A 56,807-nucleotide genomic window follows, 5' to 3' on the forward strand; every position below is an offset into this window, starting at 1 on the left:
GTACCGGGGCGCCCGCGCTGGATCATCACCGAGCCCGGCGTGGGCTACCGTTTGCGGCTCGACCGCGAATTAGCATCGTCTTAACCCGCACCTCTCTACGCTGGCAGCGCATCGTCATGAGTACGCCAACTTCTCTCCTGATCTCGCTCATCACGCTGCTGGAAGCCGTGGCGCCGGCCGAGCCGCCGACGCCGGCGCCGGGTCCAGCGCCCTCCACCACGCCGGCAGGCGCCCCCTCCGCGCCGCCCGCGACCGCGCCTACGGCCGCGCCCGCGGCCCCTGCGACACCCCCTGCAGACCCGTCGTCTGCGAGTTCGCTCCCGCCATGGACGCCCCCGGACGACGAGGACAAGATTCAGGGCGCGCTACCCGGCACCGATGCCGCGGCGGTGAACAACCCAGCGATTTCGGCCGGGCGAACCCCGGCAGTGCCGGCCGCGGTTCCCGTCGGTCCCCGCGCGGAAGCGGACGAGGACAAGGTGCAGAAGGCATTGCCGGGGACGGACGCGGCGGCGGTGAACAACCCCGCGATCTCGGCGGGTGACAAGATGGACCCATACGGGGTCGCCGGCTTCAAGCCGTGGGAGGTCGGTGGCTTCATCGACGTCAACTACGGCTACAACAGCAACAACCCCGACAATCATGTCTACCGCGGCACGAGCGTGCAGCCGCGGACCGGCGAGTTCTCGCTCAACCTCGCTGTCGCCTACATCCGCAGGGACGCGATCCCCGGCCGGTTCTCGCCGCTGTTCGAGTTCGCCGCCCAGGGCGGTCCGGCTGCAGACGCACTGGTCGCCTACGAACCGAACCCCGGCGGCGCCAACGGCAAATTCGCCGGCCCCGAGGTGTGGAAGCATATCTCGCGGGCCAACATCGGGTTTCGCACACGACACGGCACGGAGGTGGTCGCGGGCTTGCAATTGAGCCCGGTCGGGATCGGCATTCACTGGAGTCCCTACAACTGGAACTACACGGTCACCTGGCAGCTCAACAGCGTGCCGTACTACCTCTCGGGCATCAAGCTGGCGCAGACGATCCGCGACAAGCACCAGGTCCAATTGTGGGTGGTCAACGGCTGGCAGCTCCTCTCCGACAACAACAAGGCGCCGAGCGTGATGCTCGGCTACACCTTCACTGCAAGCGAGCGCTTCAATCTCGGCGAGTACGTGTGGATCGGCCCCGAGCAGGCCGACATGCGCCCGAAGGCCTGGCGACTGTTCTCCGACTCGCAGTTCACCTACAACACCGACCGCTTCGGCGTCGGCGGGCTGTTCGACATCGGCGCCGACCCGCGCACCGACCTGCCGCTGTCGCCCTGGCAGATGTGGATGAACGGGGCGATCTTCACCCGCTGGCGCGTGCTCGGGAAGGAGCGCACGTGGGACATGGCGCTGCGCCCCGAGTTCTTCTGGGACCGCGACGGCCGGATGTTCGGTGTCCCGCAGACCTTGATCTCGGGCGCCTTCACCAACAACTTCCGCATCTTCAACAACCTCCTGTTGCGCGTCGAGTACCGCTACGACCACTCGACCAACCGCAATGGCTTTTTCTACCGCGGGGCCGCGATCGCCGACGACGCGATGGGCCTCGCGCGCGACCAGCACACCGTGTTCTTCAGCGTCGCGGGTGTGTTCGCCCACCGCTTCGGCGGCAAGCCCACATGACCCGGCCATCGGAGGTCGGATGACTCCACTGATCATACTCCTCGTCGTATTCGCCGGCTTCGGGATCTACGGCGCCATCAGCGATCGCGCCGACGATCGAGCCCGTCGCCGGAAAGCGCTCCGTCACACGATCGAGCAATGGCCGGTCGATCGTCGGCAGACCCGGAGTATGCCTCGCGTCGGGGAGAGGCGGACGCCTCCGTGATCTCCGAGTACTTCATTGGCCGACAACGGCGGAGGGCGCGCCCTGCGCTCGAACGAAACGCTCACGCGTCTGGCCGTCGATGGCCGACGGCTGGTGTCGGGGAGACGACCGACCGCAGCGCCGGCGCACGGATGGCCCTGCTTGCTCGGACCCCAGGATCGCCTCTACTCGTGGGGCCGGAGGAGGCGAGACCATGGGGCGAGTCGTGGCAGCCGCGGTCTACAATCAGGGCAAGCGAATCGCCGACATTGCGCTCCACGAGGCCCAGTCGTGGGCGAGCAAGCCCGACCATCTGGTATGGATCGGCCTGCAGGAGCCCAGTGTGGAGGAGTTGGCCTGCCTGAAGCGGCAATTCGGCCTCCACGAGTTGGCGGTCGAGGATGCCCTCGCACAGCATCCTCGCCCCAAGTTGGAGACGTTCGGTGATGCACTGTTCCTCGTCGTCTATTCACCGGTCCCCGATCACGAGCGGCTGGAATTCGCCGAGACCCAGATCTTCGCGGGCAACGGCTACGTCATCAGCGCTCGCTATGGCGCGTCCGCGTCGTACTCGCAGGTACGCCGACACTGCGAGGCACGGCCGCTGCTCCTGGCGCACGGTGAAGACTTCGTCCTCTATGCCTTGCTTCATTTCATTGTGGAGAACTACCGGCCCGTGATCGGCGAGATGCACGGAGAGCTCGAACGCGCGGAGACCGGCGTACTGACCCATGCGCCGAGCCACGCCGAGATCGAGCGCATCCACGGCCTGCGCCGCGACGTGCTCCGGCTGCACCGCTACATCGCACCGATGGTGGAGATCTGCCACGACTTGCAGAACCTGGAATTTCCGTTCATCGATCCGAACATACGGCCGTATTTTCGCGACGTGGCCATCCACGCCAACCGCTTGTTGCAAGATCTTAACACCCTGCGCGACATCGGCAGCTACACCATCGAGATGGGCCTGTTGCTCGAGGCGTCGCGACAGAGCGTGGTGCAGCGCAAGTTCGCGGCCTGGGCCGCGCTACTCGCCTTCCCCACGGCGGTCGCCGGGATCTACGGGATGAACTTCAGGTACATGCCCGAGCTGGCCTGGCACTACGGTTATTATGGCGCGCTCGCTTTCATCGGGTTCGGCTGCGCTGCGTTCTACGCCAACTTCAAGCGTCTGGGCTGGCTATGAGCCTCGGTCCGGGCAGACCGCAGCTGCACGTTCAGCGCGCCGGAGGCCGCGAACGCGGCGTGGCTGCGTGTTGACCGTGTACGCCGCGAGTGCTACTAATTGCGGCGATGAGTTCGCTCCGCACGCTTCCCGGTCCCGGTGGAGTACCGCTCCTTGGTCGGCACATCAACATGCTCCGGATGTTCCGCGACCCGCTCGCGGCGATGCGGCGCATGTACGCGACCTACGGCGAGCTCGTCGCGCTGAGGCGGGGAGACCCCACCTACGTGTTCGCGTTCGGGCCTGAGCACAACCGGAGCATCCTGTCGAACCCCGAGCTGTTCAAGAACGGCGCGGGTCCGTTCTTCCGCTTCGCCAAGGGCACGCCGATGGAGCGGCTGCTCCTCAACAACCTCGCGGTGATGAATGGGCCGCACCACCGTCAGCAGCGGCGGCTGATGCAACCCGCCTTCCACAAGCAGCGGATTCAGGGCTACCGCGACGCCATGGTGGCGCTCACTACTCAGACCCTCGAGCGGTGGCAGCCGGGCGAGCAGGTCGACGTCTTGCCCGAGTTCAAGCGGCTCACGCGACACATTGCAGTGAAGACGCTGTTCGGACTCGATCAGAGCGACGAGCTCGAGCAGGCGGGCGAGCTACTTCAGGCGACCGTGCGCGCGACGAGCTCCCCGTTGCTGTTCATCCTCCCGTTCGATCTGCCTGGTCTCCCGTACCATCGGATGAGCCGAGCGGTCGGTCAGCTCGACGCCTATGTCCGCCGACTCGTCGCCGTGCGACGCAGCCAGCCCGAGGGCAACGACCTCCTGGCCACCCTGACGCACGTGCGCGACGAGGACGGCACCAGCCTCAGCGATGACGAACTCGTGGGCCACACCTTCACGTTATTCGTCGCTGGGCACGAGACGACCACGAACGCCCTCGCCTGGGCCACCTTCCTGCTCGCACAACATCCCCGGGTGAACGCGGACCTCGTCGACGAGCTCGATCGCGCCTTGCACGGCGAGCCCCCGAGCCCGGAGCAACTCTCTTCGCTGCCGCTGCTCGACGGCGTCGTCAAGGAGACCCTGCGCCTGATGCCGCCGGCGGCCGTCGGGCTCCGCGAGACCACCGCTTCATGCGAGCTCGGCGGCTACGCGCTGCCGGAGAAGGCCACGGTCTTTTACAGCGAGTTCGTCACCCACCGCATGCCGCAGCTGTACTCCGAGCCGGACCGCTTCAAGCCCGAGCGCTGGGCCGCGCTGAGTCCCTCGACCTACGAGTACCTGCCGTTCGCCGCCGGCTCTCACCGCTGCATCGGGGCAGAGTTCGCGGTCCAGGAGATGAAGGTGGTGCTGGCGATGCTGGTCCAACGCTACCGGCTCTCGATCGTCGAGGACGCGGTGATCGAGGCCGACTTCGGCATGCGCCCGGCGAGAGGCATCCCCGTGCGCGTGCACTCGCAAGATCGTCGATTCGCCCGCTCGCGCATCCGCGGCCGGATCGGCGAACTCGTCGAGTTCTCCGGGTGATCGTGCTCGCGGCGGCGCCCAGCGGCCTCACACGCTTCGCATCTTAACACCTTCTTAACTCCGAGTGCTGCAGCCTCGCTGGCATGGACGCTTCTCGGGCGAAGGCGACCGGCCAGAGCGCCCGCTTCACCCACTGTCCGAGCTGCGGCGAGCGCTTCCCATCGAGCTTCCGCGTGTGTCCCCGCGACGCCGTCGAGCTCCAGCCGCTGGAGGTCGCCGATGATGACCCCTACATCGGCGTCGTCTTGTCCGGGCAGTACCGGATCGAGCGGCTCATCGCAGAGGGAGGGATGGCCCGCGTGTACGAGGCGCAGCACGTGCGGCTGCCCGGGCGTGTATTCGCGCTGAAGGTCCTGCATCGGCCGCTGGTGCGCGACAGCGACGTCATGATGCGGTTCCGGCGCGAGGCGGAGATCGCCGGTGCCATCGACCACCCGAACATCCTGCAGATCTTCAATATCGACACGACCCCTGACGGCACGCCCTATATCGTATCCGAGCGCCTGCAGGGTGAAGACCTCGCACAGTGGCTCGAGCGCCGGGGTCGCCTCGGCGTGTCCGAGACGGTACACATTCTCCGCGAGCTCTGTGCGGCCCTGGCGGTCGTCCATCAGCGCGGCATCGTGCACCGCGATCTCAAGCCAAACAACCTGTTCATGGTCGGCGATCCCGCGCGGCCGACAGTCAAGTTGCTCGATTTCGGGATCGCCAAGCTGCATCATCCAGGCGACAGCTCGCACACCCAGACCGGCGCAATCATGGGCACCCCGGCATACATGGCGCCGGAGCAGGCTCGCGGCGAAGTGATCGACGCGCGCGCGGACATCTACGCCGCCGGCGCGATCGGATATCGGTGTGTCACCGGTCGACCCCCGTTCGACGTCGAGGATCTTGCGGCGGCTCTCCACGCAGTCCTCACCAGTGAGCCACCTCGCCCGCGCACCTTCGCCCCCGACCTGCCCGAGGCCTTCGAACTGGTGATTCAACGGGCGATGGCACCGAGCCCGGACGAACGATATTCGACCCTCGCAGAATTCCAGGGTGCGCTGGAGCGATTCGCGGACTCGTCCACGCCGGGTCCAAAATCGGCGAACGCGTGGATCGAGCAGACCAACGCCGAATCACGGCTGTATCGACCGACGATCGTGGTGATGTCGGTGATCGCTTTCATTTTCCTCGCCAGCGGCCTGGCGGACGGTCTTGCCGCCGTGTTCGCCGAGTCCGGCGGCGGACAATTGGCTGTCGTCGGCACAGTGGCGACCCTGGCGACACCGGCATGGTTGTGTGTCCGCTTCGTGCGAAAGCACGTGTGGAACAACACCCCGCGGGCAGGCGCGCTCGCACATCGGTTGACCAACATCGTCGCGGCCGCTGCAGGAGCCTATGGCGGACTTATCCTGCTGGAACGGCTGGTCGATCTACTCTTCGGAGAGGCGCTGGGCCTCTCCGGAGCGATTCGAACGTCGATCTGGCTGCTGTCAGCGGCCGCGGCGGTCGCGGTCGCTCACCATCCCAGCTTGGGCATCCGTGGTCTGCGAGTCTGACGGCGCGTCGCTGCTCGCGCGGGCCGGCTTCGTCGGCGGCGGCTTCGAGTGGGGGATCCTCTGCGGCAAGGTCGCGGAGCGCTGGGTCGTCGGCGGATCGGCGCAGGGTGACGCCGGCCCCATCGGCCTGCGAGGGGGCTGGCGGAACGGTGGGCCGCGCCACTGTGCCGCGCCACGAGATCTGCGCGGCCAACACCTCCGGCTCGCCGACGCCCTCCTCGCCATCGGCAAGAAGCGGCCCGCGCCCGCGGGCCCGCGTCGTGCCTACGGCGGCCCTACGGCGCCGGCCTCGGTCTGCACGGTAGCTTGTCGCGCTCAGTGCCGGTGACGCAGGACGGAGTCCGTTGCGAAGCGTGGGACACGGATACCGACGGCCGCTCGCGCCGAGCAACACCGCCTCACCGGGAGCAACGGCCGCGCGCTCGCGCCGAGCAACACCGCCTCACCGAAAGCAACACCGGACGGCCGCGCTCGCGCCGAGCGACCGCCTCACCAGGACCAACACCCGAGGTCCGGCGCTCGCTCCGCCGCACACTCCCACCGCGGTGCGGGCTCACCGCCGCAGGGAGCCGCCCGTTCCTCCCGGGGTATCGATACCAGCCGAGCGCAGGTTGGCTTCGGTTAGCGCCGACAGCCGGACCCAGGCGGGCGCCACCTCCGCGCGGTAGTTGTTGATCAGCCCGTACCGGATCGCGGCGTCGTTCTTGGGTATGAAATCGGTCAGTATCGTCAGCAGTTCCGGGTTGGCGAGAAAGTGGTCGGTCACGGCAATGGCGAGTTCGGCGACCCGCGGATCATCCGGTTCCCACGCGCGGGCCTCATAGCAGCGCTTGAGCAGGGCTACGTAGTGGCCGTCGTCGAGAGCTCGATGTGGGTGAGATAGTCGTCGAACTCCGGGACCAGGGCCTTGGCCAGGACAAGGCTCTCCCGGGCCATCGCCAGGTCGTCGGGGGTGAAGCCGAGCTCGGCGGCCCGGTTCAAGAGTGCGCACGCGCGGTCGGGCAGCAGGAGCCGGTTACCGCCGGCGAGCCGGTCCAGCATGTCGCGCCGCGCGACCAGGTCGGCGATCCGGTCGGTCAGCCGCCGTTTGACGTCGGCCAGGTCGGCGGCGAACCGCTCCGGATCGGCGCCGAGCATGGCGCCGATCTCGGACAGCGGTACGCCGGCTTCGGCCAGGGTGCGGACCTGGACCAGCCGCAGCAGGTCGGACGAGGCGTATCGCCGGTAGCCGGAACCGTCGCGGCGGGGTTCGTCGACCAGGCCGAGCCGGTGGTAGTGCCGGATGGTTTTGATCGTGACGCCGGCGAAGGCCGCCGCCTGGCCGATCGTCAGACCGCTGGCCATGTCCTCAGCGGCTCTTGTGGTTGAGGGCGGCGATCTCGCGGATCGCGTCGGCGATGGCCGGAGCGTCTTTCTTCAGGATTGTGCTGTGGTTACTGGCGACCTTGGCGCTGATCTTGATGTTCGGGTTGCGTTCGACTACCCGAGTGAGGCTGGCGCGAATGCGTTCCTGCCCATCGCCCTTGCTGCCGAACGACGCACCTGATGCGACCACATACCGCGCCGGGACGGTGATGGCATCCAGCACGGGGTCCAGCTCGCGCTCGCGGGCGAGCTTGCCGAGCTCGATGTTGCAGTCGGCCATCTGTGCGGCACTCAACCGTGGAAACAGGCCCAGCGGGCGCAGCACCGGCCTCAACCAGGCCAACCGCTTGAACAGCTTGCGGATCCGCTGCTCCATGGCCTCATCAAGCCAGTCGTAGGGTTGCGCGCCCTCCACCATGACCGTGCCCAGGGCACGGTCATGGTTGCGGCTGGTCCAGTGTGCGGCGACGAACGCCCCGTAGGACCAGCCCACCGCCAGCGGCCGCTCCTTCACGCCCCTGGCGGTGAGGACGGCGTCGACGTCGCGGACGGCGGCTTCGAAGGAGTAGTCGCGCGAGGTTTTCGATTTGCCGCGGGCCCGCTCGTCGTAGGTGATGTGCCGAAAGCCGGAACCGAGCTCGGCGATGACCCGCCGCCAGTACCCCCGAGTGGCGAACTGGCCGTTGAGATAGACCACAGGGATACCCCGGCCACCAGTGTCAGTCACGGCCAGGGCGGTGTCTTCGATCGGCACCATGCCGGTCCAGGGATTGGTAAATGCGGTGTCGGTCATGGCGTCAGCGTGCACCTTGACCTTAGGTCAATGTCAAACACGATTGGATGTTCAGGTAGTCCAGCCCGACCAGGCCGGCGCCGGGCAGGAACACCACGGCTGGGCCGCCGGTGCCGGACTTGTGCAGGGCCAGATGGCGTCCGTCAGCGCGGTAGCGCCGCCTCAGCGGTCCGAGGTCAGTTGCAGTGGTCATCGCGGCTCCTGGGTGATCGTTCTCGATGAGCTTGATCCCGTTCCCGGCCGAGGAGCCGAGCGCACGCGACGGGATCAAGAATTTTGCGCGCGGTCCTCGCCGCCGGGCAGCTCGCTGAGCGGCAGTGTGACGCGGACGATGGTGCCGAGCCCGCCGGCCCCGGCGAGTGCCTCGACCTTGCCGCCGTGGCTGCCGATGAGGCCCCGCACGATGACGAGGCCGAGGCCGGTGACATGGGAAGTGTCGAACGCGTCGAAGATCCGGCGCCGTTCCTCCTCCGGAATGCCCGGGCCGTAGTCGACGATGTCGATGACGAGTCTGGCCCCCGATGCACGCTCTGCTCGAACGTGCACGGGGGCGCCCGCGGGCGAGAACTTGGCGGCGTTCTCGAGGATGTTGAACAGCGCCTGCTCGATCAGCGCCGGATGTACGTACAGCGGCGGCAGGTCGCCCGAAAGGTCCACCGTCACTTCCAGGGCCGGGAACGACTTGCGCAGTCGGGCCAGGGCCGATCCGAGAATCTCGCCGAGGCCGACCCAGGCGCGCCGGAGCTTCATCGGCCCCGAGCCGAGCCGGGTCATGTCGAGCAGGTTCTGGATGTAGCGATCGAGACGCTCGCCCTCGCTGCGGATCTGGGCCACCGCCGCGCGGCTCTCGTTCGCCGTCATGACTTCGCCGTTGACCGAGAGGTTCGATGCAGCCTCGATCACCGCGGCGAGCGGGGTCCGCAGGTCGTGCGAGACCGACGACAGCAGCGCCACCCGCAAGCGCTCCGTCTCGCCCTCGACGCGGGCCGACTCGAGGTTGTCCGAGAGCCGGGTACGATCGGCCGCGAGCGCTGTTTGGTGCACGATCGCCTCCGCGAGCTGCCGCTGCTCATGGGTCAGCAGCACCTGCGAGGCCGAGAAGCGCAGCCCGACTGCGCCGATGCACCCGCTCTCCACGACCAGCGGGACGAACCACCACGCGGACGCCGACAGCGTCCCGGTGTAGCGCCCGGCAGGCTGACCGTGGGCGACGACCCAGTCCGCCGCCGCCATGTCGTTGGCTTGGAGTTGCGCCGCGATCGGCTTCGCACAGGCTACCCGCAGCGCCGCCGCCTCGCCGTCGTGCCGCAGCACGATCGCCTCGCAGCCCAGCGCGGCCATCATCGCGTCGCAGGCGGCCTGAAACACCTGCGCCTCGTCAACGGCCGCGGCCAGGCGCTCGCCGAGCGACTGCAGCACCCGCGCGTGCTCATTGGCGGCGCGCAGCATGACCACCTGCTCGTGTTGCCGCGCAGCGAGCTGACCGCACACGAGGGCGGCGACCAGGAACGCGAACACGGCGACGACGTCGGCGAAGCTGGCAATGTGAAACGTCCACCGCGGCTCGGTGAAGAAGAAGTTGTAGGCGAGGAAGCTGACGAGGGCGGTGTAGACCGCGACCAGCGTGCGTGAGCGGACGGCGACGAGCAGGACGGCGCACAGGAACACCAGCGCCACGCTGGCGACCGGCAGCCAGCGCTCGAGGACGGCGCACAACGCTACCGCCGCCGCCGTGATGATGGTCGCCTCGAAATACTCGCGCATGCGCTGCGGCCACGACGGGCCGTCGGAGAGGAGCCGCCACGAACGGAGGCGAGCCGCCGGGGTGCTGACGATTGTCAGCTCGAAGCGGGCGCCGCGGTTCAAGAGCTGCTGGGTGACCGTGCGGCCGAAGATGCGCGCGAGCGGTCGCTCGCGGGTGCGGCCGAGGAGGATCGACGAGACGCCGTGGCGGCTGGCATAACTGAGCAGCTCGTCCGCGACGTTGGCCCCGCGCAGGACGATCGTCTCGCTGCCGAGCCGCTCGGCCAGCTCGAAGGCCGCCTGGAGCCTGGTATGGTCGGTGCGCGCGCCTCGCCCGGTCTCGACGTAGGCGACGATCCACGGCGCCTGCTGGCGCGCAGCGAATCGGCGTGCCACCCGGACGAGGTACTCGCTGTGCTCGTGGCCGTCGACCGCGAGCAAGACGCGCCGGCGCAGTCCGGCGCCGTTGTGGGCGGGGAGCGCGGAGACGTCGTCGTGCGCGTCGGCGTCGAGGCGGGCGGCCGCGGCCTGCATCGCCAGCTCGCGCAGCGCCGTCAGGTTCGAGCGCGAGAAGAAGCGATCGAGAGCGGCCTGGGCCCGGTCTGGGACGTAGACCTTGCCCTGGCGCAGGCGCTCGATCAGCTCGCGCGGCGGCAGGTCGATCAGCACGACGTCCCGCATGCGGTCGAGGAACGCGTCAGGCACGGTCTCGCGGACGCGGATGCCGGTGATCTGTGCGACGACGTCGTTGAGGCTCTCGAGGTGCTGGACGTTGACCGTCGTGTACACGTCGATGCCGGCATCGAGCAACTCCTCGAGATCCTGCCACCGACGCTCGTGGCGCGACCCGGGGACGTTGGTGTGGGCCAGCTCGTCGACCACCGCGATCGCCGGCTTGCGTGCCAGCAAGGCGTCGAGGTCGAGTTCCTCGAAGGTCCGACCGCGGTACTCGAGCCGCCGGCGCGGCAGCACCTCGAGACCGTCGAGCAGGGCCTCCGTCTCCTGGCGTCCGTGCGTCTCGACGATGCCGACGACGACGTCGACGCCCTGCTTCCGCAGCTCACGGGCCGCCCCGAGCATCGCGTACGTCTTGCCGACCCCGGGGGCCGCGCCGAGGAAGACCTTGAGCTTGCCGCGCTGCGTGGCCGCCTCCTCGGCGAGGACGCGTGCGAGGAGTTGGTCAGGGTCGGGCCGGCGGACTTCCATTCGGAGGCGAGAGGGATAAGGTTGCGGGTTCCGCGGTTAAGAAAAGGTTAAAGATCCCGGTTCGCGAGCTCAGTCTGCAGGGCGAGGATTGTCTTCGACCTTGAACCGGCCTCGGCGCGCTCGCCGTCGGCGCCGATCGCGTCCTCACCCTCGATGAGGGCCAAGCAGGAGCGCGCATGCTGCACGCTGTGGCACACGCCGCATCTGCTCACGTAGATGTCTTGCTAGCTGTTTCAGTCCATGCTGAAATGACTAGCACCTCAACGGTGAACTGAAGATGACGCGACGGAAAGCCCCGGGGCGAGAAGCCGAGCTGCAGTGGGTCGAGCGGATCGCGAAGTACTGCGCCGACCAGGACGGTCTGCCGATGATCGCCGGCCGTTGCCTCGGCTGGCTGACGATCTGCGACCCCCCCGAGCAGTCGGCCGGCGAGATCGCCGAGGCGATCGGCGCCAGCCGTGCCTCGCTGACCACGAACATGCGTCTGCTGGGCTCAGTCGGCTTCGTTTCCCAAGTTACCCGGCCGGGGAGCCGCACCGTGTACTACCGGGTCGACGACGACGCATGGGAGAAGGTCGTGCTGCGGCAGGTCGCCTCGCTGCGGGCTCTCGGCGAGATCGTCCAGGCCGGCGTCGAGCTGGTCGGTGCGTCGCCGAAGCGCGCGGCCCGGGCCCGCACTGCATATGAAGTCTTCAAGTGGATCGAGAGTGTGTTTGCGGAGGTACCGCCGCCCTCCGCGGCGCGTACCCGAAGGAGGTAACCATGACAAAGCGACCCGATGCAGCCCAGACCGCGTTCGGCCCGATGGTGATCGCGGCGGTCGAGCAGTCCTATCCCGAGGCGCAGCGCATCGTCCGCGACGACCTCGCCGTCCGCTTTCTTCCGCCGGGCATGAGGTTCGGCGTGCGCCTCTGCAAGTGGAGCTTCATGCGCGATTGGGGAATTCGCGCGGCCGAGAAGAAGACGCCGGGCATCTGGGGGTCGATCCTCTGTCGAAAGCGCTACGCCGACGACAAGGTCGCCGAGGCGATCGCCGCCGGGATCGATCAGGTCGTGATCCTCGGCGCCGGCCTCGACACGCGGGCGTACCGGCTGGCCGTGCCGGCAGGCGTCGCGGCGTTCGAGGTCGACCTGCCGGTGAACATCGCGTACAAGCGCGAACGCCTGCGCGACATCTTCGGCGCGGAGCCCGAGCGCGTGGCGCTCGTCCCGGTCGACTTCCAGACCGACGACCTCGCGGCCGCCCTCGAAACGAGCGGCGTCCGCTTCGAGCGGCCGATCATGGTCGTATGGGAGGGCGTCACCCAGTACCTGACCGAGGATGGCTTTCGCAGCACGCTCCGCGTGCTCTCGCGGGCCGCCACGGGCAGCCAGCTGATCTTCACGTACGTTCGCGCGGACTTCCTCACAGGGGCCAACTTCTATGGCGCGGAGGCTCTTTACCAGGACATGAGGCTCAAGTACGAGGTGTGGCGCTTCGGCATCGCGCCGGAGAACGCCGGCGGCCTGCTCGGTGAATATGGCTGGACCGAGCGCGAGCAAGTCGGCCGCCGCGAGTACATGACACGGTTCATTGAGCCGTCCGGCCGCGACCTGTCGGTGTCGGATCTCGAGCGGTTCGTGCATGCCGAGAAGCGCTGATCACACGACGGCGGAGCGTGCGAAAGAAGAATTGTCGAACCAGGAGGAAGGTGCATGAACGGGTCACTTGGGCGGTCGACGGCGCGGCTATGCATATCCACTGCACGGGCGAGGGCGCGCCGACAGTCGTCCTCGAGCGGATGGCCCTCCGCGTCTCTTAATGGGGCTTTTCGGACCCAGGGGCCGCAGAAGGGGCTGATTCATGCGTATACGCGAGAATTGGGGCAATCCGGACGGACGGCCCGAAAACCAGTAGACGGGCGCCTGCTGCGCATGAGTCTAAATATGCGTATTTATTGTATAAAACATCGCCATGCGAAGTCTGCACACATCATGGCATGGACATTGCTTGCGAAATTTCGACGCCGTGTCTACGGCCAGGGCCACACCCGACAGTTGCCGGGACCGCGACGGCGAGCGCACGGCGCTGCCACAGTGCGCGCCCGGGGTTCCCACGCGGCACCGCATCGCCGCCGCGTCCTTGCTCGTGCAGCACCGTGGCCAGGAGGTAGTGCCCGAGCGGCGCGTGGCCGCTGGCGCGTCATGGCCGTCCTGCAGTGGAGAACGAACCGCTCCCAGGGTCGACTCCCGCAACGCGCGATAGCCGTGGCACTGCGCGACGAGCGCGCGGACCGGGGCCGTATGCGAGGGCCTGGCAAAATTCCTGCATTCGTCGCGAGCAGCACGACTCGGCTGCCGTGGAGGCGCGACATGCTGGCCAGCCGGGCTTGCCAGGCGGTCCCTGGCAGTCGGGACCGACGGCGGTCGCGCGCTCGTAAAAAGCTCTTTGGTTCTCAGGGAACAAACGCGTTGATGCCGTGGACCTCGCAGAAATCTCGGAATTCTTCGGCGTGTGGCTCATCAGCGCAGAAGATCATCAGCAGCATGTGGCCGAGGGGCGTCGCGCGGTAGATGTCCGTGGTATCGCAAACGATGTCCAGCCGCCAATCACCGGTTGGATTTCGGAGCCGAATTCGTCCCACATAGCGAGACAAGCGAGCGCAAAGGAGCGCTTTCTTCAGACGTTCCCCATCGTCAACAAGCGTCGCCAAATCCGCCAGATAGTCGCCGCTGAGCTGGAACCGAAGGTCTACGGACGATGGCGCGCGGAAAAGCCTCTTCACGAGAGGAGCGAGACCCGCAAGCACGAGCACGAGATCTTCCGCGGTCAGCCGGAGCTTGGTATAGAGTGGGACGCACCCCCCCTGAATGTCGAGGGGCCCTGTGAAATCTTCGAAACCGGCGCTCCGGGGCTCGAAGCGCAGGCTCGGGATTTCCCCGCTTTCGCCCTTGACAAGCACCATACGGGCATACGGCCCGAGTCTATCATCGTGGGCATATACGCGAACGATCGGCCGATAGTTCATCCGCTCTAGTACATCCGGCCCGAAGTTCTCCAGGGGTTGCTAGGCCCTCTCTGCAAGGGTCCAGCCGAAGTTGCCGAGGAGTAGCTCGAGCAGTTCGTCGCGAGAGGCGCGGAAGGGTGTTGGTTCCCAGCGCCCGGTATGGGTAGCCATCTCCAGCTGCCACAAGTTGGCGGCGAGACGGCGCAGGCGCGCGTGCGGGATCGGATCGTGGGTGGGGCCGGACTCGAGGGTGATGAGCGGGGCGCGATGCCGGACACGGATATGTGCGAGGCCCTGGTGTTGGCGCAGGAACTGCTCGACAGCGCGAGCGTCATCGTCCGATTTCGCAGCGGCGTTGCGGGTGGTGCGTGGACGGCTCATGCGGCGTGGTGCCGCTGAGTGTGGACGAAGTGACCGCGGAAGGTCCAGTTGAACGGGTGCGCTTCGTCGCTGTTCCAGCGCCGGATGAAGCTCATCACGGCGCGGGGCAAGGCTCCGGCGCAAGGAAAGTCGGCGTAACGAAGGACGCGGCGCTGCAGCAGCGAGAACCAGATCTCGATCTGGTTGACCCACGAGGCATGGATCGGCGTGTATACGAAGTGGAAGCGGTCGCCGTGACGCCGGTTGAAGCGAGCCCAACGCTGGTCCGCACCCTCATAGTGGATGTTGAGGTTATCCCAGACGACGTAGAGCTGGCCGGTAGGATATTTGCGGGCAAGGCTCTCCATGAAGTCCAAGAGGTCCTCGGCCCGTCGTTGCGGCTTGCACTCGCCCAGGACTTCACCGGTGCGGACGTCGAAGGCCGCGAACAACGACCAGGTACCGCGGCGGACGTACTCGAACTCGAAACGGCCCGCGCGGCCGGGCGCGGGGAGCTTGCTGGGAAATCTCCGTCCGAGCGCCTGCATGCCGGTCTTCTCGTCGACGCAGAGCACATGAGCTCCGTCCGGGGGATGATGGTAGAGATCGCAGATGCGCTGAACCTTGCGACAGAAGTCGGGGTCGGGGCTGTGCAGCCAGAGCCTCATCTTGTGCGGCCGGAAATCCTCGTTGCGCAAGATTCGCCCCACCTCGGACACGCTGAGCCCGACACCTGTCTCATGAAGCAGGCGCCTTGCCAACGTCGCATATGTCCACGTCGAACGGGTCTGCTGGCCATGCCTGGCAGGCTTGTCACAGGCGAGTTTGATGAGCTTGCAGCGTGTCGCCGGCGATACCCGAGGAGGTCGCCCACTTCGCGGACGATCCTCGAGCGTCACGACTCGCCCATCACGCGCGAAGCGCCCACGCCACACCCTCACCGTGTCCACGTGGCAGCCCAATCTCCGCGCAATCTCCTGGTTTGAGTGCCCTTCGGCAGCGAGGAGCACGAGCCTCGCCCGGAGTACGAGGCGTGCCTCGGCGCGGCCACTCCGGGCCAGCACCTCCAGTTCGTCACGGACCGAAGGTGCCAAACGAAGCCGTTGTGCTCGTGGGCCTGGCACATCGACGAGATCGTTTTCGCGCCTCGCCTATTCCACCGCCTATACCGCCCTGGCGATGGATCCAGGACAGAACCCCTGGAGAACTTCGGGCAGGCAGTACTAGCCCCACGACCTCTTCGTGACTTGTTGGATCCCCATCCTCCCGGATCCCGGCGACGACAAGAGCGTGACAGCCCAACGCACCGGCGGCATGGACACGGAGTAGCACCGGGATCCCCGAAGTGACGTAACATTTCAGGGCGAGCTGAAAGAGCGACCAGTTGTCCCGCGCCTCCGCCGAGAAGCGATAGGGCTCGTAGCCGAAGGCGCGCACAGCGGAGTCAACCTGTTCGTCGCTGAGACCTGCGACCGCCGGTATCGCCCGGCCGTTGACGACATGCCGCGTAGCAGCATCCGTGACATCCTTGGGCGTCACGGCACGATGCCCATCCGCCTTCATCACCCTGGAGAGGGCGACCCACAGGGCTGTTGTCGCGCACGCCCCTACCGCCTGATCTTGCTGCTGAAACGGCAGCGCTTTGATGGCGAGGTCCAACCCAAGGAAGTGGACCCGGTGCCCAGTGTTGGCGGGTTCATAACAGCGACCCAGCCCGTTGTGGGGATATGGCCGCAGCAATGTCCTCCCTATCGGCGCGAACGGGAGCGGACGGACGACGATGAAGCCGAGGTACATCTCGGCGATTCGGAGCTGGAGCTCTTCTCGCTTCGTTGACAGGCTCTCGATCCAGTGGTCGAGCGTGTCCTCTCCGATTTCCTGGATGAAGACATGGAGCCGGGTGCAGTGCCCGGGAGGAGGCTCGAGCATCGTCGCGTAATAGGCGACGAACTCGTGAAGAAAATGGCGATCAACGTAATCTTCCTCGATCAGGAGACCGCGAGCGCCGACTTCTGAATTGGTCAGATAGGACTCGAGATAACGGACCTGCGCGGGCACCGCGTCGCCCCGGAAGCCCGCTGCACGAGCGATCTCGTCGCGCAGCGAGGATATCGAGGCGCCGCGAAATCGGCGGCTCATCGTACGGCGAATCAGAGCCACCGACTCCTGTTTCGACCAGGGTCTTTGCGAAACTCCTCGACCTGCTTCTGCATCGCCTGGCGCAGCACCTGGCCCTCGCGTCCAAGTCGCTCAAGCTCCTGGCGCGAGAGCTTGGGCTGGCGCTCGCCGCGCTCTTCCAGGCTGTCCTGGACAGGCGAAGAGATGGCGTCGGGCAAAGTGGCGCGCGGCATGTTCAAAATCTAACAGACCCGAGCCTGATGTGCTTGGTCTGAACGGGAGCATCGCACCGCGCGCAATGCGCGTGAAGACCGAGCCGAACGAGCACCGCGACCAGGTACGCTGCGATGCTCGCCCGCGCAGGAAGTTCTGTTCGGCCTGGGGGAGCGTGGCGAGCCTCACGCACGGGTCCGCCAGCGCAGTGCCTCGCCCCGGACCTGCAGCCGATCCGCTGCTGCTGACCTGCCTGGGCGCGGTGCTGTGCGATCAGGGGCATCATGCGCAGGCGCGCGTTAGGCTGGAGCAGGCACGTGCTCGCGCAAGGCCGACCGCTGGTGTTGGCGCTCGAGATCCCCACCACGGAGCAGGCGCGGATCGATCGCTTCCTCGCATCCTCGGGCGACGCAGCGGCGCGCGCCGAACTCGTGTCCGGCGACTTCTGGACGTTCCCGATGCAGGACGGGAGGCGGAGTCAGGCCACGGTCGATCTGCTGGCAGCGGCGCAACGCTGGACACACGAGAAGGCCCACGCGAAGAACACTGGCGACGCGAGCCGGCGCCGCGGCAGAAGCAATCGCAGCACCCCGTGACCGGGCCCGAGGCCGGGGCCGTCGAGGCGGCGGGGTAGACACGGAGCTGCGCCGGGCGGCGGGCGCGGCCGCCGCCATGACCTATGCTCGAAGATCGAGCCCTCTTGTCCTTCGAGAGTGGCGACCAGGCCGCGCCGGAAGGTCGCCGCCGACGGCGACGGCACCGGACGCGTGCGGCCTGATCGACTCGCCGGCCACGCCGACAGCGCGACGAGTTCGTGCGCAGGACGTCGTCGCCGCCAACGGCGACGGCGCCTCCGACGGCGCCGCCGAAAGCGACGGCACGGACACGTGCGGCCCGATCGGCACGCCGGCCAAGCCGGCCGACGCGGGTACAAGGGGGCATCGGTGGGCTTGCCGGTCGGGTCCTCGTCGCACCGCACGCAGGTCCAGCCGTCGACGAACTGGGAGCGCGTCGGCTCCGGGCGCTCGCCATGCCCTCGTTACGCGGGTTAGGGCGGACTCAAGCGCCTGGACGGGCGAACGTCGGACGGCCCAGCGGCGGGGCTCGATATCGCACGGCCGCGGCTTGAAACCGCGCCGGCAGTCCGGTAGCTTGGAGCGACATGAAGCCGCGCCCGGACATGATTCTCGTGGCCTTGCTGGATCGGCGAGCAGGCGGACGATGAAGGTCAAGAAGTTCTGGGTGAAGGGCTATCGCAGCCTGCGCGACGTCACGCTGGAGGGGCTCGGGGACTTCAACATCTTCTACGGGCCGAACGGCAGCGGCAAGAGCAATATCCTCGACGCGCTGCAGACGTTCTTCACGCTGATGCCGCTAGCGGTCGATACGGCGTACGGCGGTGTAGACGAGCGCCCGTCGTTTCGTCAGGCGGGTAGCGAGGCGGCCGCGAAGTGGATCGGCGAGGATGATTTCTTCGCCCGCGAGGATACCCAGTCGATCGTGATGGGGGCCGAGATCGAAGGTCCTGATAACTTCGCTACCTTCAGTCGCGGGAATGAACCTGTGGAGCGGGTTCAGGTCGAGATTCACTTTTGGCGCCGGCCCGGGGGCTTCAACCTGCGGTTCAAGCACCTGTTTGTCAATGGTCAATGGGTAGGTCTTCCCTTCGCCGACCGGAACGTCCGTGATTTGCTCCGTGGGATTGTGCCAGACGCATTTGCGCATCTCGGCGTGACAAGGACGCTCGCGGTGAATGCCTTTGGCGACGCGAGTGCTTCGGGCTCCCGGAGGGGCAGTACCATTCCTGATGGAGAAGTTGTACGCGAGCTGTTCGCCGCAAAGAATTCGAGCGACTTGGCGTTGCGTCGCCGTTACCATGAGCTGCGGGAGTTTGTTGCTGATACCCTCCACCGCCCCGAGTTCGACGTATTCATAGGATCGAATTCGGGGCTTGAGCTGCGCGAACGGCTGCCAGAGCCGAATCCCCTGGGTCGCGACATTCGGGTCGATCGCGCGGGTCACGGCGTCGTGCAAATGTACGCGATCGTCGCCTCGATCTTGCTGGCTCGGGGGCGGCTAGTGGCGATCGAGGAGCCCGAGGCGCACCTCCACGCGCCGACGCTGGGGCGAGAACTGCGCGGCATCTTGCAGAAGATGATGGAAGATGGCCGGGTAGAACAGTTTTTTATCGCCACCCACAGCAATCTGTTCGACCTCGACCTCACGGGCTACTGGGATGTGTCACTGGCGAACGGCGAGACGGTCGTGCAGCGCAAGCCGCTCGACGAGGTCGATCGGGTGCACCTGTATGAACCGGGGCCGGCGAAGCACCAGTTGCAGGAGATGCTCCGGCTGTTCGGTGACGAGGTGGTTTTCAGGACAGGCGATGGTCAGAAATTGACGGCGACCGAGATGCTTGCGGCGCTGCAGAACGACGAGGACGTGGCCAAGGCGTTCCTCGAGAGCCTCCATGCCGCGGCGATGCAGGTGACGGGGCTTCGAGCGAAACGCGCACAAGGAACGCCGAAGTGAAGCTCTGTGTGTTGGACGCGTGGCACCCCGACGACCCAGCGCTGGTCACCAGCCACTGGTTCGCCGAGAAGACAGTGATTGCGCTCAGGCGCGCGTTTCCTGATGACGGGATCCAGTTCGTCAGCGGGGACGAGGTCGATCGCGCGCGCGTGTCGGTGGAGTTGCAGCAGGAACACCAGGGCTTCGCGTACTTCGGCCACGGTAGTGAGCGCAGGCTCTCTCGCCACGGGGCGGTCCTGGTCGGGGTGGAAGAGGTCAGGTTCCTCCGCGACCGTTGGTTCCACGCGTTCGCGTGCCTGAGCGGTGATACGCTCTGTCATGACGCGGCCGAGGCAGGTGCGGCAGCCTATCTGGGCTACAAAACGATCGTTAATGTTCACTGGGAGGTCTTGCGCCTGCCTGAAGCGCTGAGTGAGCGCCTTGAGGTCCTCGTGACCGTGGCGACCTTGCAGCTCGCGCACGGCGAGCGTTCGCGACGAGCCATTCGGAGTAGCGTGAGACAGGCCTCACTTCGACTGATTGAGTGGTTGGACATGAACGAGGAGGCATGCTCCTCGATTCCCTGGTACGAGCTCACGGGGCTCAAGGTACTGGCGGTCACGCTGCACCGGGATCTTGAGCTAGAGGGGATTGCCGTGCTCGATTGACGGCAGCCGCGCCTTACAGGTTCTATGTCTGAGCCGCCGCACCAGTCCCTGGCTGCCCCTCCGTGCCCCAAAAAGCGGGGCCGCCGACCATGGTCAGACTCGGTTGTGATGGTCGAGCAAGGCCGCGTCCGGCGCGTGGCTCGCCAGTCGAGGACCGCCGTAGCTCGGCAAGCCAGACTGCGTTTCAGGACAGGACCCGCCTCCGCGAGGCCACGATCGCGGGGGCTTGCGCGAGGAATTAACACCCTCAGTACTCGAGCACCATGGAATAGGGTGGTGAATCCATGATTTCCAAGACCCAACTGGGGACTGGCTTGTACTCATGGAACTCGAGTTCGACGTTGTTCATCACGCAGGTGTTCTGCATGGCGTTCCATGTGTATGTCGGGGTCACAATGGGACTGTTGCCGGTCACGTAGAAGAGCGTTCCGCTGACTTGCAGAACGGACGGTGGATATCCGGGCAACGTGTACCCAACTGCTTGAGTGCAGTTCGCGTCTTTAAAATATGGGCTCGCCTCCTTCCAAGAAGCGTAGTTCTTATAGCATGGCTTCGGGTTACCCGTTGCAAGCTCGTAAACGACACCAATGTAGTCGGTGTCCAGGAAGTTGATGTACACACACGAGAATTCGTAGAGCCCGAATTCGACCTTCCCTGCCCCCACGTATGTCGTCGGGCTCGCTATGGCCTTCACGGCCATCGCATCCTTGTCGTACAACGTCCAGCGACCGAATTGCAGCATTCCGACGGGCATCCCCATGTCCGGGGTACCCCCGGTATCCGTCCGGCGAGCTACGTTCCCGGTTGATCCGCCGTTCGGCTACACCTCGCTCGCATGCTTCCCGAGGGACACGCCGCGGAAGACGTTGGTGGCGAGCCGCTGCTGAGTGTCCTCCTGTTTCAGAGTCTCCTGCCAGAAGGCCGGTGCGAGCTCGAGGACTCGGCGCCGGGGCCACGACGGAAGCAGGCACAGCAGGTCGCGGAGGTATGCCAAGGGCTCGATCCGGTGGAGCTGGCAGCTCGCCAGGAGCGAGACGAAGAGCGTGTTGGCGCGGGCGCCCTCCTCGCTGCCGAGGAACAGCCAGTTCTTGCGGCCGATGACCTCGCGTCGGAGGTTGCGCTCGGAGATGTTGTTCTCGAGGGGCAGGCGGCCGTCGCCAAGAAAGCGCTGCAGCGCGATCCGCTGATTGCGGGCGTAGCCGAGGGCCTTGACCAGCGGCGTACCGTCGAGGGCGAGCGCGGCCTGCTGGTCGCACCAGAGGAAGAATGCGTCGACGATCGGTCTCGACTTTGCCTGGCGGACCGACTCTCGCTTCTTGCGGGGCGCCGTCGCCAGTGCGCGCTCGATCTTGAAGAGCGCCTTGATCAGCGACAACGCGTGCCGGGCCAGCTCCGGCTCCGATCCGAGGCACTTGAAGAAGTACCTCCTGCAGTGGGCCCAGCAGCCGACCTCGAGGACGTCGCCGGTCGCGTACAAGTGATCGTAGACCGCGTGGGCGTCGGCGACGAGATAGCCCGCATAGCCCTTCAGGAGCCGGTCGACGGCCTCGCTGTCGTGGGCCGGCGAGAAGCGAAAGAGGACGTGGCGCTCCGGCGCGACAAGCACCCAGAAGTGGGCGCGCTGGCACTGCTCCTTCGCCTGCACGAGGACGCCGGTCGCGTCGGTGCAGAGATAGGGCTGGGTGAAGGCGTCGGCAAACATGGCCTCGACGAGCGGCTCGACGAGGTCCGCGAGCTGCTCGTGCCAGCCGCAGATCGTCGAGCGCGCGAGCTGGAGGCCGTCGCGAGCGTAGAGCGCCTCGAGGCGGTTCGCGGGCAGGTGGTCCTGCCAGCGATGGACGATCGTGTCGGCGAGAAGGCCAGGGCCGGCGAGGCCGCGCTCGATCGGCAGCTCCAGGCGCTCGGCAATCTGCACCGCCGGTGCCTCGATCGTCCGGTCCTCGACCGTGCCCAGCGCCTCGCCCTTGCGGACAAACTTCGGCCGGACGATCCGCGCGACGACGAGCGAGGCCGGTCGACGTTCGACGACCTCGCTGACGACCTGGCCGATCCGCTGGAACGCGTCGAGGCCCTCACGCACGACCTCGGGCGGCAGGACCTCGATCTCGACCCGCGGGAGGTTCTCGGGCAAGGGGCGGCGACCGCGAGAGCGCCGCCGGGCAGGCGCAGGACGATCGACCTCCGGGTCGTCGGCGTCTTCATCCTCGGCGTCGTCGAGCTCGACCTCTTCCTCGACCTCCTCGACGACGACGTCGCGGCCGGCGAGCATCATCTCGAGGATCTGCAGCGCGAGCTGCGGGTCGTCGCCGGCGGCGAAGCGCTCGGCCTTCTTGCCGACGACGATGCCCTTCTCGAGCAGCTTGCAGCGCTCGAGCAGCTCCATGTACAGCGTCTTGTACCGCTCGCGCTCGGCGGTCAGCTTGCCGATCGCGTCCGCATGCTCGCGCATGCGGCTCTCGAGTTCATTGCGGACGAGCTCGACCTCGGTCACGCCTCCTACGTACGCTTTTGAGCATTCACGTCAAGAGCGATTTCGACCCTCACGGCGCGAGGTTCGCTCGACGCCCCGCAGCAGCTCCGCGAAGCCCTTCGGGTCGACGACCACCGAGCGCTGCGCCGGCTCGTCCGCCGCCGGTACGCGGAACAGCGCCCGATGCAGCCGCTTGTACATCAGGCAGTAGCCGTTACGGTCCCACCACAGCACCTTCACGCGATCGGACCTGCGACTGGCGAACACGAAGACCGCCCCGCCGCGCGGGTCCTCGCCGATCACCTGCCGCACCGTGAGCGCGAGCGCATCAAACCCGCGCCGCATGTCCTGAGGCTCCGTGCATACGAAGATCCGCACCGATGCCGGGATCATCGTCGTCCCTCCAGCACGTCGAGCACGCGCCCGAGCATGTCGGCCTCGACATGGCCAAGGATCCGGAGCACCACGCGCCCGACCTCGAGCTCGAGCACGCCGGGCTCGCTCGTCATCGACGCGGCGACCTCCTGCGTCACCTCGACGAAGCCGGCCTCGCCCGTGCCCTGGTCGCGTGCATCGGCCCGCGCCGCATGCAGGCGCCATTTCCACCAACCCAGGGTGTGTGGATTGACCCGGATACGCGCCGCGTACTCCTTGCAGGTCTGACCGCTGGCGATCCAGCCGTCGACCCGCTTGCGCCACGTCGCCTCCCCCCTCGCGCTCATGGCTTGGCCTTCGCCCGCGCTCGCGCCGCCCGGTCTCTCGGCCGCATCGGTCGGAAGTCCAGCCGCAGCGCACCGCCGAACGAGCTCGCCTGCCACGACATGTCGCTCGGGATCAGCAGCGCGAACGTCCCTCGCGCCGGCGGCTCGGGCTGCAGCACGACCGCGCCTTGGTCACCACGATCTTCATCACTCTCTTTCGACATTCAGCCTCCGAGGCCCTCTTGTAGGTCCTCGGCTGGCACCTTGTCACGACGTAGCTCGCCGGACGCTTACTACCCCCGAGATCCATATTCAGTGGGCCTCCAGTCGTCCCCGTGAGACGGTCGGCCACCTGGAACGGCTCGAACATCAAGGCGAGCCGGTCCGGCGAGTTCGGGCGCGGTCCGAGCGCCTACGGCCCCCTGGTCCTCCTGCCCGTCGACGCCGCGGTGCGGCGCTACTTCGACGAGGTCGACGAGCCGATCGCGCGCCACATGGAGGGCGACCGGGCCGGCGTCGGCCTGGTGTACATGGACCAGCAGGCCGGCGAGCACGCGCGTGACCTGCTGTGCGTAGCGAAGAACAGCCCGTTCAGCAGGTACACCGCGGCAAGTTGCCGAGGTTGTTACGCGTCGTGTCATTGCCTTCGGTCGTGATGTACTTCCCATCGCGCGTCGGCTCAACGCGAGCGCCCAAGGTCCAAACACTGTTCTCGTTCGGCTTTGCCGTGGCGGTGTACACCTGGACGCCCGTCCGCAGCCAGGTCATGACCTGCTGCCGCGAGACCCGCCGAAATTCCCCCATGGGCCAGTTGCCCCGGGCGTCACGCGTGCTCCGATCCAGGCTCGCAGCACACACTTCCGCAATGACCCCCTCCCGATAGTCAACACCAACAATCCAGTACTCAGACATCACGCAATCACCTCCTCTGCCCCCGGCCACACCGAAATGGCACGACCACGGCCCCCTGTGGAGCCGCACCAACCGAAGACGGCCGAAGTGTAGTGGTCGGTGGATGCTCGTCAACGCCCAGCGCGAAAAAATCTTTCGTTACGGCCCCGTAGCCGGCGGCCGACGTCGGCCAAGGAGCTGGACAATCCGCAAACGAGGGCCTTGCCACGCGGGCCGACGCGGCCGAGTGGTAGAGGCCGCGAAATCCGATGAGGTAGCCGTGCGGGTGACGACCGAGGCACAGGCGGCCGATGCGGGGTGCGACGCCCCTTGTAGTCCCGACGCGAGCTGCTGCACGGAGGTGTTCGTGCATGGCAGCGGCGCTCCGATCGGCTGGCTGCGACGCGGCGCGCCCATCGCCATACCGACGGGCGCGGAGCCCGAGATGTTGTAGGAACCAACCGGTGCTCGCCGCCGACTCACAGCAGGTCTCACGCGTGTTGAGTTCCTACGACACCGCCATCCGCCAGCATCGGCGGGCGTAACTTTCGGAGGCAGTTTCAGCAGCGCTCGCGCGTTCGGCTCTGCGGTGGCTCGGGGTGGCTGCCAGCCCTTCGGCGAAACTACGCTTGGTCAGGTTTTCGGCCGGGCGGCCATTGGATGCCGTACTTGCGGATTCGATTCTTCAAGGTCTGACGGCTGATGCCCAGCAGTTCCGCGGCGCCGACGATGTTACCGGTGGTGCGTAGGGCGTCGAGGCACAGCGCCGTTCCGCGGCATCAAGGTTGTTTTCGTCGTTGTCCATCGCTGTTCCGTGGACGGAAAACTGCCAGAGGCAGATACCGCGCACAACTTGAAACGATGTTCATTTACCCGCTGTCGCTGCCTGGGGAGTGGTGATGCGCGCAGTTGCCGCCACGGCGGTCCCGTTCGACCGCCCGTGAGCCGCGGCCGTTGTTCGGGGCGCTGGTCCGTCGTGAGCACTCGGCTTATAGTGGGCCATGCCTGCTCGCTGTTCTTTTTTCCTCCCCCTCCTCCTCACCTTTGCGTGTACCGACGACGTAGCCGAGTTGAGCGAGGGAGACGTGGAAGCGACGACGCCGACCTTAGTCTCGGACACCGCCATGCGCCCAACCTCGTCCGCGACGACCACGCCCGGCACGCCCACGTCCGGAATGACATCATCCGTGGGCGGTAGCTCGACAGGTTCTGGAGGGACACTGCCCGGGACTTCGACCGCTCGGGTGCCTCCGAAACCCACCTTTACTCGCTCCCTGCCAACTCGTCGGGGACTCCAGGCGGCGGGGTCGGAGGAGTCGGAGGTTCTCGGGGCAACCGGCTCGTCCGCACGCCCGGGACCCACGCAGACGTGAGCGGCGCAGGCGAGTTGCCGCTTCGCGCTGGTATCGTCAATGTACTCGAGGACGTGTTGGGTGACGCCTATTTCGATCGCGGTGTGCCAGGGCTTCTCGCCGTCGTAAGCCGGCGCGAGCCGGCTACTCCGCGGTGCGGACGTACCCGATGCTTCCCGGAGGGTTAGCCCTGCAGATCCCTCAGTGCCGCTGTGAGATGCGGATCATGTCGTGGAGGATACACAACATCCCACTCAATGATCACGTCTCCCTTCTTTCGGCCCTTCTTCACCCCTGCGCCCTTGATCCGTGTTGCTTCGGTGTTTCGGTATTTAGGGACGAACCGATGCGGCTGCCCCCAGGGCGTTTTGATCGTTACAGCTTCTTGCAGATAGATCTGGTAGAACGTCACCTGCACTGTCATGTGCACGTTGAGTCCTTTGATTCTCCAAGGAACACTCTCGGTGTATCGCGCAAGCCGAATCACTAGATCTCCTGGAGGCCGGCCAGGTCGACCTCGCCCCTTGCGACGCCAAGTCTTGCCGATTTCACAGCCCGCCGGCACCCTGACTTCCAACACTTCGCCGTTCAGTTGGAGTGCGATGGTGCCGCCTTTAAACGCGATCTCCCAAGAAACCTGGATGTCTCTGCGAACATCCGCTCCGCGCCGGGGAGGTGGGGGAGGCGGCTTGGGTGGTGAGGGCCGGGGAGGCGGAGGCGGAGGCGGAGGCGGGCTTTCCCAGGTAGGTCTCGCCCCGGCCGGTCGTGCGCGAAGCGCCTTGATGGCTTGGTAAGCCTCGTTGATCTTAGCAGTTTCCGCCTCTGCATAGGGGCTTCCGCTATGTCGATCCGGGTGCCAGGACGCGATCAAACGGCGCCAGGCACGGTGAATTTCCTCGTCGGTCATGCGTGGATTCAGGCCAAGGACGAAGTAAGGGTCCCCCACACCCTCAACGTGCGGCCGCTGTCCGGCGACCGCAAGGGCTCGGGCGTGTTCGACGAACGTACGTCGCTACGTGGGGTCTGGACGTGCAAGAGTTTGCGGCAGCTCGCCGACGAGATGACGAAGCAAGGACATGTCGCCGATCGCCGAGCACTGGCGTGACCGCCAGCCGTGCTCGGCGCCAAGACCGCGGGACATGGTTCTGCCGGCTTGTGGTCCGGTTCAGCCGGAGCACCAGAAGCGGGGGGCCGCGGCCTTGGAGCGACGACGCCCCGGCAGGTCAGCCCGCGACAAGCTCGACGAACAGGGCCGTGATGTTGTCCTTCCCCCCGCGGGCGTTTGCATGCCGAATCGCGGCCGGCGCGGCCTCGTGGACGTCCAGTCGGAGCAGCCCTTGCAGCTCATCGTCGTTCGCCAGGTACTCGTGCAGCCCATCCGAGCACAGCAGCAACCGGTCGCCGGCCATGAGTGGCAGCGCCCCAACGTCGACCTCCACCGCGTCGCCGCGCCCGAGCACGCGGGTGATTGGGCTCTTGCGTCCGCGTGCCGGGTGCGGCTTGAGCAAGCCCCGCTGGACCTGCAGGTTGTGCAGCGTGTGGTCCTCGGTCAATTGGCGGACATCGGCGCCACGCCCGAGATACACCCGCGAGTCACCCACCTGTCCCATGACCGCGAAGTCGTGGACGATCAGCGCTACCGTCGCGGTGGTGCACATTCCCTCGTACCGGAGATCGGACTGCGCCAGGTCTCGGATTGCCAGCGACGCCCCCTGGATCGCATCGTGCACGAGCACGCCAACGCTGGCGACCGCCCGAGCATCGCGGGGCGAGCGGGCTGCTGCGGCTAAAGTCTGTGCTTCGCGCTGGACCCACTCCTGGATCGTCGAAGCCGCCACCGACGACGCTACCTCCCCGGACAAACGCCCGCCGACCCCGTCGCATACGACAAACAGCCCAAGCGCTGGATCGATGGCGAATGCGTCCTCGTTGTGGTCACGCCGCACGCCGACATCGGTCGCGGCGGCCCAGCGCGTTCGCAGCACGTGAGGCGTTGGCCAGCGGTGCGGCGCCCCGGACAGCCGGTCGAGCGGCACCAGCGCAGGCAAACTCGGATCGTCCGGGGCAGGAAGCGCACGGATACCCCGCCGTACCGGCGTGAGCGCCAGTTTTCGGTTTCGTCGGCTCATAACCTGATGCGCATTCTTGCACAGCGCAAAATCGCTCACAAGTGTCGGCGTGTACCCCCGGGCCGCGAGGCGAGCCATTGGCGCCGACCTGCGTCCGTCGGCTATTGACACCGAGATATGGCCGTGGTGTGCCGACGCCGACGGCCTGCGCTCGTAGCGGGCCGACAACACGGCGTTGACGTGCCCGACCCGCTGCACTTCGTGATCGATTCGGGCTAACCTGGCTCGAGGCAGACTGGCGCACCGCTGACTCCGCTGGATGCGGCGGTGTGACCGCCGCCGCGCGCCAGCCGCGTTGGCCACCTCGCCGAGGCTCGGTCACACCTCTCCGAGGAGACGATGAGCAAGAGCCCGGACAGCATCGTGCGCGAAGTGTTGGCACGGCGAGCCTCCCGCTGGCTCGAGACGCCGCTGATCCGACAGCACAAGCTGAGGCTGCCACCAGGTGGCCCGATGACAGAATCTCGTCTGCACCTCGTGCTTGCCCACACATGGCTCCACGCGGCTCTCGTCGAGTGCAAGAGCCGGCGACCAAGGCCACGGTACGTCGCGCGCTTCGTCGAGCTCGTCCGGGGGCACCTCAGCGCCGCGGATCGGCTGGAGCATCCACGCACGACACGTGTCCACCGCCGCGAGGAACACGTGCTCGAGCGGGTTCACGAGCTGCTTCACGTCGATGAAGAGGGCCAACTCGACGTTGACGGCATCGATGTGGCGCTCGCGATCTTGGAGCTCGGGCGCCGCAGTGAGGCGGCGACAACGACGGCCGGCCGCTCCGCATGAGCAGCCGGCCGCTCGGGGACGGCTACGCCGCGATCTGCTCGAGTACCTTCTTGGTACTACACCCTCGCTTGTTCGCCTTCGGCAGCTCGCCGAAGCGGTCGACGAACGCCCCGAAGAGCGCGCACTCGCCATCGCTGGGGTCGTCGTGCTGCCGCCAGCGGACCTTCAGCCGAAGGCCCAGGTCGATGACGTCGGCGATCACCGAGCTGCCGGCGCCCGCCAGGTGCCGGGTGATGCGCTGGCGTACCGAGCTTTGCCCCTTGTAGGACTTCCCGTAGTAGAGGGTCTTGCTCTTGCCGTTCTCGTACTCGATGAAGCCGCTCGCCAGGGCGATCTCGTAGTTGCCCTGGTAGATGGGTGCGAGCCGACAGGTCGCCTCCGTGAGCGGGTGCCACTTACTCCAACTCGTCATGTTGCCTTTCTCGAGGCGGCGAGGCCGACCATCTCGGGTCGCGGGACACTCACCGCATGGTTGGCGGGGGCTCCGCCGGAGAGGGCTGTCCTGGCCCTTTGCGCACGCGCATCCCCGTTGACCAGCTCGAGCGACGAGGTAACACTACCTGTGGAGCAGGGGTGTCCTGGCTCGAGGCTGGCATCAGTCGAAGGTCGGGATGCTTCACCTCGGGGTCCGGCGCGCCAACGCCGGGCCCCGAATTCTTCACGATCATCAGCTCCGCGTTCCGGCACCCCCTCTCGAGGATGCCCGCGCACTCGATCGCGCCGATGAGCCGTCATCGAAGACGGCCTCGAGGAGCTTGAACAGGGCGAAGAGCCCGCCACCGATGAGGAGCGCGGTGAGCAGCACCTGGCCCCACTCGGCCTGCTCGCGGGGGTGCTGCTTCCGGTTCAGCTCGTCGCGAAGGGCCGTCAGAATTCGGAGCTGCATCGGGTCGAGGCGCACGACGTCGTCGTGCTTTGCCTCCCAGCGGTACAGGCTCGAGGGGTGTACGCCGAGAAGGCCCGCGAACTGCTCGGGGGTCATGCCGAGCTTCTCGCGAAGCTCGCGGATGGCGTTGCCGGTGAACACCCCAAGCAGCCTCGCCGAAGTGCTTATCCTTGTCAATTTCTTCTTATATGCGAAGCGATATCGCGCTTGCGGGGGCGGCGTCGGGGAACCTGGTCGACACGGGCGCGCTGCTGGCGTGGGCATGCCCGCCGGACGCCGCGGGGAGCACGCGAGGGGGCGTGTACTCGGCTAGCCGCGCTCAGCTCGCCGCCGCTCGGCGCGCCGGCCCGGAGGACCAGGCGAGCCCACGGTTTTGTGGCAACTTTGGGGCACGCAGGGGCAACGAGGGGCAAGCGGCGACAACCCGTCCCCCTCCAAAGCCCCCGTTTGGTGGAGATCCGCGGCGGTTTGGGCAGCGGGGGGCTTTGGGAGAGGGCAGTCGGTAGTTGGGCTTGAGGTCGCGATGGACCCGCCGGGGCGTGGCGACCATGGCCGGCGGCGCGTGCCTGCGCGCTTAGTGAACTGTGTCGCTGAACATGCAGCAGCGCTTGAACTTCTTGCCGCTGCCGCACGGGCACGGTTGATTCGCGCCGACCTTGGTTCGTATGCGCGGCGGCTCCAACGCGAGACCCGGGGGGGTCGGCTGCATATCGTTCCACAGGTCCATGAACAACGGCATGAAGCGCTCGAGCGAGGCGATCGCGGGCGGCGCTGGCAAAGAGCCCACAATTGCGTGGATCACCTCCGAGGGCGCTCGAGCGACCGCGATCATACGCTTCACTTCTGCCGGTGTCAGCGAGCTGCCGAGCAGCTTGAGCGTCCGTGCGAGCAGCTCGTCGCGCGACTCGGGACCCGGTGCTCGCCTCGGCTCCCGCTCATCGGCCCCGGACATGGCCGCGACATCGAGGGGCTCCATTGGCCCCTCGGCCCACAAGGTCTCCTCCCACTCGTAGATCAGATACTCGTCGGCCTTGCAAACCGCGCAGAAGGCGAGGATCGCATCGTCGCTCTGCTTGAGGACGCCGAGCAACCCCGAGCACGCCTCGCCGCTTGGCCGTCGACGACACGGGATCAGCGTCTCACGCCAGTGTCCGCGCGCGAGCGGGCCCCCATATTCGATGCACTGCGCGACCCGTAGGGCACGCGCCCGCAGGGCCGCCGGCGCGAGGGGAATCTCGCCGCGCTCATCGAGCCAGTGCGCGGGGTTGACGACCGTGACTTTCGGTTCGACCACAGTAGGAATTCTGTAGGGGCGATCCCGCGCATGTCAACGAAACGAAGTCTGGGCGACTGTCGCGCTCGACGGAGGAGCAGCGCGGATGGCGTTGGGTCCCAGGCGCGTTCCCGCGCTCGCCGCCGCCCAAACCGACGGTCGTCTTGAGTGAGCGGCGGCGCAAGCTGCCGCTCCAAGTGTCGACCGGGTGCGACCTTGACGCGATCTCCTGGTCGAGCAAGTCGAGCTCCAGGTGCGTACTGGTCCGCAGACACCCGCTAACGGGTCCATTGACACCGCGCCGAAATTGTGGCGGTGGAGGCGCCTCCCTCCGATGAGGGCAGCGACTCAGGGAGGCGACGTTTCCGCCGCGCTTCCAAGCCGCCACGTTTCCAGGTCGGTTGGCGGCTCCTGGCGGCTCCTGACGGCAAAGTGAAACCCTCGCAGACGACCGTTCCGAGCCAGAAAACGCGGGAACCGGGGTTGAGGGGTCGTCTGCGAGGGTCGGTTGGTACTCCGCCATGAAGAGTACGCGGCCGCCGTCAACTCGCGGACGCTGATGTCAGGGAAGTCGAAACCGGCATCGTTTCGCACGACCTCCGCAACCTACTCGCCCTGCTCCGTCGTCTCCTCGCGGGCGAGCAAGCGACGGCCGCCAGCCGCGCATCGCCGACCAGATCGGGACATGCGAGAGGTCGCGGTGATGGTCTGTCGAACGCGCCGCCCTCGCCGCGCATGTCAACGGAACGAGAGCGACTGCCGCGCGCTCAGCGGAAGAGCAGCGCGGATGGTGTCGCGCCCAAGCGTGTTCCCGCGCTCGCCGCCGCCCAACCGACGGTCGCTCTGAGGGAGCGGCGCCGCCGCGAGTTACCGCTTCAAGCGTCGACCGGGCCCTGCGCCGGCCCCGCCCCTCTCCGTCCGCTCGAGCTCGAAGCCCCTCCGGAATACCGAAGACGGGCTCCTGTCTGTCGAGCCAGATCGACTTAACCAAAATCTAACCCTTTTTGTGGCCTGGAGTGGCAACCAGAGGCAAGGGGTGGCAAGACCCCTCCTCCCGAAAAACCCCGTGGAAAGAAGAAGCACGGCCTTTTTGACGGTTGCCGGGTTTTAGCGGGAGGTGGCCAGCGGGTCAGAACTTGTTCCACAGGTCGCAGCTTGGCCTAATTCGCCAACGTGGCCGCGTTCTCGGCCGTTTGGGGCTTTTTGGGGCAGCTTTGGGGCACGGGGTCACCCCACATGGCGGCCGCCTCCAGCGCCGCCTGCTCCCTGGCCAGGTGGATGTACTTCTGCGTCGTCGACAGTCGGGAGTGACGCGCGTGCGCCTGGAGGCGGTATGGATCCGTCCCGCGTCCGGCGAGGATCGTCAGGCAGGCATGACGGAGTCGATGCGGTCCTGACTTCTCCAACCCGGCCGCCTCCTGCAGCTTGTTCAGCCTGTAGGTGATCGTGTTGGGTGTGTGGTGCGAGACCTGGCCCTTGAGCGGCCCCTCGCGCACCACGCGGGTCAACACGTGGTCGTCCTTGTACCCGCGAGGCAGGGCTCGGAGAGCCGCGGACAGCTCGGGTGACATCCCGACCGGCGCGGCGACGCCGCCCTTGGGCGTGGCGTCCTCCCCGTCGCTGTAGTTGTGCTGGATCTTCATGATCCCCTTGCGGAGATCGATGTCGCCCCAACGCAGGGCTCGGGCCTCCGACGATCGGAGGCCGCCGTGGAGCAGGAGAAGCACCAGAACGGGTGCATCCCCTCCCTCCCGCTTCGCGGCATCGATGAGGCGTTCCGCTTCCTCCTCGGTGTACACGACCGGCTCGGCACGCTTCGGGGCCTTCTCCATTTTGATCTTGGGAGCATCCTCGAGCAGGGCCCAGTCCTCCGCCTGTCGCAGCGCCGCCCGGAGCTTCCCGAGCAGTTCATTGCGACTCTGCGGCTTCATCTTCCCGAGCTTCGCCCGAAGCTTCCCGACCGCTTCGCGGCCGATTGCATCGAGCGGGAGATCGCCGAGGACAGGGCGTATATATCGGCACCATGCGCTCGAATAGTTCTTCCGCGTGGCCGGCTTCTGCTGCGAGAGGTACTCGGCCTCGAACCTCGTCCAGAACCCTTTCAAGGTCTGGACAACCGTCTGGGTCTTCTTGACGCTCCAGGGCGCGGGAGCGGAAGGCGCAGGAATTGTCTCTTCTGCAGCGATTCTCTCCTTTCTGCTCTCACCGCCCATGAGCTCGCTCCACACCTCGCGCTTGAGGGTTTCTGCCCATGCAAACGCGCCAGGCTTGTCCAGGCCCTCAGGCGCGACGCGCTTGTGACGCAGGCGCGGGAGGCCCTTGGACTTGTCGGCGGGGATGGTGAAGGTGACGAGCATTCGGGCGCTGTTCTTGTAGTTGTAGGGGCTGACGTTGATGTTCACGGCGGGGCGCTTTCCGCCGCGGGTCTCCGCCTCCAAGTCCACCAAATCTTGCCTCACCCAGCAAGAGCGGCCCCCGATCCTCCGCAGGGGCGGCAGACGCCCCCGCGAGATGGCCGCCCTGACAGCCTTCTCGCTCCGCCCGAGGATTTGGGCGATATCCTGCACGTAGAGGATCGGCGGCAGGTCCGGGCGCGAACTCACGCTGTCGGAGCAGTGTTCGCCCGCGATCGCTCCACCCATACCGGCAGGGACGTGCCTCGCCGGATGAGCAACTATATTGTAGAGACAGGAGTTATCGACGACCCCACCTTGCCCTTTACCCCTTGCCACGCCCCACCTCCTGACGTGTTATTTACATCTTACGAATGCTGAGCCCGATAGCCCAGGCCACACAATGCGGAGCCGATGCAGGTCGGCGCCCGAGTTAGCGCGCGCTCTCCTCGGCCCCTGCAACCTCGAGAGCCCACTCCAAAGTCAAATCGCTATTGCCTTACCTCCATCCGTTCAGGCGATCCACAATCATCGCTCACTGGACCATTCCTATCTTCACCGTTCCATCTCTCGCACCGCGCCGTAGCTCGCGGCATGTACCGGGCATCGCCGGGAGCTCTTGCACGTAGGATGCAGTACAGCGAGTTCTTCGGCCGTCGAGCGTTGGCGCCTCGGTGGCCAGCCTCTCGGGTGCGGGCGTCCCGAGGTGCCGACGAGCGGTTCAGGGCGCGGCCCGCGATGGGGCCAGCATTTTGTCGCGCCAAGCGATGAGGGTCTCGCGGTGGAAGATCCAGCGATGGATCGCCCGAACGCACGGGATGTCGCCATGCTTGACCCGGCGGTAGAAGGTCGTCCGGGACAAGCCGATGATTGCCATGGCCTCGGCGGACCCGATGTACTCCCGGGTCGATTCAGCCGGCATGGGCCTCTCCTTGCGGCTTCGTGCCGCGGTGCGAGCGCACAAGGGAGACGATGCCGCCAAGCGCCGCGCCGGTGAGCAGGCCGGCGGCGACGAGGCCGGACGCGCGGCGCAAGGCAGGATCCGCGGCGAACACCGCGATGCCGAGGCTCGCTGCCCCAAGCACACCGCACCCAATGGACGCGGCGCGAGAATCCCCGAACAACTGCGGGAGCAGCGCTGAACCCGCCATGGTCGCACCGAAGGTGCCGACCTGGCCCCAAGCAGCGCCCTCGTCTCCCAACGAGGTCTCGCTGTGCCCCTGGGATCCTTCTTCCACCTTGATGTCATCGAGGTTGCTCGCGGACTGGGAGACGACCTCGAGCGGAAAGTCGAGCCCGATCGCCAGGCGGACGATGGTCTCGAGCATGGGGTTGGCGTCGTCGCCGAGCAACGCGATGATGTGTCCGCGCGACACACCGGATCGCCTCGACAGCTCCTGCTTCGAGACGCCGGTTTGCACTCGCACTTGCTCGAGCAGGTCGATCACGTCGACGAGCGTGTTCCCGCGGGCGCCGCGGAGCTTGCACTTCGACGCTTCCAACTCAGCCAGAAAGACCGCAAGTGGCTGCCGGCGCAGCCCTTCCAGCATCCGCGCTGTCACCATATCGATGTCAAGGCGCTCGCCCCGGATCACCCCCCGGACGTACTCCGTTAGCGTCTTGAACCCTGCTTCACTCATCATCCCCAACCTCCCGATGTGATGAGCATAGGATCTCGATCGCCGAGGTCCCGATGCCTGCCAGCGTCTATTTTCGCTCGCTGCATTATCTACCGGTCCCAATTTGCCTGAATTCGCGCGATATATGCGCGTTCGAGCGCATGACACGACGAAGCTGGCAGGTAAAAGTTCGAGGATGCTAGAGTTCCTCGATACTTGCCGAAGAGGCGATCTCCGTGTCTCCACTCAACGCCGACGGGAGCGCATCCATCATGCTCGAGATCCAGCAGCGGCTCCGCGAGCTCTTCAGGCTCCCGGCCGAGGAAGAGCCGTTCGCATATCTGCTGCGGTGCTGGCAGGCGTTCACCTCGCAGGCAGTCTCACTCGAGTGGGAACGCCACGGGAGCGACTACTACGCGTGGTGGAAGGACTTCGGCATCAAGATTGAGTCGGGGCGCGCGCGGAGCCGCGAGATGAAGCTGCGGTTTCGATGGCCGCGTGGTGGGTCTCGCATCGTCAGCCGCGGCGAGCTCCAGGCGCTGCAGGCTCGCGCGGCGCTGCTCTGCCGGCGGGGGGGCCCGCACGGCGCGCCGGTCGTCGCCGAGGCCGAGCTCGCTCGACCCGGGCGCCCCCAGCGCCGGCTGCACCTGACGCAGTTCAAAAGGGCGAAGACCCACGAGTATGCGCTCTCGCAAACGTTCGGCGCCGGCTACGAAGCGCGTGTGCGCCCGGTCGGAGCTGACCTGGAAGGCGACCATTGTCTCTTCCTGGTCAGCCCCATGGGGTCGTTTATCCTGGTCGACTTCGGGCCCGACTACAACCTGACACCGCTCGCGAACTTCTGGCGCGCCAACTTGGCCGACGAGTTCGCGGGCGACCTGCACGACGGCGACGAGCCCTTCGCCGTTCGCATCCGCGGCGTCCCGCACCGGCTCGAGTACATCCGGCTTCCGGGACTCGCCGGATACGTGCAGACGTCGCTCGGCGAGGTTTACCTCTGTCTTTTGGGCCATAACGACGTCGCGCTCCTCCTGGTCCGCGAGGACGGGGCCCCACGGTGCCTGTTCCGAGGGACAGCAAGCCGGGCGAACGGCCTCGAGCTTCTGCCGGACGAGGTCCCTGTCGCGCTTCTGGAGCGGCCGAGACCCTTCACGCCCGAGCACGTCGCCGACGCGGTCGCTCGGCAGCCCAAACTGGACCCAGCGATCCGCGACCACCTCGCAGCGATCGTGCGCGACGCGCGGGACGAGATCGGCACCGAGTACGCGCGGCACCTGGTCTGGGCGCTCGTGGCAGCGCACGCACGGGGCCACCGGACCGCCGTGGCTGGCACCCATACGCAGGTCTTCACCTGGGTCCTCGAGCAGGGCTACATGCGGGCGCCGCCGAAGGACCGCGCCGGCCGCGGCGCATTGCACTGGCTCGCCGCCCGTTCCCCGCTGTTCGAGCGCGCGACTGTCAAGCGGATCGCGTTCTGGAGAACCACGTCGAGTGGTTCAGCGCTCCGAGCGCGACGTGCCTCACGCGAATCGCGGCAATGTCCGCGAAGCCCGCGGAAGAAGCCCACATTGCCGGCCGTGGCGGTCAGTGAGGGGTGGCGCCCTGCTTGGCGTTCCGCGCCTTTTTTCGGCGAAGGCGCTGCCACTCCGCACGGATCGCCGAGCACACGACGTGCGTCCGCGTGCAGTCGAACGCCGCGGCGAGCGTGTTGAGGTAGTCGTCAATCTCTTCCGGAAACCGGAAGTGATGCGAGCGTGGCCGCCGCTTTGGGGTCCCGCTCGGCGGCAACTTGTAGTCGTCGGAGGCTCGCCGCGAGCGTCGTCGGCTCATGTCCCCGGGCGCCTCGCCAGGAGCGCCCGCGTTCGCCCGCGACACGTCCGCCGGCCGCGTCCCGGCCGCTCCGTGTGGAAGCTCCGACTCGATCGGCGGCTCAGGGGTCGTGGCCATGTGGGAGACCGCGGTGACAGGTCTCTTCGGGACGTCGGTCGCCGTGGTGTCGAAAACGGGCCCGACCATGGGTGACTCGCCGGCTTGTGGTGCGGCTGGGGCACGAGTCTCCTCGCGAATATTCCCGCCTTCCCTCAAGGCCAGGATGGCCGCGGGATGAGCTCCTGCGGGTTGCCTCGCGTGCGCGAAGCCCGTCATGCCGTAACGAAGGCCGTCGCTCTTGGAGGGTTTCGATGCCATGTCACAGCCTCCCCCCGAAGCCACATGACACCAGCACGTCGCTGCACATCGCCTGCATCGCGCGGTCCCCTTGGGTGTCCTTGCCGTACGGCACCTTCCAAACCGGTCGGAAGTATTCGGACGCCTTGGCGATCGCCGCCGACGAAGGGATCGGCTCGTCCCGCACTGTGGCGTGCGGGATCTGGTGCGCGGCCTCGCGGAGTCCTTCGAGCGCGCGTTTGCCGATGAGGTCGCAGCGGTTCAGCACGATCATGATCGTGCCCTCGGCCCGCCGCAGCGTCGTGTAGACGTTCCCCATGTTCTCCATCGCCAGGCGCCCGTCGATCGGGACGAGCCACAGATCCGCGTCCACCTGATCGACGATCTCAACGTGCGGCGGGCAATCCGCGATCACGAGGTCGAAGTTGGTGAGGTCCTGCGGCAGCTCCATCGGGCTGTAGAGGACCTGCAGGTACTCGTTGACGCGGAAGATGTGCCCGTTCATCAGGTGCTCGTCGCCGCCGGAAAGCCAGCGGCAGATGTCGCCCTGTCGATCGAGTCCGACCACGAGGGTCTTGATCCGCCGCTCCGAGGCAAAGAGCGCGAGGTGGACAGAGCAGGTGGTCTTACCGATGCCACCCTTGTTGTTATAGACGATCACGCGTTTCATGCCGTCATCCTGATGGTGGATACGCCTGTCCGCCAGGATTGTGTGGCCGCCTCGAGATCGCGGACCATCACGGTGCTGCCTAAACGTCCCACGCGCGCGGCATCACTATCGTGCCCAAACGTCCCAGCGAGCGCGCATCGGGGGCTCGCTGAACGCACTGGTGACACCGCATTTCCTCGCATGGGCGCACCACCGCTGTCACCTCTCGAGGTACAAGGCGTGCGCTGCGCCGGATCCCTGCGCGACGTGACCGATGGGCCGCCACGACGTCCCCGCGGCTCGTGCAGCGAAGGCCGCGCTGAGGCGTCCCCAGGAGCCCGTCCTCCTGCCGTGCCACACCCGCCCATGCGCGCCGTGCAGGCGGGTGGCTTCGTCGCTGCGCCGCACCAACTGACGGGTCGCATCCGTCGCTTCGACGCCGCGCGCAGCGGACACCCAGCGTGCGCTCGAAACTTCCAGCCGTACGACGACGAGGCGCGCCTCATCGTGCCGTCAAGTGCGCATCGATCAGCCAGCGATCGCACGCGACTCGCAGCCAGGTGACACTGCTGTTGGTCGGCGTCGTACGGCAAGATCACGCCCGGCAGGGGGGGCAGATGACAGGCAGACGCCGCATGTAGGGCCCCTCCGACGGGCTACACCTGTGGCTACTATGGAGGCCACGGTCTGGCGGCCGAGGGTCCACAGGCGTGGCGCCCCCCGTCGCCAGACCGTGGCGGTGGCGTTGTCGACGCGGGGCGCCATCACGATGGCGACGAGCGTGGCCCTCAGCAGGAACCGGTCAAGCACCCCTGATACTTCGACAGCCATGCGCCTCGAGGTCGCCGTCGATCATGCCCTTCCCGCCGGGAAGGCCGCGCTCGAGCCCCAGTGCAGACCGGGACCCGCACCGTCGAGGCGCAAGCCGTCGCGCGTGCCGAGCTCGCCCAACAGGACCCTCTGTCCGCGCCATGGACCGGATCGGCGTCAGGCGCGGGACAAGGCGCAGGGTCGGGTGTACGCTTGTGCCCATGCGCCGCCTCGCGCTCGCCGTCGTCCTCGCCGTGCTCGCCTGCGGCGGCGATAACTCGCCGGGGGGGTTCTCGACGACGGCGCCCGGCGTGACGTCCGTGACGACGCCGGGCACGTCGACCTCGACCTCGTCCACCAGCTCCCCCGGCTCGTCGTCGACCTCGACGTCCGGCGGCGTCGAGGACAGCGCCGCCGCCAGCACCGCCGGCGTCTCGACGTTCGACATGGACCCCGCGCCCGATCTCGGCGACGCGCAGCCCGAGGGGTGCAAGGGCAAGGTAGATTTCGTGTTCGTGATCTCGGCGCTCTTCACCATGCGCCACGAACAAGATCAACTCGTGGCGAGCTTTCCCGGCTTCATGGAGACCTTAGAGTCGAAGTTCGCCGGCTTCGACAAGCACGTGATCTCCGTGAACACGGACGAGTTTTGGCGGGGCCTCGGCTGTGAAGAGCCCGAGCACTGCGGGAACGAGGGCAACTGCGGCCCGTACGCGATGGACTACGTCTGCGGCTCGTATGCCGACACCGTGTTCAAGTGCGACCGGAAGCGGGGCGCCGGCCTGCTCTACAACGCCGGCCCCTACGCCACTAACCACGTGTGCGAGCTCGACGGGGGGAACCGCTACATCATCGAGGGCGAGACCGATCCGGATGCGTTCGCCTGCATCGCGCAGGTGGGGACCTTCGGCGCCAATTCGCCGATCGCCGACACGCTCGTCGCGGCTGTGTCCGACGAGCTCAACGGCCCGGGCGGCTGCAACGAGGGCTTTCTCCGCGACGACGCCCTGCTCGTGTTCGTCCTCATCATGGACAACGACGACGAGCAATCGGTCCTGAGCGCGAAGAAAGTTCATGACGCGGTGGTGGCTGCCAAGGGTGGCGACGAGCACGCGGTCGTCGGCCTGGTGATCATCCCGCAGCCGCTAGAGGGCGAGCCCGAGCCGGATTGCGTCTACGACGACGGCGTTTGGCAGCAACACCTACGCGAAGTCGTCCAGACCTTCGACTACCACCGCGAAGGCAACATCTGCGCCGACAGCTACGACGGGTTCTTCAGCGAGGCCGCTGATCTTGTTCACGAGGCGTGTAACGCCTTCATCCCTCAGTGAGCCGCGCTCACTGCCGCACGAGCGCCGCCCGGGCGTACCGAACGCCAGCGGAGGTCAGCTCGCCGACCGGGAACACTTGATCCCAGGGGTCGACCGCGACGCCGTAGACCGCGGACGCGTCCAGGCCGGACGAGAATTGGTGCTCGTACACAAGACCCTTGCGCCCGAGCACGACGCCGCGGAGCACACCGCCGACCTTCACCACGCCCCCGGCAATCACCCCGCCATGTGCGCTCACGGCGACGCCGGTCCCGTACGCGACATCAGCGGCCGCCTCGGGAACCCACCAGATCCGGGCCCCGCTGGCGTCGTAGAGCGCTAGCTCGATCCGCTGCGACGTCCCGTCGCTCGTCGCTCCGTAGCCGACGACGACCACGCCGTCCGGGTGTGCCGCGGCGCCGAGGTACATCCCTTGCCGCCAGCCGCCGCTGACCTCTTGGACGATCACCGGGTCGAGCCGCGCGCCAGTCTCAAGATCCAAGGGCACGAGGACGCCGCGTGACTCCATCCAAACCCCGTCGTGTTCCCCAGCGCTCGCGGCTGCGACCCATGCGGTGCCGCCCTTGATCACCACGTCGAACGCGAGATCGTCGAACGTGTGCTTAAGGGCTTGGTTGCCGTTGGGGACGTGGTCCCACCCCTTCGCGCTCACGACCGCGACGCCCTCGGCGGTCATGCGCCAGACCTTGATATCCGTGTCGCCGTAGCCCGAGGCCCCAAAGCCGACCGCGATGCAGCCGCCCGCGTCGTCGCTGGCGATGCCCCGCACCGTCGACCCCGCATCGGTCGGCATCTCGACGCCGGTCTCGTGGCCCTCCGCGTCGAGCAAGAGGATCCGCGGCCGCCACTTGTTGTCCGCCTGGCGGACGTTCATAGCGACCCAGATCTCGCCGGCCGGCGTCAGCGCGACCGCATCGACCGCGCCCTCGCGCGAGTCGAGCACGATCGTTCCCTCGGCCCAGATCTCCGCGCCGTCCTCGCCTCGGCGCTTCCGGATCGACGGCCGCAGCGCGCCGTCGATCAAGATGGCGCCGACCTCGATCGCGTCCCCCTCGGGGGTGGCGACGACGCGCCGCGAGATCGAGCCACTCGGCCCGAGCCTGCCCCACGCGAGATCGCCGGGCGCGGGCGCGGCGACCTCGAACATCACCGGCGGCCACACGTGCGCGAGCGGCCCGCGCGTGGCGGTCACTTCGAGCACGTGCGCGCCGTTGTCCACGGCGCCGTAGCAGGGCGCGGCACCGGTCCACACGCCGCCGCCCTGGTCGGTGAGAAGCTCCAGCTCGGCGCCGTCGAGCGTAGCCCGCACGAGGCTCGCGCCCTCGGTCGTCACAGTCACCGGCACCGGCCCGGCGAGGTGGACTTTCGCCGGCACGTCGACCGCGAGGATCCGCGGCTGGACAAGCTCGGCGTCGCTGGCCGTGCTGCCGGCCTCGCCCGTGCTCGTCGCGTCCGTCGTGTCCTCGGGCTCGCCGGTCGCCGGGCTCGGCTCGTCGCTCGTGCTCGCCGGGCTGGTCGTCTCCGCCGCTCCCCCGTCGCCGCTCTCACCTGTCCCCGCGGTCATGTCGTTCGCCACGAAGTCGGCCCACGACGGCGCGTGATCGACACAGGCGCCGAACGCGAAGAGCATGCACAGGGACATAACGCGAGCGCGGGACATGGCGACCTCCGAGCGCAAAAGGGGCTCAGAACGAGTATACAAAGCCGGCGCCGCCGGCGCGCGCTCTCGCGCGTGAGCCTGCGCGGGTCGGCGCGAACAGGACTGCCGCGCTTGTAATTACGCTTACACATCCGACCGCGAGCAGGGCCGGCCATGTCGCATGGAGCCGGACATAGCGTTCGTCGGCGTCGTGCGCCGCGGCCCGCTCGGCGGCCGTGTACTCGCGGCCCTGTGCGGCGTCGACGATGGCGGCGAGCTCGGCTTCCGCATGATCCCGCCGCACGAACGCGCCGGCCATGCCCCCGAGCAGGCCGAGCCCGATCCCGCCGAGCACGGAGGCCGCGATCACGCGGCCGCGAGGTCTCCACGGCGGCCTGTCCTTCGCGCCAGGCTCGGGCGTGCTGTCTTTCGCGCCAGGTTGCGGCGCCGGTCCTTCGGCTCGAAGCCCGGTCATCGGCGTCGGCTCGGGCGGCGTCGGCGTCGTCTCGGTCGTCGGCGTCGGCTCGGTCGCCTGCGTCGGTTCGCTCGTCGGCGTGTGACACTTCGCGCCGACCTTGCCCATAAGCGCCGCGTCGGTCGCTTCCAGCTCGACCCACGAGACCCGCTCCTTCTCGTTGGCGAAGCCCCCTCGCGCGAGCAGGCCGCTCGCCACGTCGTGGGCCTCGCACAGGTGGGCAACATCCCCGGTCATGCGGTAGAGAGCGCGCAGGCTGTCGTGGACGCCGTAGAGCGCCGCGGGAGCGTGGACACCGGGAGCGGCAGCCCGCTCGCGGTGCAGCTTCAGGGCGAGCTCTAGCTTGCCCTCGTTGAAGGCCGCGACGGCCTCGGCCTCGGAGGGCGGCGGGGCGAGCATGGTCGACACCAGGACGAGGCGCATCAACATGGGACCTCCTACCGAGCAAAAAAGGTGTGTTGCCGCTGACCCTTGGGGACCTGGAGATCGTAGTGATCCAGGGCCTCGCGGATGCACCGCGTCTCCGGCGAGTCCGAGGCGACACCTCGAACACTGGCCGGCTCGCCGGCGGCGATAGTCGTCAAGAGCGGTTCTGCATCGATCTTCGCGCGCTTCAGGCAGGCCCGCGCGCGAGCCTCGGCCCGGCGCATGCGGGTCGCCCATGAGGCCGGCGTGCTCGTCGAGCCCGGCAACGCGGGGGGCGACGGCTCGCCGGCGGGCAGCAGCTCGGCCCGCGACGGCTCGGGCTGCGGCGGCTCCACGGCGGGCGGCGGCTCGGGCCGCGGCGGCTCCACGGCGGGCGGCGTCAGCTCGGGCCGCGGCGGCTCCACCGCCGGCGGCGCGACGACCCGCGACGGCTCCACGGCGCTGCTCGCGACCGCTGGCTCGACCGGCGCCCTCAGCAGGGCCACGGTGGCTCCGACGCCGAAGACGAACGACGCGGCCGACGCGGCGAGGACGAGCGGCAGCGAAGGTCGCCTCGCCGGCGCGGCGAGTCGGGACCGCACGATCTCGAGCGCCCGGACCAGCTCCGCCATGCTGCGGTGACGCTCGCCCACCCGCGAGACCCCGCGCCGAAGCTCGGCCACCAGCGGCCCGAGCGCGGGCGCAAACTCCTCGGCTCGGATCTCCCGGTGCCGGTACACCTCCCGGGCATACAAGGGCCGGCCGGTGATCATCTCGTACAGGACCACGCAGACCGAGAACACGTCCGTTGCCGGCGAGACCTTGCCCTCGTTCATCCACTGCGGGCACATGTAGGCCGCATTTCCGATCCACTCGACCTGTGCGGTTCGCCAGCGCTTGCCGACCGCAGTCACGTCGCGCAGGTGGGGCTGCTCGTAGTAATCCGCCGTCAGCAGGGCCGCTCCGAAGTCGATCAGGCGCACGCGCTCGCCTTCGAGGATCACATTGTCCGGCTTCACGTCGCGGTGGATCACGCCCGCGGCGTGAACCGCCATCAACACGCGCCCGAGGTCGATCGCCAGCGCAAGCGCTCGCGCTGGCGGGATCGTCTTCTCGCGGTTCAAGCGAGCACGGATCGTCTCGCCCGAAATGATCTGCATGGTGAAGTAAGGCTCGCCGGCGGAGGTCTCTCCGATGTCGTAGATCGCTGGGACGCCGGTGTGCTCAATCGCAGCGAGGGCGCGGTATTCCCTCCGGAAACGCTCCGTGAAACTCGCGTCCGCGTAGCTCGGCCGGATCCGCTTGATCGCCACGTTGCGACAGGCCGTGCGGTCGTACGCGAGCTGAACGACCCCCATTCCCCCGGCTCCGAGTGTGCGCAGCAGCGTGTAACGCTCGGCGAAGGGACCGAGCGGCAGCGACGCCACGACCTCCCCGTCGTCCTTGGCGTCCACGTCGAGCGCGGGGCTCACGTCGAGCGGCTCGACCAGGCCGAAACGCAACTCCCGGACCGGAGGGCTGGCCTCGGCGGGGTCGAGCGGGGGGAACGGACTGTCGGCGAGGGCGGTCACGGAAAAGGTCCGGGCTCTCTCAGGGAGGCGGCGGTAGCTTGGGGTAAAGGGACTCGACGTCCTGGTGGGCTTGCCCGACCAGGGGCCGATCGCCGTCGAGGTCGTCGCGGTCGGGCCAGGTGACAAACCCACGCTCCACTGCCCCGGCGAGCCGGTTTCGACAGCGACAGCCGTTGCCGGGGTCAATGTGTTCGCAGATCGGCGTGAGCGAGTCCCTCAAGTCCCGAAGGGCGCGCCCGCCGTTGGTTTTCACCGCCTCCACGGTGCCGAACACCTCGGCGATCTGGTCGTCCGACAGACCCAGGATCCAGCGGAGGACGAAAGCCGCGCGTGGGCCCGCAGCGAGGTTCCCCAGCGTGACGGTCAAGCATTTCCGCTGTAGCTCGCGCTGGAGCACATGCAGCCGACGGACGTCGCCGCGGATCAACGGGTGCTCTATCCCGAGCTGCGTCGTCCCGTCGAAGCGGCCCAGGCCCTCGTCCAGGTCAATCGGCTTCTCACGCGGCGTCATGAACCACCGCACCACGACAGCCAGCCGTGCCGTCAGGGGCGACGTGGGTTCCAGGCGCGGGTTCTTGCCCTTGCCCAAATGATCGCGCCGGCCCCACACGCCAGATGGCTCCGCGGTACTCTGAAGCATCGCGCGCCCCGCTTGCTGTGAGCCGGCCATCCAGGCGGCGAACAGCACCACAAGCGGGTGCTCGCTGTCTGCGGCGGCCTCGTGAGGGGCTGCGGCGGAGCCCGAGGCTTCAGGGGTCGGGGTTTCCATCGACGTCCGATGTTGCAGCGGAAGCGCGCTTCCGTCCAGCCGGCCAGCCGGCTGGGGAGCGGACGCGCACCCTGGCCAGGCCAGGAGCGGCTATCCTCGGTCTATCATCGGCCCATGCTCTGGTCAACCGCTGTTTGCGCGCGCAGCCGCGGGGCGCGCACCCGCCCACCACGCTAGCCCCAAGCACGGCGTGCCCATCGCGCCATCTCACGACCGGCGACCGCCGGCGCGATCTCGCGGCACAAGCCGGAACCCTTGCGGCAGCGTCGACGCGTCCGGTACCGTCCGCGCGGTGTCCTTCCCCCTCACAACCGAGGAATTGGCGAAAATGGCCAATCTCACCGTGCCCACCATTCGCGAATGGCGAAAACTCGGGCTATTTGTCGGGATCAAGACGACGAAGAAGGGTGGAAGCGGTGGGGTGCGGATCTTGTGGGCGGCCTCGGCTGCGGACAGGGTGGCGGAGATCGTGAAACTCAAGGGCGAGGGTTGGGGTACCGACGCACTGCGCGAGAAGTTCGCGGCAGAGGCGCAGGCGGGGCAGAACCGCTAGTCACGCGCGCACGGGAGAGCCTCTCCGCGGGGCCCGCGGTGCCCAGGATCGACGAGCCTGCCGGTCCGCTCAGGCGCCTTCTCTTGGTCGGCGCCCGGTGACCGACGGCGCAGGTGGCGACGGAGGTGGACCCGAGGTTGTCAGCGGCGTGGGAACCTTCGGTTGGGGGTCGTCGCGGACTGCAGCCCTCCGAAGACTGAGCGCATGCGCGGCCGCCTGCCCCGCTGATGCGTTGTCGTCTCGCGGGAGAGCGTGCTAGGTTGCCGACATGTCCACCAACGACGAGATCGCAATTGCCTCCGAAAACCCTTTGGAACAAATCTGGCTGCATCTCGCAAAAATGGAGAGCGTCGCTCTAGCACGTAAGGCAATCCTTGAACGAGCACAGCGATGCGGTTCTCAACTTTCAGACGATCTACTGGGACGGAAAGCGGTCGGTTTGGCATACACACTCAGAAACGCTCGAGATTTTCTTGAAGATCCCACTCGATCACATACGAAACAGATTCTTAATTCGTACTACGGTATGTTTTCTTTTCTTAGCGCCTTGTTGATTGCCAACCCTCGCAATCAGTACGATCTGGCAGGAGCAGAAAAAGCAGGGAAATACGGGCATGGACTGCAATCCGCCGAAGACAGTACAGCATCTTTTCCAGCCTCTCAGAAAGTCTACGTTAGCAACGACGGCCTCTTTAACTACTATCTGAAGGACGTTGGTTTTTCTGATGCAGAGCTGTCCCACGTGAAGTTTACCTCGCGGGTCAAGACGTTGCCCACACAACCTGAAGAGGTTAGCAAGCTCTTGAGCTTGGACGAACTTCTCGCAAGAATCCCCGAGCTGTCTTCGTTCTACTTTGAGGTCTCTGGCCGACGGCCGTTGACCGCCCAGGTGTCTTACGGCCTTCTCGACAATCGTGCAATGAGCCAGCCGAGTCAGCAGCCGCCACCGCTGCCGAAGACTTGGCTGAGGGTCGACGTAATCGGCAACTCTCCTGCGACCCCGGAGGAGCTTTTTCGCCACTTGGCGATCCCACTCACCGAGGCCAAGTTCCCGGAGCGTGTAGACTCCCATGAGAGGCCATCCGTCATGGGAGCGTTGCAGGCGGAAATAGCAGAAGGTAAGTACTGGTTTGATTACATTGATTTGTATGGCTCTGCCGCCTGTCCCAATTTCTGGGTCAAGCCGTTGTGGGCAAAGACATCGGACATGTTGTGCATCCATTTTTGCACCCTCTACATGTTGAGTATCATGGTCCGCTACAAGCCGAAGCTCTGGCGCGAGATTACCGAAGGGGAGAACAACGAGTACTTGGCGCTAATTCGCTCCTATTTGGCTGTTGTTCATCGGGCTGTGCCTGAGCTTGTCCTGTCGGGGATTCTGGACCGCCCCGTCCGCGCGGTTGTGCCGGGGTCCATCTACGCGTAGCCGGGCCTCCGGCTTGGCGACCGTCGTTCGTTACTCGGAGATCGAGACGGTCCTCCTCTGCTGCCCCCGCCGACGAAGGTGTCGCAAGGGTCGCCTGGCGGCGTCTTCAACCGCTTTCCCGCGTGGGCCATCGACCGTGCGCGCTTCGTGGCCCAGCGCCGAGCGGCCGGCTACACGACGGTCAAGGTGTTGGCGATGCTGGCCGAGCTGGACGCGCGCCAGAGGCTCAACCGGCCCGAGACGAAGAAGGGGCGTGGCATCGGCAGAAAGTAGCGCCTCGGAAGGGTTCACGTCACGACGCTGTCCGTGGAACGGATACTGCCGATAACGCGTCAGGGCGGACGCCAAGGTTTAGGCCATACTATCCGGCTTCCTCCGACCAGCCACCTCGCAATACTCGGCGGATGGTCGAAGCTGTGCTCGTACTCGCCACGCTCGGCAAAGATCAATGTAACACTCCAACAGAGCGCAGCGCCGGACGAGATGTGCGGTGCCAGCCACTGGCGACGCACGAACAATTCCCCCCCGACTCTCGAGCCTGCGCCAGGAAAACTTCTCTCGCACAGTTCGTCGTGCCAGAATCGGTAGTGACCGATCGATTCGTCTCCAAGTGTCAGAGTGACGCGATCTACCGCGGTGTTGATCGACGGCGAGCCGGCAAAAAGCCATGCCGCAGGAACGTGGAGACCACGCGACTGGCGTCCGGGCATGAGCCAATCCTGGGTCTCTGGCTGGAGGGTCCAGACCAGCGGAGCAACGAGCCAGTCACCGAGCTGCCGCGAATATTCTGTGAAGGTTATGTAACTTCCAGGCACAGTCAGGCGAGAAGGTATCGGTCGACAGATCACCCGCGGCATTCCTACGAGCTCCTCCACGGTCGGCCTCAGGGCACCTTGAGCCGACTGGAGAAATGCCTGGATGATAAGCTGGACGCTCACTCGTGGGTCGGCCCCGACTGGCCCGGCGGCGAACAGCAGTACCTCTTCGCCGATTGGATCTGCGCCTTCAAGATACTCAGATACAGTTTTGCCGACGACTTCGCCCAACCGCTCTTTCCCGCCGGACTTACCCGGGTACGCCGGCCACCAAGCGGGTCGTACGCTGGGACGGACGGCCCACAGCATCGGGTCCGCCATTGGCGCGATCCTAAAGGTCTGGAACTCGGCCCGGTCGACGCCAAGCCCGTGCTCGTCGATGCACCAGTGCAGCGCCCGCAGGTACGCGGAGCGTAGTAAACAGGACACTCGGTCGCTGATTGGCAGCGTGGGAATTTTGAAACTTCCGCGAAAATGGTAGATATCTTTGGCCGCTAGGGCGAGTCCGACTTGTTCCGCGAGCGCAGCCGCCTCCCACTCCCACTGTAGCGAGAACGGCATTCCCTCGTCATCCCATTCCTTGGCCCATTGGCGAAAAATAGGCGCGAGGTGTGCATCGACGATCTCATTGAAGTCCGCGATTCGCGAAAAACCTGCCGTCGGCTGCCCGGAATGACGTTTTCGATATTCGAGCAACTCGGCGTATAGCTGCCCTTCGGCTCCGAACTCTCGCAGCAGGACATTCAGACCGAGCGACGGTATCAGGTCGTCCGGACGAACGATCGCCATGCAAGTCTCGTCGGAAATGCCGTGTGCAGAACGCGCGAGCAGCAGCACGAGTAGGAGCATGCAAGAGCGGGCTTCGAGAGCCTCAGCGGCGTGCCAATCGAGTAGCGCTGTGGAGGTTTCCTCGCGCGTCTCGTCGGCGGCCAGGAGTGCAGCTACTGATGATGCTGCACGCTCCTGTACCATCCGCGACGGGCAGTCGAGGCGATCGAGCAGCAGGCGGAGTGACAGCGGGAGCCTTGGATGAGCAGGGGTCAAGGCCGGCTCGGGGAGCCGCATGTTGGCGGCCAGCCCAGCGCCCCAAGCGACCGCCGCATCGATGACGTCGTCTGCATGGCTCGTTTTGCCGACCGCGGCGAGGAAATGGACCATTCGCTCGGCACTCCAACTAGCCCGGATTTCTCACCACGGATAGGTGGGGCCCGCCAGGCGGCTGCCAGGCGGCGTGGCGGGAGATTGTTGGATGCCGTCGACGTGAGCCGCGAGGCCGCGCTCGTTAGGCTCGGGGCTGGCGCGAGATCGAGCTGTAAGAGGGATTACAAAGCTGGCTACGCGTTTTGGGTGACCTGAGCATAAGGACAGACGAACCCCGGCGCGCAGCGAAGCGCACCATTGTGTGACGGATGGCGAGGGCCGTCAGCGTCTCATGACGTGATGGCGGTGGAGGTTCTCGAGGACGCGCCACCACACGTGCTGGAGTGGGAAGACTGAGCTTAGGGAGACGCGGATCCTGCGGACCGATGCGGTGACGATGGCGCCGATCTTGAGCAGCCGCGTGCGGATCGTGGAGACTTGGGCGTGGGCGAGCTCGGTGCCGGCGAGGGCGAGTCGGCGGAGCTCGTTGAGGATCATGTAGGCGACGGACGAGAGCCACAGGCGGAGCTGGTTGGCGCGCAGCGTGTGGGCGCTGGTGCGGTCGGCAAAGAGGCCGAGCTGCTGCTCCTTGATCCGGTTCTCCATGTCTCCGCGAGCGCAGTAGAGGTCCTCGTAGAGCGAGCGCGCGTCGTACTCGTCATGCGAGAGGTTGGTGGTGACGAAGCGCGGGTTCTCCTTGTCCGTCGTGTACTCCGCCTTGCCGACCACCCGGCGCTCTCGTGACCACGTCCGGTTGGTCTCGTAGCGAAAATCCTTGAAAACGCGCGCCTCCTTGCCGGTCTGCTCGGAGATGGCGCGGGCCTGCTTCATCTCGTCCTCGATCTCGACGATCAGGCGCGAGTTCTTCTGCAGGCCGAGGACGAAGAAGAGGCCGTTGTCCTCGCACCAGCGCATGACCTCGTCGCGGCAGAAGCCAGAATCGCCGCGCACGATGACCCGGACGTCGGGCCAGCGGGCGAGGATCTGGCTGACGATCCTCTCGAGCTCCTCGACCGCGCCGCTCACTGGCTGCTTGTCGGCGGTGTTCAGCGCGGCGCCGAGGAGGAAGTCGCCGCAGAAGACGTACAGCGGCAGGTAGCAGTAGCTGTCGTAGAAGCCGTGGAAGAAGCGACCCTCCTGCTTGCCGTGTACGGGGTCGTCCGTCGCATCGAGATCGAGGACGATCTCGGCGAGCGGCCGATCGTGCGCGGCGAGAAATGTGTCGACGAAGAGGCGCTGGATGCCGTGGTCGTCGTAGCTGATCTTCTTGTAGCGCTCGTCGCCGGCCACCGTGGGCTTCGCCAGCTCCAGACGGTTCAGCGTGCTCTTGCCGGCCAACGCGTGACCCCGGTCGCGTTCCCGCTTGCGCTGTTCGCCGGTCGGATCGATCTTGCCTACCGCCAGCGCGAGCAAGGCATCATCGCGGAGCATGTCGTGGTCGTTCAGGTCTTCGTAACCACACAGCAGGCCCAGCACGCGCTGCGCGAGCAATTCCTCGACGGTGTGCTCGACGCGGCTCGGGTCGCGGTGGTCCCGGAAGCAGGAGGCGAAGTCCCGGAACACACCTGAACTCTCGGTCAGCTCGCGCAGCAACAGCAGGCCGCCGTCCGAGCTGACCCGTCCGCCGTCAAAGGCGCCCTCGACACGTCTCCGCCCGGCCGGTTGAAAATCGAACTCGGTGCGGATACACCTTGTCGTGTTCCGGCCGTACCCCTGGGTGGTCAGCAATCGTTTCACACCCGCTCGAACTCGGGAAGTACGGCCGGAATTCCTTCCCGTGGTGAGAAATCCGGGCTAGGTGCGCCGTCAATTCTCCGCCAATGCGGACGCGCCGTTTGCGCGATGAACTCTAACCACCTCGTCGGGAAATGGTTGTAAATCATATCCCAGATCCACCGTATCTCGCTGAGCGAGTACATGTACAGTTGCCATCCGTACAAGGCGTCGTGGTACGCGACCAACCACTCCCAGGCCGCTGCCGGGCCCCTCCGCTCGCGCGCCAATTCGACGACGAGCTTCGGGGTCTGCCTCTCGTGCGGGCGACCGTGCGTGTTCCTGTATTCGGTGAGAGCCGCGAGCAGTCCGTCGGGATCTACGCGATGCCAATAGGTTGTCCAGGCCGCGATGTGATCGTCACCGAAGTCCCGCGCGTCGTGAACTGCTTTTATGAATTCGGACAGTCTCGGCGGCGAATATTCCGCTGGGTCGGGCAACCGCCGCTGCCCGTGGTCATCCTCGAGTCGGTCCGACCCTCGATCCGATCCCTCCATGGAAACGGCCTCCCGACCGCAGAACGCGAGTATCCTTGCGAGGATGTCCCGTGCCGCGAGGTCGCCTCCTTGCGCACGCCCCTGAAGTGCTTGCAATGCCTCCTCGTGAACGAGGATTTGCCCCAGCGCCTTATCGTACGCCGACGTCAACGGACCCTGCCTCGCCCAGCGGGTGAAGTATGACTCCACGTCCCAGTGATGATTCTCGCGCTGAAGCGCTCTCAGGTACGGCACAAGTGATTCGCAAGCGACCTCCTCAAGCAACTCAGCCAACTCGCCAGGGAGGTATCGCGTGTGATCCCGGTCCGTGATCTCATTGATCACCTGCACCACCGGGGAGATCGCCGCCAGACGCGGCAAGGTGCGGTTCTGGTTCGCGTTTGGCGCTGTCCGCACGCTCTCGAGTACGTCCCTCAGGACGAGATCTTTGTGATATGATTGCGCGCAGCGAGAAATGCGATGGCTTGAACCTCCTCACGCGGCTCGTGATGGATGGTGCAAAACTGCGCAAGAATCGCGTACTCTTCCGCTCTGGTGTGCAAGAAATCCCTGCCGTTCGCCAGGCGGGTACGCTCGTGGGCGATTAAGAGCTTCGCTGCGTCGGAGTCGCCCATTCGCAGTCTGCGCTCGACGCGATCGTCGATCCACGCACGCGTGGACGTCCAGCCGCTAGCGAGAGCCGCCTCAATGACCCCATTGTTGATGGACCAGTGCTTGGTTACCGCATAGTAGAGATCCTCCAGATCCTGCGCGATTGCGACGACGACCTTTCTCACCTGCTCCGGCCGTACTAGGCTATGTCCGAAATCCCGAAAACGCCAGTTTCTTGGAGACATCGGGATTTCTTGATCTGGTCGGGGACATGACGCCCCGCGTTCCCCGCCACCAGCTCACGGACGACCAGTGGAACCTGATCGCGGACCTGTTTCCGACTCGCAACTGCAAGACGGGACGGCGCGCGAGAGATCGCCGGACGATCCTGAACGCCATCTTTTGGGTGCTCCGCACAGGAGCGCCGTGGCGTGATCTTCCGATCGAGTTCGGTCCATGGTCGACCGCGTGGGACTTCTTCAACAAGTGGAACCAAGACAGGACGTTCGACGAGGTGCTGCGACGACTCCGCAGCTGCGTGGTTTCGCATGACGACCCCCCCGCTGAGCTCTGGTGCATCGACGGCACGTCGATCCGCGCGGCTCGCTGCAGCAGCGGCGGGGGGAAAATCGACGAACCCAGAAGAACCGAAGGATCACGCGCTGGGGCGCTCCCGGGGTGGCTGGGGCACGAAGATCCACATCCTGTGTGACGCACACGGACACCCCCTCCACTTCCATCTCAGCGCCGGCCAGATCCACGACCAGACGATGGTCGACACCTTGCTCTGCGGCGCCGATGAGACTCTGCACGACGAGCACGGGACACCGATGGCTTGGCCCGTCGCGCTCGCCGGCGACAAGGGTTACCGAGCGAACTGGGTCGACCAGTACCTGTTGAAGCTCGGCATCAAGCCCGTAATCCCGAGTAAGGAGAACGAGGACCGCTCCCTTCGACCTGTCGCATTCGACAAGGCCGTGTACCGGCGTCGAAGCATCATCGAGTGCCTCATCGGCTGGCTCAAGGAGTCACGCCGGATCGCTACCCGGTTCGAGAAGAAAGCCATTAACTTCGGTGCGATGGTTAAACTGGCGTTTATCCACCGCTACCTGCGCCTGCGTGCTTCATGCGCGATTTCGGACATGGCCTAGATGGTTCTCAAAACCGCGGACTTCGAGAAAGAACGGCTCGATGGCCTTGAGCCGGCCAAGCCACCAGGCAGCGCCACCCCCCTCCTCTGCGACAGCGGCGGACGCGCCTGCCTCGGCGAGTTCGCCGAGCAAGGACAGAAACAACGACACCTCGGTTGCGCTCGGCCTGAGACCTGTCGGTTCGGGCGGCTCGCGCTCTTCAATAGCGCAGGCGAGACACGCGAAGAAGTAGCTGCGCGCTCGTTCTACGAACTTGCTCTCTTCGCGGCGAGGCTCATCGCCGCTTTCAGCGAACGATAGCGCACGGGGCAAGTCCATCGTGGTCGCCTTCGCGCGCCCCACCCACGATCGGTGGCAGCGGAAGAGCCCAGATTGTCGGGCCTGTGGGGTGTTGATCCAGCGATCGGGATCGAAGCCTTCCCGGCAGCCGAGCCTCACAATCTCGTCGGCGGCCTCCGACGGCGCGCCCCTTGGGTGATTGGCCAAGAACCGGAGCTCCTCCCGCTGCGGCTGGGTGGGCCCTCCAACGATGCAGTGTACGGCGAGCGCCCTCACGTAGCGTTCGGAAGAGCACCACCTCGGCTCTTCATCGTAGCTCCCGAGGTGGCGCCGGAATGGTCCCTCCGCTGGGTCGTCGAGGATTGCCGCCAGCAACGACGGTAAACGCTGCTCGAGAAGCGCCAACGAGCCGTCCGCACGATTTCCATGATAAGCGGAAGTGCGCCAGAGATCTGCGCAGCCGAGGAATAGCTCGCGGCAGATGTCGAGCTTTTCCGCCTGAAAGGCCACCTCAGAGGCTGCCACGATTTCATCAACAGACGCTTTGCTCCGGCGGGACGCGAACAGGTTGAGTTCAAGGTTGAGGTTGCGCGGCTCGCACGCTCGCAGCGCCTGCCAGGTTAGTCTTCCGAGGACGTCGGTCGCATCGGCAGCGGCGTGCAGGTAGTCGTCAAGGTAGTGCCGCTCTGTCGCTTTTCCCAGATCGCCCGACTCGAGGGCGGCCCATCCGCTCGCAGCCACCACACCGGCAATATCGGCGCGGCTACGGCCGGCGACCAGCGATTGTACACACCAATCGAGTGTGGCGGACGAGATCAGGGTCTGGTTGTCCCCGGCTTCGGCCCGCAGTTCCCACGCGTGTCGCCATCGCCAGTACTCGGGTGCATTAGTCTCGATCCATGCGATCACGCGTGGGCGAAGCGCCTCCGAAGCCGCTTGGTGTTCGGGGAGGGCCCGGACGAAGGCGCGCAAACTCTCGTGGAAGGCAGTCGTACCGGCTCGTGATGCTCCGAGTACGTGCCGGACCGAACGCTCGGCATGCTCAAGGCGTGGGATGTCGCCCTGGGTGGCAAGACACTGTATCAGGCCATTACGGGGCCAGGCCCAATCGAATTTGGCGAGCAGGTGGAGCAGTTGGTGGCCCTCCGGGGTGATGTTGTCCCAAAGTCGCTGATAGTAACTCGCTACAGGGCTGTTTGGCTCGAATCGAGGGAGCGCCCGAACTCGGGCGGGACGGAGTCCGACCCCGGTCTCTCGGGCGGCATTCAGAGTGTAATGCAGGATCAGTGGGTGACCGCTTGCCGTGTCGTTGAAAGCAGCAGCCAGTTCGTCGAGCATCCATTCTGATGAGTGCTCAGGGCCCGGCAAACCGAGTTCGTCCGTATAGTACTCGATCCATTTGCGAACCTCACTCAGGCTAAGGGGTGGAACCTCCAGCCATCGCTGGCGCGGGCAATGTTCGCGCAGATTCGGCGGAATGAGCGCCATGTCGACGGCCTGAGTTCCGATGACGAGGACGACCCCCTCTGGGATTGGCAGAAGTAGGTCGAAGAGACGGCGAAGTTCGTCCGCACTCCCAGTGTCGCGCCAAACATGATCGAGTCCGTCGACGATGACGACCAATGGGCTCATACCGGCTCGCCCGAGACCCGCGGACGCCAGGTACTGCGGCAATCTTTCCGCCACGGGGTTCGCACTGTCGGTTCCTGCTACGAGCTGCGCGTACGACGTACGCAACTGTCCGAGGAGCGCCTCGGCGGCCGTGCCGCATGCGGTTCGGAACCGGGTGGGATCGGTAAGCGAAAGAAAGTAGTGGTGTCGCACAACCGGCACGCCAGCGTCGTGAAGGCGGCCAACCAGCCAGCTGAGATACGTACTCTTTCCGGCCCCAGGGCTGCCCGTGACTACGACGACACGCTCCTCGCTACTCGAGATCCGGGGCCAAACTTCGCGGTCGCTCCATTCCTGGGGAGCGACGTAATCGTCCGGCACGGCGAAGCTTTGTGGGATGAGGGGTGGGATGTGCCATAGCGCAGCTTGCCGTCGCGCCTGGCGTCATCGAGCGAGGTCTTCCACTTCTGCAGTAGCGAGGGCTTCGGGCCTTTGGTTCCCTTCTCCCGTGTCGTCAATGCCTCCCAATCCCAGGGAACCGCAGGGTTAGTGCCGAACTTCACCTGTAACATGCGATGGGTGCCGTCGCGGAGTTCCGCTTGAATGTCGTCAAGTGAGCCGTCCATCGTCTCCAGGCGGACCCAGCGGTAGCGTTCTGGTTGTTCCAGCCATTGAACAAGGACTTCGGCCGACTGAAGATCTTGATACTCGTCGCCTGTGCGACGTGCTCCGGATGCCGTGAAGGTCACGCCGCTATCTCCTCGTTCGGGTGGTTGTTCGGGTCCCTTGCACCAACGGGCACACGTGCATGTTCAGACGGTACACCATAAGGGCCGAGCGGCGGTCGAGCTTCTCCCGGGTCGGCTCAGGGATCAAGGAGCGAAAACACGCATGCGCCAGCCTCGACCGTCGCTTCGCCGCTTCCATAGCCGATTTCGAATCGTGGACAAACCCGACTTCGCACCGCAACCCTGCTCGAAAACGAGCATTCTTTCGTTCCCATAGGTGGGGCTTTCAAGTTTCGGTAAAGGCTCTGCGCAAATTTGCGCAATTGGAAAAAAGCATCCTCACAAGATGAAGACTGCTCGCAGAGTTGCCGCACCCGATGAGCGCCGCCATTCTGGCTACGCCGGGCACGTCGTCCGGACCCCGACACCAGTCCGGAGCAGGATCATCAGGAGATCCGGATAATGAACTTTACTGGAACCGAAACATTGGATGAAGTATTGGCGGCTGTTCTCACGGCCCACGACAAGATCCCCCTTACGGAGTTCCGTCTCTTGTTCAGGAAGGAAGGAGAAGATTGGGTTGTTGCCCTAGACAGCGAAGGGCGTAAGAGGGCGGCTCCGTTCCGAGATACGAACGGACAGCAACGCCTTGATCTTCGACCAGGCCAAGTCGATCGGGGCTGAGGTCGGGAGAGTAGGCGGCAAGTACAGGGGCGCCGCGCCGTAGGACTCGATGAGTTGCTTGCGGCCGCGGCCGTCGATGGTCGTCGCGGCATACAGGTGCATCCTGAACGCCGAACTGAGAGCGGCGGCCGACGTGGATGCCTCAAAGGCGTGGTGCGCGCCCAGTTCATCCGGCTTCGTTGGCTCCGTCGCCGCAAGGCGGCGTGCCACGATCGGATGATTTGGGTGCGAAAGCTGCCCAGGCGGCTGCCGCTCGCGTCGGTCCGGCCGCGCGGGCGCCGGGGCTGAGGCGGGCGCCACCGCGGTCGCGCGCACTACCATCCTCACCTGCCCGGGCTACCACCTCGACCAGCACTGGGGGCCGCTCATCAACGTGCCCCGCAACGCGATGGGCGACGAGCAGTACCGGCAGGCGATCCTGACCCGCATGCTGGCGCTCCGCACCGCAGGCACCTCGACGCAGCTGATGTACATCGTGCGCAAGGTCGTCGGCGGCAAGCCGACGATCAAGTTCTCGCCGTTCTACCCGAAGGCCTGGGTCATCACCGTGCTGGAAGCCGAGCCGGCGCTGCTGCAGCTCATCGCGCCGCTGCTCGGCCGAGCGGGTCCCGCTGGCGACGGCCCAGCAGGCGATGGGGCAGGTCGAGCTGCTCGACCTGCCGGTCCGCGGGCTCGCTTTCGTTCTGCGAGTACGCGCGGCTCTGCGCCCTCTGAAGCATAATTTGCGGTAGTCTTTGATGACTATGGGTCATAGCCCGCTGAGAGCGGGCTTGCTGAGCGGGCCCGGACGGGATATTCTTGCTTTATGAAAGCATGGCGTCTAACTCTGTGCGCGATGAGTGGCTTCTTGGCCGCAATGGTTCTCCCTGGCCGAGATGCTCATGGTGATATCGACAATTGTATTGATGTGGTGATGGTTGGTGCGATTGGAGCGCATCTGGCGACCGACCTGTGTGTGAATGACGTGGTGTCCGATGTGTATGGTGCCACGCCGGCCGAAGACCACGCTTCGGTAAAGCGTTATGGCCGTTGTGCAATTCGCCCTGCTGGTCGAGGGGGGCTGTGTGCCGGACGGGTGTTTATCTCTAACGGTGGACTAAAGGTGTATCGTGTATTCGGCTTCCCGGCAGGCAAATCTAGCGGGTGGTGGTCGTTAGAAATGCCGATGGAAGAAACCTTGAGTGAGTATAGAAGCAA

At 66.2% G+C, this 56,807-nt stretch carries 56 protein-coding genes and 2 pseudogenes (2 of these 58 running past the window's edge); 23 read left to right on the plus strand and 35 right to left on the minus strand.

Going from position 1 to position 56,807, the window contains the following annotated elements:
* From O0S08_RS37385 to O0S08_RS37410, 6 genes are all read left to right on the plus strand, one after another.
* Nucleotides 1-84, plus strand: the end of a protein-coding gene (locus O0S08_RS37385) for a response regulator (RefSeq protein WP_269034249.1). 630 nt of this gene lie to the left of the window's left edge; only the last 84 of its 714 coding nucleotides appear in the window; its start codon lies off the left edge, out of view; the stop codon is at nt 82-84.
* Nucleotides 85-479: 395 nt separating this feature from the next.
* A complete protein-coding gene (locus O0S08_RS37390; protein WP_269034250.1) occupies nt 480-1,664 on the plus strand; it encodes an outer membrane beta-barrel protein in 1,185 nt (394 codons plus the stop codon).
* A gap of 398 nt (nt 1,665-2,062) precedes the next feature.
* Complete coding sequence (locus tag O0S08_RS37395) at nt 2,063-3,034, plus strand: magnesium and cobalt transport protein CorA (protein ID WP_269034251.1); 972 nt, start codon at nt 2,063-2,065, stop codon at nt 3,032-3,034.
* Between the two features lie 107 nt (nt 3,035-3,141).
* Nucleotides 3,142-4,542 carry a cytochrome P450 gene (locus tag O0S08_RS37400; protein ID WP_269034252.1) on the plus strand — a complete coding sequence of 467 codons (1,401 nt, stop codon included), beginning with the start codon at nt 3,142-3,144 and terminating at the stop codon, nt 4,540-4,542.
* Between the two features lie 83 nt (nt 4,543-4,625).
* Nucleotides 4,626-6,086 (plus strand): serine/threonine-protein kinase, encoded by a 1,461-nt coding sequence (locus O0S08_RS37405; RefSeq protein ID WP_269034253.1) that lies wholly within the window; start codon nt 4,626-4,628, stop codon nt 6,084-6,086.
* Nucleotides 6,070-6,414: a hypothetical protein gene (locus tag O0S08_RS37410; protein WP_269034254.1), complete on the plus strand. Its 345-nt coding sequence runs from the start codon at nt 6,070-6,072 to the stop codon at nt 6,412-6,414. The genes O0S08_RS37405 and O0S08_RS37410 overlap by 17 nt, the downstream gene beginning before the upstream one ends.
* A gap of 225 nt (nt 6,415-6,639) precedes the next feature.
* On the opposite strand, the pseudogene O0S08_RS51430 reads toward O0S08_RS37410, so the two are convergent.
* The 4 genes and pseudogenes from O0S08_RS51430 to O0S08_RS37435 form a co-directional block, all read right to left on the minus strand.
* Nucleotides 6,640-7,430 (minus strand): annotated as a pseudogene (locus O0S08_RS51430) (MerR family transcriptional regulator).
* Between the two features lie 4 nt (nt 7,431-7,434).
* On the minus strand, nt 7,435-8,244 hold the full coding sequence (locus O0S08_RS37425; protein WP_269034257.1) for an alpha/beta fold hydrolase: 810 nt from the start codon (nt 8,242-8,244) through the stop codon (nt 7,435-7,437).
* 22 nt (nt 8,245-8,266) lie between these two features.
* On the minus strand, nt 8,267-8,437 hold the full coding sequence (locus O0S08_RS37430; RefSeq protein ID WP_269034258.1) for a hypothetical protein: 171 nt from the start codon (nt 8,435-8,437) through the stop codon (nt 8,267-8,269).
* 74 nt (nt 8,438-8,511) lie between these two features.
* Nucleotides 8,512-11,193 (minus strand): DUF4118 domain-containing protein, encoded by a 2,682-nt coding sequence (locus tag O0S08_RS37435; protein WP_269034259.1) that lies wholly within the window; start codon nt 11,191-11,193, stop codon nt 8,512-8,514.
* Between the two features lie 277 nt (nt 11,194-11,470).
* On the opposite strand from O0S08_RS37435, the gene O0S08_RS37440 reads away from it, so the two are divergent.
* A complete protein-coding gene (locus O0S08_RS37440) occupies nt 11,471-11,953 on the plus strand; it encodes a GbsR/MarR family transcriptional regulator (protein WP_269034260.1) in 483 nt (160 codons plus the stop codon).
* A gap of 2 nt (nt 11,954-11,955) precedes the next feature.
* Nucleotides 11,956-12,834 carry a class I SAM-dependent methyltransferase gene (locus O0S08_RS37445; RefSeq protein WP_269034261.1) on the plus strand — a complete coding sequence of 293 codons (879 nt, stop codon included), beginning with the start codon at nt 11,956-11,958 and terminating at the stop codon, nt 12,832-12,834.
* Between the two features lie 794 nt (nt 12,835-13,628).
* On the opposite strand, the gene O0S08_RS37450 is transcribed toward O0S08_RS37445, so the two are convergent.
* From O0S08_RS37450 to O0S08_RS37470, 5 genes are all read right to left on the minus strand, one after another.
* Entirely contained in the window at nt 13,629-14,138 is a 510-nt protein-coding gene (locus tag O0S08_RS37450) for a hypothetical protein (RefSeq protein ID WP_269034262.1), read from the minus strand.
* Nucleotides 14,139-14,240: 102 nt separating this feature from the next.
* Nucleotides 14,241-14,561: a hypothetical protein gene (locus tag O0S08_RS37455; RefSeq protein WP_269032845.1), complete on the minus strand. Its 321-nt coding sequence runs from the start codon at nt 14,559-14,561 to the stop codon at nt 14,241-14,243.
* Nucleotides 14,558-15,664, minus strand: a complete 1,107-nt coding sequence (locus O0S08_RS37460; protein ID WP_308477865.1) for an IS630 family transposase — start codon at nt 15,662-15,664, stop codon at nt 14,558-14,560. The genes O0S08_RS37455 and O0S08_RS37460 overlap by 4 nt, the downstream gene beginning before the upstream one ends.
* Entirely contained in the window at nt 15,615-16,679 is a 1,065-nt protein-coding gene (locus tag O0S08_RS37465) for a hypothetical protein (protein WP_269034263.1), read from the minus strand. The genes O0S08_RS37460 and O0S08_RS37465 overlap by 50 nt, the downstream gene beginning before the upstream one ends.
* A gap of 11 nt (nt 16,680-16,690) precedes the next feature.
* Nucleotides 16,691-16,891 carry a hypothetical protein gene (locus O0S08_RS37470; protein WP_269034264.1) on the minus strand — a complete coding sequence of 67 codons (201 nt, stop codon included), beginning with the start codon at nt 16,889-16,891 and terminating at the stop codon, nt 16,691-16,693.
* Between the two features lie 297 nt (nt 16,892-17,188).
* On the opposite strand from O0S08_RS37470, the gene O0S08_RS37475 reads away from it, so the two are divergent.
* The 3 genes from O0S08_RS37475 (at nt 17,189) to O0S08_RS37485 (ending at nt 20,050) form a co-directional block, all read left to right on the plus strand.
* The gene (locus O0S08_RS37475) at nt 17,189-17,467 is read left to right on the plus strand and encodes a TraB/GumN family protein (protein WP_269034265.1); all 279 of its coding nucleotides are present in this window, start codon (nt 17,189-17,191) and stop codon (nt 17,465-17,467) included.
* 625 nt (nt 17,468-18,092) lie between these two features.
* Nucleotides 18,093-19,403, plus strand: a complete 1,311-nt coding sequence (locus O0S08_RS37480) for an AAA family ATPase (RefSeq protein WP_269034266.1) — start codon at nt 18,093-18,095, stop codon at nt 19,401-19,403.
* Nucleotides 19,400-20,050, plus strand: coding sequence for a hypothetical protein (locus O0S08_RS37485; protein WP_269034267.1), 651 nt, complete (start codon nt 19,400-19,402; stop codon nt 20,048-20,050). Before O0S08_RS37480 ends, O0S08_RS37485 begins: the two co-directional genes overlap by 4 nt.
* Nucleotides 20,051-20,297: 247 nt before the next feature.
* On the opposite strand, the gene O0S08_RS37490 is transcribed toward O0S08_RS37485, so the two are convergent.
* The 4 genes from O0S08_RS37490 to tnpA form a co-directional block, all read right to left on the minus strand.
* Entirely contained in the window at nt 20,298-20,750 is a 453-nt protein-coding gene (locus O0S08_RS37490; protein ID WP_269034268.1) for a hypothetical protein, read from the minus strand.
* A 120-nt stretch (nt 20,751-20,870) separates the two neighbouring features.
* A complete protein-coding gene (gene tnpC, locus O0S08_RS37495; RefSeq protein ID WP_269032853.1) occupies nt 20,871-22,541 on the minus strand; it encodes an IS66 family transposase in 1,671 nt (556 codons plus the stop codon).
* 30 nt (nt 22,542-22,571) lie between these two features.
* Complete coding sequence (tnpB, locus tag O0S08_RS37500; protein WP_269032852.1) at nt 22,572-22,913, minus strand: IS66 family insertion sequence element accessory protein TnpB; 342 nt, start codon at nt 22,911-22,913, stop codon at nt 22,572-22,574.
* Nucleotides 22,910-23,338 (minus strand): IS66 family insertion sequence element accessory protein TnpA, encoded by a 429-nt coding sequence (gene tnpA, locus O0S08_RS37505; RefSeq protein ID WP_269032851.1) that lies wholly within the window; start codon nt 23,336-23,338, stop codon nt 22,910-22,912. Before tnpA ends, tnpB begins: the two co-directional genes overlap by 4 nt.
* A 218-nt stretch (nt 23,339-23,556) precedes the next feature.
* Between tnpA and O0S08_RS37510 the strand changes: the two genes are divergently transcribed.
* Entirely contained in the window at nt 23,557-23,877 is a 321-nt protein-coding gene (locus O0S08_RS37510) for a hypothetical protein (RefSeq protein WP_269034269.1), read from the plus strand.
* Here the strand turns inward: O0S08_RS37510 and O0S08_RS51435 are convergent.
* The 3 genes from O0S08_RS51435 to O0S08_RS37515 all read right to left on the minus strand — a co-directional run bounded on the left by O0S08_RS51435 (nt 23,813) and on the right by O0S08_RS37515 (nt 26,371).
* On the minus strand, nt 23,813-24,133 hold the full coding sequence (locus O0S08_RS51435; RefSeq protein WP_371879574.1) for a DUF3892 domain-containing protein: 321 nt from the start codon (nt 24,131-24,133) through the stop codon (nt 23,813-23,815). The genes O0S08_RS37510 and O0S08_RS51435 overlap by 65 nt on opposite strands.
* Before the next feature lie 602 nt (nt 24,134-24,735).
* Nucleotides 24,736-24,876, minus strand: coding sequence for a helix-turn-helix domain-containing protein (locus O0S08_RS51440; protein ID WP_371879575.1), 141 nt, complete (start codon nt 24,874-24,876; stop codon nt 24,736-24,738).
* A 772-nt stretch (nt 24,877-25,648) separates the two neighbouring features.
* Nucleotides 25,649-26,371, minus strand: a complete 723-nt coding sequence (locus tag O0S08_RS37515; RefSeq protein WP_269034270.1) for a DnaJ C-terminal domain-containing protein — start codon at nt 26,369-26,371, stop codon at nt 25,649-25,651.
* On the opposite strand from O0S08_RS37515, the gene O0S08_RS37520 reads away from it, so the two are divergent.
* On the plus strand, nt 26,351-26,569 hold the full coding sequence (locus tag O0S08_RS37520; RefSeq protein WP_269034271.1) for a hypothetical protein: 219 nt from the start codon (nt 26,351-26,353) through the stop codon (nt 26,567-26,569). The genes O0S08_RS37515 and O0S08_RS37520 overlap by 21 nt on opposite strands.
* A 118-nt stretch (nt 26,570-26,687) precedes the next feature.
* On the opposite strand, the gene O0S08_RS37525 is transcribed toward O0S08_RS37520, so the two are convergent.
* Nucleotides 26,688-27,632 (minus strand): PP2C family protein-serine/threonine phosphatase, encoded by a 945-nt coding sequence (locus tag O0S08_RS37525; protein ID WP_269034272.1) that lies wholly within the window; start codon nt 27,630-27,632, stop codon nt 26,688-26,690.
* A gap of 300 nt (nt 27,633-27,932) precedes the next feature.
* Between O0S08_RS37525 and O0S08_RS37530 the strand changes: the two genes are divergently transcribed.
* Entirely contained in the window at nt 27,933-28,376 is a 444-nt protein-coding gene (locus O0S08_RS37530; protein ID WP_269034273.1) for a hypothetical protein, read from the plus strand.
* 22 nt (nt 28,377-28,398) lie between these two features.
* On the opposite strand, the gene O0S08_RS37535 is transcribed toward O0S08_RS37530, so the two are convergent.
* The 6 genes from O0S08_RS37535 to O0S08_RS37560 all read right to left on the minus strand — a co-directional run bounded on the left by O0S08_RS37535 (nt 28,399) and on the right by O0S08_RS37560 (nt 34,571).
* Nucleotides 28,399-28,788 (minus strand): hypothetical protein, encoded by a 390-nt coding sequence (locus O0S08_RS37535; protein WP_269034274.1) that lies wholly within the window; start codon nt 28,786-28,788, stop codon nt 28,399-28,401.
* Nucleotides 28,789-29,043: 255 nt separating this feature from the next.
* Entirely contained in the window at nt 29,044-29,403 is a 360-nt protein-coding gene (locus O0S08_RS37540; RefSeq protein WP_269034275.1) for a helix-turn-helix domain-containing protein, read from the minus strand.
* 433 nt (nt 29,404-29,836) lie between these two features.
* Entirely contained in the window at nt 29,837-30,556 is a 720-nt protein-coding gene (locus O0S08_RS37545) for a YecA/YgfB family protein (protein ID WP_269034276.1), read from the minus strand.
* Nucleotides 30,557-31,695: 1,139 nt separating this feature from the next.
* Nucleotides 31,696-32,937 carry a tyrosine-type recombinase/integrase gene (locus O0S08_RS37550; RefSeq protein ID WP_269034277.1) on the minus strand — a complete coding sequence of 414 codons (1,242 nt, stop codon included), beginning with the start codon at nt 32,935-32,937 and terminating at the stop codon, nt 31,696-31,698.
* A 712-nt stretch (nt 32,938-33,649) separates the two neighbouring features.
* Entirely contained in the window at nt 33,650-33,850 is a 201-nt protein-coding gene (locus O0S08_RS37555) for a helix-turn-helix domain-containing protein (RefSeq protein ID WP_269034278.1), read from the minus strand.
* The gene (locus O0S08_RS37560; RefSeq protein ID WP_269034279.1) at nt 33,840-34,571 is read right to left on the minus strand and encodes a helix-turn-helix domain-containing protein; all 732 of its coding nucleotides are present in this window, start codon (nt 34,569-34,571) and stop codon (nt 33,840-33,842) included. Before O0S08_RS37560 ends, O0S08_RS37555 begins: the two co-directional genes overlap by 11 nt.
* Before the next feature lie 248 nt (nt 34,572-34,819).
* Here O0S08_RS37560 and O0S08_RS37565 point away from each other — a divergent pair, with 248 nt between their 5' ends.
* Entirely contained in the window at nt 34,820-36,259 is a 1,440-nt protein-coding gene (locus tag O0S08_RS37565) for a hypothetical protein (RefSeq protein ID WP_269034280.1), read from the plus strand.
* A gap of 476 nt (nt 36,260-36,735) precedes the next feature.
* Here the strand turns inward: O0S08_RS37565 and O0S08_RS37570 are convergent, their stop codons facing one another.
* Complete coding sequence (locus O0S08_RS37570) at nt 36,736-37,383, minus strand: ParA family protein (RefSeq protein WP_224191110.1); 648 nt, start codon at nt 37,381-37,383, stop codon at nt 36,736-36,738.
* A 1,010-nt stretch (nt 37,384-38,393) separates the two neighbouring features.
* On the opposite strand from O0S08_RS37570, the gene O0S08_RS37575 reads away from it, so the two are divergent.
* Nucleotides 38,394-39,503, plus strand: coding sequence for a hypothetical protein (locus O0S08_RS37575; RefSeq protein WP_269034281.1), 1,110 nt, complete (start codon nt 38,394-38,396; stop codon nt 39,501-39,503).
* Nucleotides 39,504-39,510: 7 nt separating this feature from the next.
* Here the strand turns inward: O0S08_RS37575 and O0S08_RS37580 are convergent, their stop codons facing one another.
* The 4 genes from O0S08_RS37580 to O0S08_RS37595 are packed head-to-tail and all read right to left on the minus strand — an operon-like array spanning nt 39,511 to nt 44,362.
* On the minus strand, nt 39,511-41,163 hold the full coding sequence (locus O0S08_RS37580) for a hypothetical protein (RefSeq protein WP_269034282.1): 1,653 nt from the start codon (nt 41,161-41,163) through the stop codon (nt 39,511-39,513).
* Between the two features lie 25 nt (nt 41,164-41,188).
* Nucleotides 41,189-42,046, minus strand: coding sequence for a hypothetical protein (locus tag O0S08_RS37585; RefSeq protein ID WP_269034283.1), 858 nt, complete (start codon nt 42,044-42,046; stop codon nt 41,189-41,191).
* Between the two features lie 8 nt (nt 42,047-42,054).
* Complete coding sequence (locus tag O0S08_RS37590) at nt 42,055-43,593, minus strand: serine/threonine protein kinase (protein ID WP_269034284.1); 1,539 nt, start codon at nt 43,591-43,593, stop codon at nt 42,055-42,057.
* A 19-nt stretch (nt 43,594-43,612) separates the two neighbouring features.
* Nucleotides 43,613-44,362 carry a hypothetical protein gene (locus O0S08_RS37595; RefSeq protein WP_269034285.1) on the minus strand — a complete coding sequence of 250 codons (750 nt, stop codon included), beginning with the start codon at nt 44,360-44,362 and terminating at the stop codon, nt 43,613-43,615.
* 292 nt (nt 44,363-44,654) lie between these two features.
* On the opposite strand from O0S08_RS37595, the gene O0S08_RS37600 reads away from it, so the two are divergent.
* The 3 genes from O0S08_RS37600 to O0S08_RS37610 all read left to right on the plus strand — a co-directional run bounded on the left by O0S08_RS37600 (nt 44,655) and on the right by O0S08_RS37610 (nt 46,614).
* Nucleotides 44,655-44,915 carry a MerR family transcriptional regulator gene (locus O0S08_RS37600; protein WP_269034286.1) on the plus strand — a complete coding sequence of 87 codons (261 nt, stop codon included), beginning with the start codon at nt 44,655-44,657 and terminating at the stop codon, nt 44,913-44,915.
* A 268-nt stretch (nt 44,916-45,183) separates the two neighbouring features.
* Nucleotides 45,184-46,341: a YaaC family protein gene (locus O0S08_RS37605; RefSeq protein ID WP_269034287.1), complete on the plus strand. Its 1,158-nt coding sequence runs from the start codon at nt 45,184-45,186 to the stop codon at nt 46,339-46,341.
* A 78-nt stretch (nt 46,342-46,419) separates the two neighbouring features.
* Nucleotides 46,420-46,614: a hypothetical protein gene (locus O0S08_RS37610; RefSeq protein WP_269034288.1), complete on the plus strand. Its 195-nt coding sequence runs from the start codon at nt 46,420-46,422 to the stop codon at nt 46,612-46,614.
* Nucleotides 46,615-46,673: 59 nt separating this feature from the next.
* Here O0S08_RS37610 and O0S08_RS37615 read toward each other — a convergent pair whose 3' ends face one another.
* The 4 genes from O0S08_RS37615 to O0S08_RS37630 all read right to left on the minus strand — a co-directional run bounded on the left by O0S08_RS37615 (nt 46,674) and on the right by O0S08_RS37630 (nt 51,342).
* Nucleotides 46,674-48,314, minus strand: coding sequence for a hypothetical protein (locus O0S08_RS37615; protein WP_269034289.1), 1,641 nt, complete (start codon nt 48,312-48,314; stop codon nt 46,674-46,676).
* Between the two features lie 264 nt (nt 48,315-48,578).
* Nucleotides 48,579-50,021 (minus strand): IS1380 family transposase, encoded by a 1,443-nt coding sequence (locus O0S08_RS37620; RefSeq protein ID WP_371879576.1) that lies wholly within the window; start codon nt 50,019-50,021, stop codon nt 48,579-48,581.
* An 8-nt stretch (nt 50,022-50,029) separates the two neighbouring features.
* Nucleotides 50,030-50,890, minus strand: coding sequence for a hypothetical protein (locus tag O0S08_RS37625; RefSeq protein WP_269034290.1), 861 nt, complete (start codon nt 50,888-50,890; stop codon nt 50,030-50,032).
* Nucleotides 50,891-50,979: 89 nt separating this feature from the next.
* A complete protein-coding gene (locus tag O0S08_RS37630; RefSeq protein ID WP_269034291.1) occupies nt 50,980-51,342 on the minus strand; it encodes a hypothetical protein in 363 nt (120 codons plus the stop codon).
* Nucleotides 51,343-51,428: 86 nt separating this feature from the next.
* Here O0S08_RS37630 and O0S08_RS51445 point away from each other — a divergent pair.
* Together O0S08_RS51445 and O0S08_RS37635 are read left to right on the plus strand one after the other, a co-directional pair.
* Nucleotides 51,429-51,689 (plus strand): annotated as a pseudogene (locus tag O0S08_RS51445) (transposase); the annotation flags it as partial.
* A gap of 16 nt (nt 51,690-51,705) precedes the next feature.
* The gene (locus O0S08_RS37635; RefSeq protein ID WP_269034292.1) at nt 51,706-52,308 is read left to right on the plus strand and encodes an IS5 family transposase; all 603 of its coding nucleotides are present in this window, start codon (nt 51,706-51,708) and stop codon (nt 52,306-52,308) included.
* Here the strand turns inward: O0S08_RS37635 and O0S08_RS37640 are convergent.
* From O0S08_RS37640 to O0S08_RS37650, 3 genes are all read right to left on the minus strand, one after another.
* Nucleotides 52,282-54,579: an ATP-binding protein gene (locus tag O0S08_RS37640; protein ID WP_269034293.1), complete on the minus strand. Its 2,298-nt coding sequence runs from the start codon at nt 54,577-54,579 to the stop codon at nt 52,282-52,284. The two genes, O0S08_RS37635 and O0S08_RS37640, sit on opposite strands and share 27 nt — an antisense overlap.
* Nucleotides 54,492-54,947, minus strand: a complete 456-nt coding sequence (locus O0S08_RS37645; RefSeq protein WP_269041966.1) for a hypothetical protein — start codon at nt 54,945-54,947, stop codon at nt 54,492-54,494. Before O0S08_RS37645 ends, O0S08_RS37640 begins: the two co-directional genes overlap by 88 nt.
* A 567-nt stretch (nt 54,948-55,514) precedes the next feature.
* Nucleotides 55,515-55,820 carry a hypothetical protein gene (locus O0S08_RS37650; RefSeq protein WP_269034294.1) on the minus strand — a complete coding sequence of 102 codons (306 nt, stop codon included), beginning with the start codon at nt 55,818-55,820 and terminating at the stop codon, nt 55,515-55,517.
* A 163-nt stretch (nt 55,821-55,983) separates the two neighbouring features.
* Here O0S08_RS37650 and O0S08_RS37655 point away from each other — a divergent pair, with 163 nt between their 5' ends.
* Together O0S08_RS37655 and O0S08_RS37660 are read left to right on the plus strand one after the other, a co-directional pair.
* Nucleotides 55,984-56,331, plus strand: a complete 348-nt coding sequence (locus O0S08_RS37655; protein ID WP_269034295.1) for a hypothetical protein — start codon at nt 55,984-55,986, stop codon at nt 56,329-56,331.
* Nucleotides 56,332-56,445: 114 nt separating this feature from the next.
* A protein-coding gene (locus O0S08_RS37660) for a hypothetical protein (protein WP_269034296.1) crosses the window boundary here: on the plus strand, nt 56,446-56,807 show its 5' portion. The gene runs 280 nt beyond the window's last position; 362 of the gene's 642 nt are visible here — the first part of the coding sequence; the start codon lies at nt 56,446-56,448; the stop codon falls past the right edge of the window.

The sequence above is a fragment of the Nannocystis punicea genome (assembly GCF_026965555.1).
Taxonomy (GTDB): Bacteria; Myxococcota_A; Polyangia; order Nannocystales; family Nannocystaceae; genus Nannocystis; species Nannocystis punicea.

Bases quoted from the DNA above. Each gene is read 5' to 3' on its own strand.
- O0S08_RS37515 (WP_269034270.1), bottom strand. From the start codon at position 26,371: ATGACCGACGAGGAAATTCACCGTGCCTGGCGCCGTTTGATCGCGTCC.
- O0S08_RS37530 (WP_269034273.1), top strand. From the start codon at position 27,933: ATGAGCAAGAGCCCGGACAGCATCGTGCGCGAAGTGTTGGCACGGCGA.
- O0S08_RS37450 (WP_269034262.1), bottom strand. From the start codon at position 14,138: ATGGTGCTTGTCAAGGGCGAAAGCGGGGAAATCCCGAGCCTGCGCTTC.
- O0S08_RS37440 (WP_269034260.1), top strand. From the start codon at position 11,471: ATGACGCGACGGAAAGCCCCGGGGCGAGAAGCCGAGCTGCAGTGGGTC.
- O0S08_RS37425 (WP_269034257.1), bottom strand. From the start codon at position 8,244: ATGACCGACACCGCATTTACCAATCCCTGGACCGGCATGGTGCCGATC.
- O0S08_RS37560 (WP_269034279.1), bottom strand. From the start codon at position 34,571: ATGATGAGTGAAGCAGGGTTCAAGACGCTAACGGAGTACGTCCGGGGG.
- O0S08_RS37570 (WP_224191110.1), bottom strand. From the start codon at position 37,383: ATGAAACGCGTGATCGTCTATAACAACAAGGGTGGCATCGGTAAGACC.
- O0S08_RS37455 (WP_269032845.1), bottom strand. From the start codon at position 14,561: ATGAGCCGTCCACGCACCACCCGCAACGCCGCTGCGAAATCGGACGAT.
- O0S08_RS37405 (WP_269034253.1), top strand. From the start codon at position 4,626: ATGGACGCTTCTCGGGCGAAGGCGACCGGCCAGAGCGCCCGCTTCACC.
- O0S08_RS37565 (WP_269034280.1), top strand. From the start codon at position 34,820: ATGCTCGAGATCCAGCAGCGGCTCCGCGAGCTCTTCAGGCTCCCGGCC.
- O0S08_RS37465 (WP_269034263.1), bottom strand. From the start codon at position 16,679: ATGAGCCGCCGATTTCGCGGCGCCTCGATATCCTCGCTGCGCGACGAG.
- O0S08_RS51435 (WP_371879574.1), bottom strand. From the start codon at position 24,133: ATGTCTGAGTACTGGATTGTTGGTGTTGACTATCGGGAGGGGGTCATT.
- O0S08_RS37400 (WP_269034252.1), top strand. From the start codon at position 3,142: ATGAGTTCGCTCCGCACGCTTCCCGGTCCCGGTGGAGTACCGCTCCTT.
- O0S08_RS37445 (WP_269034261.1), top strand. From the start codon at position 11,956: ATGACAAAGCGACCCGATGCAGCCCAGACCGCGTTCGGCCCGATGGTG.
- O0S08_RS37615 (WP_269034289.1), bottom strand. From the start codon at position 48,314: ATGGTCCATTTCCTCGCCGCGGTCGGCAAAACGAGCCATGCAGACGAC.
- O0S08_RS37635 (WP_269034292.1), top strand. From the start codon at position 51,706: ATGACGACCCCCCCGCTGAGCTCTGGTGCATCGACGGCACGTCGATCC.
- O0S08_RS37585 (WP_269034283.1), bottom strand. From the start codon at position 42,046: ATGTTGATGCGCCTCGTCCTGGTGTCGACCATGCTCGCCCCGCCGCCC.
- O0S08_RS37395 (WP_269034251.1), top strand. From the start codon at position 2,063: ATGGGGCGAGTCGTGGCAGCCGCGGTCTACAATCAGGGCAAGCGAATC.
- O0S08_RS37555 (WP_269034278.1), bottom strand. From the start codon at position 33,850: ATGCCGGCTGAATCGACCCGGGAGTACATCGGGTCCGCCGAGGCCATG.
- O0S08_RS37535 (WP_269034274.1), bottom strand. From the start codon at position 28,788: ATGACGAGTTGGAGTAAGTGGCACCCGCTCACGGAGGCGACCTGTCGG.
- O0S08_RS37435 (WP_269034259.1), bottom strand. From the start codon at position 11,193: ATGGAAGTCCGCCGGCCCGACCCTGACCAACTCCTCGCACGCGTCCTC.
- O0S08_RS37580 (WP_269034282.1), bottom strand. From the start codon at position 41,163: ATGTCCCGCGCTCGCGTTATGTCCCTGTGCATGCTCTTCGCGTTCGGC.
- O0S08_RS37605 (WP_269034287.1), top strand. From the start codon at position 45,184: ATGTCCACCAACGACGAGATCGCAATTGCCTCCGAAAACCCTTTGGAA.
- O0S08_RS37595 (WP_269034285.1), bottom strand. From the start codon at position 44,362: ATGGAAACCCCGACCCCTGAAGCCTCGGGCTCCGCCGCAGCCCCTCAC.
- O0S08_RS37430 (WP_269034258.1), bottom strand. From the start codon at position 8,437: ATGACCACTGCAACTGACCTCGGACCGCTGAGGCGGCGCTACCGCGCT.
- O0S08_RS37480 (WP_269034266.1), top strand. From the start codon at position 18,093: ATGAAGGTCAAGAAGTTCTGGGTGAAGGGCTATCGCAGCCTGCGCGAC.
- O0S08_RS37470 (WP_269034264.1), bottom strand. From the start codon at position 16,891: ATGCCGCGCGCCACTTTGCCCGACGCCATCTCTTCGCCTGTCCAGGAC.
- tnpB (WP_269032852.1), bottom strand. From the start codon at position 22,913: ATGATCCCGGCATCGGTGCGGATCTTCGTATGCACGGAGCCTCAGGAC.
- O0S08_RS37490 (WP_269034268.1), bottom strand. From the start codon at position 20,750: ATGGCCGTGAAGGCCATAGCGAGCCCGACGACATACGTGGGGGCAGGG.
- O0S08_RS37575 (WP_269034281.1), top strand. From the start codon at position 38,394: ATGCGCCGCCTCGCGCTCGCCGTCGTCCTCGCCGTGCTCGCCTGCGGC.